Below are 55,643 nucleotides of genomic sequence, written 5' to 3' on the forward strand. Positions count from 1 at the left end.
CGTCGACCCCGACAACATCGGCCTCGAGGGGCACTCGCTCGGTGGCTCGACCATCATGAACGCGGCGGCCGCCTTCCCCGAGGGATACGCATCCATGGTCCTCCTGGACTCGGCCACTGGGTTCTTCGGCCCCGAGGGCACGCCCGACTTCCCGCGCAACACCCTCGTCGTCTTCGCCGAGTGGGAGGAATTCTCCGGATCCATGTGGGCCTCGCCCAACACGCGGGATCTGACCTCCAGCCCGAAGCTCATGACGATGTTCGGCACCGACGAGCCCGTCGTCCCCAATCAGCTATACGGTTCCATCGACGACGGCACCGCGCGCGAACTCCTGCGCCCGGCCAACAACCACCCGGGCGTGACGCACGATCCCGCCGTGACGCAGGAGATCGTCGCGTGGTTCGACAAGACCCTCGAGGGCGGCCACGACGCGGCCGGCCAGACCTGGTGGATCAAGGAGCTCGGCACCCTCGTCGCGATGATCGGCGGCGTGCTCGTGATCTTCGCGACGGGCGGACTCCTGTTGGCGACCGGGTTCTTCTCCGCCATCCGTCGCCCCGTGCCGGCGGCCGCGGGAAGCCGGTGGGGCTGGCCGTGGATCGTCTCGGCGATCCTCACGACCGGCATCCCGGCGTTCACCTTCTTCTGGTTCAACACCTGGGGCGCCGCCTGGATCCCGGCCGGTCCCGTGTTCGGACAGTCCTACTCCACCGGCATCGTCGTCTGGGCGCTGCTGAACGGGCTCATCGGCCTCGCGATCTACGCGGTCACCGCGGGGGTCCAGCGCCGTCGTAACCCGCTCGCAGCCGTGCGCGCGCCCGAGGTGGAGGGTGTCCCGGCGCTTCGTCGCGGCGCTCTGATCGGCCGGGCCGCGGTGCTCTCGCTGCTCAGCGTCGGTGCGGCGTACCTGCTCGTGGTGATCTCCGACTGGCTTTTCAAGAGCGACTTCCGCTTCTACGTCCTGCAGCTGCAGCCGCTGACGGCGACGCGCTTCGCGCTGTTCGCGCTGTACCTGCTGCCGTTCACGGCGTTCTTCCTGATGCTCACCTTCACGCTCCACCGGACGCTGCGGTGGACAGGGCGCCCCTCGTCGATGCGCTCGGAGATGATCGCCTCCGCGATCGTGCTGCCCGCCGGCTTCGTCGTGCTGGAGATCATCAACTACGTTCCGCTGTTCGTCAGCGGCGAGCTCGCGCTTCCGGGCGAGTCGCTCCTCACGATCATCGGATATCCGTTCATCGTCGTGCTTGCGGTCGTCGGCGCCCTCTCGACGTACTTCTTCCACAAGACCGGAACCATCTACGTGGGCGCCTTCGTCTCGGCACTGCTGGTCACGTGGAACGTTGTGGGCGGCACGGCCGTCCAGGGCGACGTGCAGGAGTGGGGCGGTCTGGCCATGACGGTGCGCGTCGTTCTCCCGCTGCTGCTGGCCCTCGTTCTCGTCGTCGTCGCCGTGCGTCTGCGCCGGCGCGCCGCCGACAAGAGCGAGATCGACGCCTGACCCGGACGGCGTCGACGCGGGCGGTGGGGGAGTGCGATTCCCCACCGCCCGCGGTGCGTCAGCCGTCGAGGAACCGCGTCGTCTCGGCCGCGATCTGCGCCGACAACGTGTGGTGCAGGTAGTGGTCGCCGGTCATGACGACGAGCTCGCCGCGGCCCACCGACGACGCCTGGCGTTCATGCAGCGACACCCAGTCCGCCACATCCGTGTCGTTCTCTCGAACGAACAGCAGCACCGGGAGGGATGCGGGGAAGCTTGTGCCACTCGCATCCGCGAAGTTCCGGCTCGCGTGCTGCATCTCATCGACCATGGTCGATGCCGTCGTGTTGCGAGTGGCGAGCATGCGCATCTGCTGCTTCGTCTGCTCGTCGTAGGGAAGTCCCTCGTAGGGGTCCGGCGAGATCGCCTGCAGTGCCCGGGTGATGCCGAGGTCGTTCAGCAGCACCATCGCGTCGGTGGGGATCGGCTCGTCGGACCCCGGCTGGTCGGGCACGCTGCTGTCGATGCCCACGAACGCGGTCACCTCGTCGGGAAAGAGCGAGGTGTAGGTGAGCGCGTAGATGCCGGCGATCGAGTGCCCCATGAGCACGTACCGGTCGACCCCGAGCTGTTGCAAGGCGCCGTGCACCTCGCGGGAGATGTTCTCGGAGGTGCGGGGGGCGTCGGCCCCGTCGCTGAGCCCCGTGCCGAACGGCTCGACGGCGATCACGCGGTAGTCGTCGTCGAGCTGATCGATGAGCGGGGCGAAATCGAGACCGGGGGCTGCGGTCCCGAGTCCGGGAAGCAGCACGATCGTCTGCTCGCGATCGCCGCTGACGACGACGTTCATCTCGCGCCCGTCGACGCTCACGCGCTGTCCGTAGGGGGTGATCTCCGAGGCTTCGGAGTTCGTGGCGACGGCGTTCACGGTCGCCATCGCGCCGACGGCGACTGCCGGGGTGAGGACGAGGGCTGCGGCGACGATGAGGGTGATCTTGGTGCGTTTGTTCATGGTGTCCTGAGTTGCGTGTCTCCTGCGCGACGCGGGTGACATCGCCCCTTCAGGACATCAGTCGGGCGGCCGCCGCGGCAGTGTCGCCGCGCCACCGGCCGGGGTGACAAATGTCACCGGGACGTGGCGGACGCCGCATCCGCCCATGCGCTCGGTCGGGGGCCGAAGCCGAGGGCGCGGTCTGCGCCGACGTGGAACAGCCAGCAGGCGGCGACGAGGGCGAGGGCGGGCGTTGCGATGCCGACGGCGGCCAGTGCGGTGTACAGACCCAGCAGTGCCAGGGGCGCCGTGTAGCTGTGGGCGAGGTTGTAGACGAGCGCGCCGATGCGGATGCCGAACGCGTAGCCCAGCATCGACAGATCGAACAGCAGGAAGAGCACGGCCAGCCACCACCACGCGAACCCCGCCGTCACGAACACGACGACCGTGGCGACGGCGATGGCCGCGCCCTCGATTCGGTGGAGCAGAGGTACCGGTGTCGAGGGAATCTTCGCCCCGTGATGCGCGGCGGTGCTCATCCCCGGCCCCAGGTCTCGAGGGAGCCGGCGACGGAGTCGATCGCCCGCGCGAAGCTGCGCTCGATGTCGACGGGAAGCTCGAACGCGCGAGAGGTTTCGAGGGAGAGGAAGCCGTGCAGGCTCGCCCGCAGGAATCGGATCGCGTCGATCGCATCGTCGCCCTCGAGGCCGTACCCGACGAGCACACCCGCGACCACCTCGAGAACGGATGCGGAGGCCCGCTCGTCCTCCTCGTCGCCCGTGGCCGGCGCAGTGATCGTCAGCGGGTACTGGCCCGGATGGGCGAGCGCCCAGTCGCGGTAGGCATGCCCCATCGCGCGGATGGCGTCGCCGCGGGAGCGACCGACCGTCGCGCGGGCGAGGGTGTGCCCGAGCTCGGTCTTGGCGCGCAGCATGATGCCCCGCTCCAGCCCGGCGAGCCCGTCGATGTGCTTGTAGAGCGACGGCGCACGTACGCCGAGGTCGTCGGCGAGCGCGGCGAAGCTCAGCGGCCCCGCATGCGGAGCGTCGAGCAGGGCGGCGGCGCGTTCGATGACGATCGCGGGTGTGAGCCCTGCCCTAGGCACGGTCGACCCCTTCCCGCAGGAAGGCGAGGATGGCGTCGGCCGTGCGCTCGGGCTGCTGGGACTGCGGGTAGTGGCCCGCATCCTCGATCATGACGCTCGTGCCGCGCAGGGTCTCCGCGACCCACGTGGCCTCGACAGCGGGGTCGGCGAAGTCGGGGTCGGCGCTTCCCATCACCACCAGCGTGGGCGCGGTGACGCGTGCGAGGCTCCGCTCGGCGTCGCCGTGGTCGGTGCGCGTGGTGAGGCGGAACGCCCGCGCGTAGCCAGGGCGCCGCATCGCCTGGATCATCGCGGCGCGGTAGGCCTCGAAATCGTCGGGCTTCGCGCCCGAGTACAGGGTGGGAAGGTACGCGTTCCAGGCGGCGACGGCCCAGGGGCGGGCCATCAGCATCCGGAACATCAGGGCCGCGATCGCGCTCTGGCTCGGCGGGGTGCGCACGAAGGGGCCGACCAGCACCAGCCCCGAGACGAGCTCGGGGTGCTCGGCGGCGACGATCACCGCGGCGCCTGCCGCCATCGAGTTGCCGACGATCACCGCGGGGTCGCCGAGGTGCCGGATGAGGGCCGCGATGTCGGATGCGGTGGGCACGTCGCCGTAGACGTCGAAGCCCGCCGAGCTGTCGCCGTGTCCGCGGAGGTCGGCGGTGGCGACGCGGTAGCCCGCCGCGACGAGGAGGGGCACGAGGTGCCGGTACGAGGAGCGCAACTCGCCCATTCCGGGCACGAGCAGCAGAAGCGGGCCCTCGCCCGCGACGTCGAAACCGATCTCGCCGCCCTCGACACGGAGGCGCTGCGTCGAGGTGGCGGAGGAGGATGAGGGGTTCATGCATCACACATTACATAGCCATCCAGCTATGCACAATAGCTAACCTTGATCTCCGGATCGACTCACATGTTCAAGGGACTCCACCTGCGGAGTTCTCGCCCGAATGGCCGCACTCTGCGTCCCTCGAACAGGAGGGTGTCGTGTTCAAGGGGCGCGAGATGTGGTGTTTCCGGCGCCGGGACCGCACTTCGGGTCCCTTGAGTATGGGCGAGGGGGTGACGGCGAGTGGGGGAGCGGGATACCATGTTCGCTAGACGCACTCGCGTTCGCAAAGCGAACACTTCCGAAGGAGGATGCGTGATCGACAAGACTGTCGCCGACGTCGCGTCGGCGGTCGCCGGGGTCGAGGACGGCTCCACCGTCATGATCGGCGGGTTCGGCCGTGCCGGTCAGCCCGTGGAGCTCATCGACGCCCTCATCGCGCACGGCGCGAGCGACCTCACGATCGTGAACAACAACGCAGGCAACGGCGACACAGGCCTCGCTGCCCTGCTCGCGGCCGGACGCGTGCGCCGCATCGTGTGCTCCTTCCCCCGGCAGTCCGACTCCTGGGTGTTCGACGACCTCTACCGCTCCGGCCGCATCGAGCTCGAGCTCGTCCCGCAGGGCAACCTCGCCGAACGCATCCGTGCCGCCGGCGCAGGAATCGGCGCGTTCTTCTCACCGACCGGCGTCGGCACCGCGCTCGCCGAAGGCAAGGAGCACCGCGAGATCGACGGGCGCACCTACGTGCTCGAGCACCCCATCCGCGCGGACTACGCGCTGGTCTCGGCGCGCGCGGCCGACCGGTGGGGCAACCTCGTCTACCGCGAGACCGCCCGCAACTTCGGGCCCATCATGGCGGCCGCCGCGACGACCACCATCGTCCAGGTCGACGAGATCGTGCCGCTGGGTTCGATCGACCCTGAGGACGTCGTGACCCCCGGTCTCTACGTCGACCGTGTGGTCGCGGTCGGCGAGCGGCGCTGGTTGAAGGACGGCGTGTTCGTCGGCGGCACCGACCTGGAGGGCCGCCCCCTCGAGAACCAGGAGCAGCGATGACCACCCGCATCCCCCGCGCGGACCTCGCCCGCCGTATCGCCGCCGACATCCCCGACGGCGCGGTCGTGAACCTCGGCATCGGCGCGCCGACGCTCGTCGCCGACCACCTGCCCGCCGACCGCGAGATCGTGCTGCACACCGAGAACGGTCTGCTGGGGATGGGGCCGGCACCGGCGCCCGACCGCGTCGACCCCGACCTCATCAATGCCGGCAAGCAGGCGGTCACAGCCGTCGCGGGTGCCGCGTACTTCCACCACGCCGACTCCTTCGCCATGATGCGCGGCGGGCACCTCGACGTGTGCGTGCTCGGGGCGTTCCAGGTCGCGCAGAACGGCGACCTGGCGAACTGGTCGACGGGGGAGCCCGGTGCGATCCCCGCCGTCGGCGGCGCGATGGATCTCGCGATCGGGGCCAAATCGGTCTACGTCATGACCGACCTGCTCACCCGTGCCGGCGAGCCGAAGCTCGTCGCGGCCTGCACGTACCCGCTCACCGGCGTGGGCTGCGTCTCGCGCGTCTACACGGACCATGCGGTCTTCGAGATCACGGATGCGGGTTTCGCCGTCACCGAAGCGTTCGGCGACAACACGGTCGAGCAGCTGCGCGAGCTCACCGGGCTCGCGCTCATCGATGCGACGGATGCGGCGGCCGCATCCGCATCCGAGGAGGAGAAATGACCGCGAGCTTCGTCTACGACGCCGTCCGCACGCCGTTCGGTCGGGCCGGGGGCGCGCTCTCCGGCATCCGGCCCGACGACCTCGCCGCGCTCGTCATGCGCGCGGCCGTCGAACGCACGGGCGTGGATCCGGCGCGGATCGACGACGTGATCTTCGGCGACGCGAACCAGGCGGGCGAGGACAACCGCAACGTCGCCCGCTTCGGCGCGCTGCTGGCGGGATTCCCGACGACCGTGACGGGCGCGACCGTCAACCGCCTCTGCGCCTCATCGGTGGAGGCCGTCATCCAGGCGTCCCGTGCGATCGAGTCCGGCGACGCCGACATCGTCCTGGCGGGCGGTGTCGAGTCGATGAGTCGCGCACCCTTCGTCGTCGAGAAGTCGGCCAAGCCGTGGCCCGCCGTGGGCAACCAGACGCTGTGGAACACGGCGATCGGCTGGCGTATGACCAACCCCGCGCTGCCGAAGCCCTGGACGATCAGCAACGGCGAGTCGGCGGAGAAGATCGCGCGTGAGTGGGGCATCTCGCGCGATGCGCAGGATGCGTTCGCCGCACGCTCGCACCGTCTGGCCGCCGAGGCGTGGGCCGCGGGCGTGTACGACGGCGAGATCGTGCAGGTCCCCGGCGCCGAGCTCGTCCGCGATGAGAGCATCCGGCCCGACACCTCGGTCGAGAAGCTCGCGGGCCTGCGCGCGCTGTTCGCGTCGGACGGCGACGGCTCGGTCACCGCGGGTAACTCGTCGCCCATCAACGACGGCGCCTCCGCGGTGATCGTCGCGGCCGAGGGAGCGCTGCCGGGCGAGCCGCTGGCGCGCATCGCTTCCCGTGCCGCCCACGGCGTCGACCCCGATGTGTTCCCGATCGCGCCCATCGAGGCCGCGAACAAGGCGCTCGCCCGCGCCGGCTTCACGTGGGACGATGTCGACCTCGTCGAGCTGAACGAGGCGTTCGCCTCGCAGAGCCTCGCCTGCGTCGCCGGGTGGCCCGACCTGGATCCGGAGCGGGTGAACATCCACGGCGGCGCGCTGGCCATCGGTCACCCGCTCGGCGCGTCGGGCGGTCGCATCATCGGCCACGCGGCGCACGAGCTCGCCCGACGCGGCGGGGGCGTCGCGGTCGCCGCCATCTGCATCGGTGTCGGACAGGGGCTCGCGGTCGTGCTCGAGAGGTGACCGGCGCGGATAGGGTGAGCGGATGAGTGAGCAGGGCGACGCATCCGGCGAGTTCGTGCAGTCGCTCGCGCGTGGGCTCGCCGTCATCCGCGCGTTCGACGCCGACCACGCAGAACTCACCCTGAGCGATGTCGCGCGCCGCGCCGAGGTCACGCGCGCGGCCGCCCGCCGCTTCCTGCACACCCTCGTGAGCCTCGGCTACGTGCGCAGTGACGGCCGCCTGTTCGCCCTCACGCCGCGGGTGCTCGAGCTCGGCTTCAGCTACCTGTCGTCGCTGTCGCTGCCTGACGTCCTCCAGCCGCACCTCGAACTGCTCTCGCGCGAGGTGGGGGAGAGCGTGTCGGCGGCCGTGCTCGACGGCACCGATATCGTCTACATCGCTCGGGTGCCCGCCCGGCGCATCATGAGCGTGCGCATCACGATCGGCACGCGGTTCCCGGCGTACGCCACGAGCATGGGGCGTGTCCTGCTGGCGGCGTTGCCCGCATCCGCGCGCGCCGAGGCGCTGGAGCACCTGCATCCGCTCACCGATCGGACCCTGACGGATGCGGCGCGCCTCGGCGCCGAACTCGACCGGGTCGCAGACCGGGGGTGGGCCGTCGTGGACGGCGAGCTCGAGGCGGGGCTCCGCTCGATCGCCGTCGGTGTGCGCGATCGCCGCGGTCAGATCGCAGCCGCGATCAACGTCTCGTCGTCGGCGACCCGCGACAGCGTCGAGCACCTCGTGCAGCACTACCTGCCGGTGCTCTCGGCCACCGCCGATCGGGCGAGCGACGAGCTGCGCCGCGTCTGAGCTCAGCGCACACCCTTCATGAGTCGCCGCACCGGCTTCACCGCGAGCAGCAGCGCCACGCCGAGGGCGACGGCGATGAACCCGAGGATCGAGAAGTAGCCGACTTCGTTCTCGGAGTCGTAGTACTCGCCGACCTGACCGGCGATCGCGGTGCCGAGTGCGACCGAGAGGAAGAACAGCGCGACCATCTGCGTGTGGAAGATTGTCGGCCCGAGCTTCGTCGACACCGACAGCCCGATGGGCGAGATGAACAGCTCGGCGACGGTGAACACGAACAGGATGCCGATGACTCCCAGCAGCGGTGTGGCATTCGAGCCGCCGTTCGCCCAGATCAGGAACAGCCAGAACGCGACACCCATCACGATCGCGCCGATCGCGAACTTGACGGGCGTCGACGGCTGCCGCCGCCCGAGCTTCGTCCAGAGCGCGGCGAAGGCGCCCGAGAGCAGGATGATGAACACCGGGTTGATCGACTGCACCCACGAGACGGGCATCTCCCAGCCGAACAGATCGCGGTTGAGGCGCTCGTCGGAGTAGATCGTCAGCACCGTGAACTGCTGTTGGTAGAGCGACCAGAAACCGACGCTCACGACGAACAGCGGGATGAACGCGTAGACCCGTGATCGTTCGGTCGCGTCGATGCGCCGCGAGCTCAGGATGACGGCGAAGTAGGCGATCGCGGCCACGATCGTCACGACGATGACGACGAGGGCCAGATTGTCGGCGCGCACGATGCCCAGCAGCACGCTCGCCGCAATCACGACCACACCGGCCACGGCGATCCCGATCCACAGTGCGTGCCGCTCGCGCGGCAGGGGGTTCGGTACGGTGCGCGCCTCGGCGGGCAACTGGCGACGCCCGAAGGAGTACTGCACGAGACCGATGGCCATGCCGACCGCCGCGAGGCCGAAGCCCCAGTGGAACCCGGCGAGCGACTGCAGCAGCCCGGTCAGCAGCGCCCCGAAGAACGCGCCGAGGTTGATGCCCAGGTAGAACAGCGAGAAACCGCCGTCGCGCCGGGGGTCGTCGTCGGTGTACAGCGTGCCGACGACGGACGTGGCGTTGGCTTTCAGTCCACCGGAGCCGAGCGCCACGAGGGCGAGGCCGATGCCCACGCCGACGAAGCCGGGCAGCATGGCGAGCGCGATGTGCCCTGCCATGATCACGATCGCGCTGAAGAACAGCACGCGCTCGGAGCCGAGCAGGCGGTCGGCGATCCAGGCGCCGAGGATGGTCGAGAGGTACACGGCGCCGCCGTAGGCGCCGACGATGCTCGTCGCGACGGGCTTGTCCAGGCCCAGCCCTCCGTCGGTGGCGGAGTAGTAGAGGTAGATCAGCAGGATCCCCTGCATGCCGTAGAAGCTGAAGCGCTCCCACATCTCCACGCCGAACACGTGGGCCAGCGCCCAGGGTTGTCCGAAGAAGCGGGTGTCGCGCGTGGTGCTCTCGGGCGCAGTCATAACCGCCACCGTAGCCGGGCGGCGCCGCCCGCCGTGGGAGGTCGCCGTCGGGTGCTCAGCCCGCGATCGGGACGGATGCGGTCGCTGCCGCTCTGAGCTCGCTCTCCACCGCATCCAGCCAGAGCTTCAGCGAGGCGCGCGCGTCGGGGGTGTCGGGGTAGCGACAGCGCAGATGCAGGCCGATGTCGTTGATGACGAACCAGATCATCACCCCGTTCGTTCGGATAACCGCGGAGATCCACGATGCCTGCGGGTCATCGACAGCGACGGGCAGGCGTCGCGTGTCCAACCACGACAGCGCGAACATGCCTGGCGTGCGGGGCATCCCGCCGCGCGGGGCGAACACCGGAGCCAGCGGATGCGAGCCGAGCTGCAGTGCGCGGCGGAGATCCGCGGCGCACGCGCCCGGGTCGCCGTCCTCGCACTCGATCACCGAGTTCGTGATGAACCAGCCCACCGCATCCGTCCACCGCGGATCGTTGCGGCTGTGCACGGGGAACACGGCGCGCAGGGGTGCGTCGGCGACGCGGCGGGTGGCGCGTGTGACCGCCGCGAGCGCGACCGCGGTCGGGCGCACGCCGCGTTCGTCCGCGATCCGGCTCAGCTGGACGACCTGCGCGGGATCGAGCACGTCGCGCACCTCGACGACCTCGTCATGGGCGCGGCTCATGTCGCCCAGCGGAAGCGGGAAACGCGGCATGGCCTGCCCGCCCGCGGCCAGCAGCCGCTCCCACTCGTCCCGGACGCCGGCGGGCGACTCTCCCATCGCCTCCAGCAGAGCGGTGTGCTCGGCGAACGGATGCGCCGGCTCCAGGTCGGCCTCCTCGCCCGCTTGCACGCGGCGCAGAGCCCGATCCAGGTCACGGCCCAGAACCAGCAGTGACCACATGTCGACGTGGGCGTGGTCGCTGCCGATGACGACGACCGGCTCGCCCGCATCCGGCTCCACGAGGCACAGGAGGAAGGAGCCCGGCGTGTGCGGGCGGCAGCCGGCATCGAACGCCTCCCGCAGCGCCGTGGTCATACCTTCGCCGGTGGGATGCGTGCGCCACACGCCGGGCATCTGCTCGCCCGCGAACAGCCGCACGCGCTCGCCCGCGCGGAAGACGGTGCGGAGAGTCCCGTGGCGGGCGACGACCGCATCCCATGCTCGACCCACGGTCTCGCGCTCGGCACCCGCCAGGCGGAAGGAGATCGCCATCCACGATCCCGGACGGTCGCCCTCGCCGACGTGACGGCCCTGATCGAACGAGACCGGCAGCTCCTCGTCCGTCGCTTCGATCACGACGTCATAGCTGTGCAGCCGCCCGGCGGGGAGCCGAAGGCGGGCGACATTCGTGAGGCGCATGGCGCCGTAGTCTAAGGGGCGCAGATTGCGGGCAGTGGACGGGCGGGAACGGAGACGCGGATGCCGGCGCTACGTGTGCGGGGAGCGAGTCTCGACTACGACATCACCGGCGACGACGGGCCCCTCGTCGTGCAGCTCCACGGCCTCACCTCGAGCCGCAGTCGCGACGCGCAGCTGGGTCTGGATCTCGGTCGGGCGCTACGCGGTCACCGCATCCTGCGCTACGACGCGCGCGGGCACGGACGGTCGAGCGGCACCGATCGCGAGTCGGACTACGGCTGGGACGCGCTCGCCGAAGACCTGCTCATGCTGCTCGACGCGGTCGCGCCCGGCGAGAAGGTGCACGGCGTCGGTCCGTCGATGGGGACGGGCACCCTGCTGCACGCGGCGGCCGCAGACCGGCGCCGCTTCTCGACGCTCACCCTCGTCACGCCGCCGACGGCCTACAAGCGACGTCGTGCGCAGGGCGACGTGTACCGGGCGAACGCGGATCTGGTCGAACGCGGGGGTCTCGCCGCCCTGCTCGAGATCGGCGACACCGCCCCGGCCCCTCCGGCCCTCGCGGATGCGCCCGAGACCCGCCCCACCGTGCCGGCCGAGCTGTTGCCCATCGTGCTGCGGGGAGCCGCGGCAACCGACCTTCCGCCCAAGAAGCGCATCGCCCGCATCGAGGTGCCGACCCTCATCCTCGCCTGGACCGGCGACCGCACGCATCCGCTCAAGACAGCGCGCACACTGCGTGAGCTCATCGACGACAGTCGCCTGATCGTGGCTCGCAGCCCCTACGGCGTGATGGCCTGGCCCGGCCTGTTCGCCGAGCACGTCACCACCCGCGCCTGACCCTCCTCTTTCCCGCGAGACTGCATCTTCCGCACGAGATCACGGTGTTCACCCGTGATCTCGTGCTCGAAATGCAGTCTCGCGGCCGGGTGGCTCGGCGGGGTCGGATGCGGGCGCGTTCTACAGTGAGAGCATGCGGCTGCAGTTCTTCGGCGGTTTCGCGGCCGAGGATGCGGCGGGCTCGCCCATCGAGGTGCGCGGATCGCGCCAGCGTGCACTGCTGCTGAGGCTCGCGCTGGATGCGGGGACCACCGTGAGCTACCGCGCCCTCGCGGAGGACGTGTGGCCCGACGACGCCCCGGAGGACCCGCGCGCGTCGCTGCAGTCGCTGGTGTCGCGGATGCGGCGGACGCTGCCCGAGGGGATCCTCCGTGCCGAACCCGGCGGCTACGCGCTCGGCATCGCCCGCGACGACATCGACCTCGTGCGCTTCGCCGACCTCGTGCAGGCGGCACGCGCGAGCGCAGCTCCCGCATCCCTTGCCCGTGAGGCGCTGGGTCTGTGGCGGGGTGAGCCGTGGCTGCCCGACGGCTTCGACTGGGTGCTGCGCGACCTCCTCGAAGACCGCGCCCACGCCGAGCGGCTCACCCGCGCTGCGGCACCGTCGACGGGGGAGGCGCCTGCGCCCGTGTCCACGATCCCGGCGGCTCTCACCCCGCTCGTGGGCCGTGCCGAAGAGCTCGCCCTCATCTCCTCTCAACTGCAGGCGTTCCGGCTCGTCACCCTGCTGGGTCCGGGCGGTGCGGGAAAGACGACCGTCGCCCTCGAGACCGCCAGGCATCGGCCGCCGGCGGTCTTCGTCGAGCTCGCGCCGGCCCAGCCGGGCGAGGTCTGGGGCGCGGTGGTCACCGCGCTCGGGCGCAGCATCCGACTCACGGACAACCCCGCGGGTGAGCTCGCCGCAGCTGACAGCGTGCTCGCCGCCCTCGCGGGTCGGTCCGTGCTGCTCGTGCTCGACAACGCGGAGCACGTGCTGCAGGAGACGGCCGAGGTCGCGGCGACCGTGCTCGCGGTGCCGGGCGTCACCGTGCTGGTCACGAGCCGCGAGCCCCTGGGGCTGCCCGGTGAGGCGTTCGTCGAACTCGGCCCGCTGCCGGATGCGGACGCCACCGCGCTTCTCGCCGCCCGCATCCTGGCCGCACGCGGCACCGCGCCGGCTCCCGAGGAACTCCCCGCCGTCGCGCGCATCGCGCGGCACCTCGACGGACTTCCGCTCGCCCTGGAGCTGGCCGGCGCGAAGGCGCGCACGCTCGGTATCGACGAGCTGGAGTCGGGGCTGTCCGACCGGTTCGCGCTGTTCGATCGCGGTCCCCGCTCGGCCGCGGCACGCCACCAGACCCTGCGCGCGGTCATCGACTGGAGCTGGGATCTGCTCGGCGAACCCGAGCGTGAGGGACTGCTCGCCCTGGCCGTGTTCCCGGACGGCATCGACGCGGCGGATGCGGGTGCCGTCACCGCCGCCTTCGCCCTGCCCGCGAGCGTGTTCGACGAGCTCGTCGACCGCTCGCTCGTGCAGCGGGCGCGCGGGCGCTTCCGCGTGCTCGAGACGGTGCGCGAGTACGGCATCGAACAGCTTCGTCGCCGCGGCTCCGAGGATCGGGCGCGCGACACGCAGGCGCGGGTGCTCGCCCGGCGTGCCCTCGAGCGCGACGCGGAGCTGCGCACGCCCGCGGTGCGTTCCGCGATCGCGTGGTTCGACGCCAACGAGGAGAACCTGGCCGCCGCGACCCGCTGGAGCGGTGCGCGGGCGCAGATGAGCGAGACGGCCGTCGAGCTCGTGCGCGCGCAGATCTGGGCGTGGATCATGCGCGAGCGCCTTGAGGCCTTGCGCGGCGCCCTGGAACTCGTGGGCGCCGACGCCGGCCTCGACTCCGAGGCGGGCGTGGTGATCACGGGTGTGCGACTCATCTTCGCCTCTGCCGATGCGCAGATCTCGGGAGGTTTCGCTCCCGAGGACGCCGACCGGATCGCCGAGGCCGCGGCGGCGCATCCATCCGAGCTGTCGCTGATCCTGCCCGTCCTGCTGAAGGCCCAGGCTCGAGCCATCGGCGACGGGCGCCCCGGCACGCCCTGGCTGCCGAACTTCCGCCTGGACCCCGCCGATCTCGTGGGCGCACCGACCTGGTCGCGTGGCGTCGTCGCCGCGATCGAGGCGGCCATCGCGCAGAACGGCGGTGACGTCGAGCGGCTCGATCGTCAGAGCGAGGAGGCGCTGCGCCTGCTGCGCGAGGTGGGCGACACGTGGGGGATCGCGCTCGCGAGCCAGATGCGCTCCGAATGGCTCATGCTGCACGGCCGGCTCGAGGAGGCGCTGGAGATCACGGATGCCGCCAGCAGCGCGCTCGAGGGGCTGACCTCCGTCTCCGACCAGTTGCAGCAGCAGGCGTTCGCGATCGTGCTGCTGGTGCGGCTCGGCCGCATCCGCGAGGCGAGAAAGCGCCTGGTCGGGATGCAGGACGCTGCGCGCCGCGACGGTTCCGACCGCGCCATGCTGCAGGCGTCCCTCACCGCGGTGACCTTCGAGGTGATCGTCGGCGACGGGGTCGCGGCTCTCGCCATCTTCGAGACGATGCCGCCCGCGCTGCGGGACGGCGCCTTGCCGGGGATTCCCCCGCAGATCCACGCGTGGATGCACGCGCGTCATGCGCAGGCGCTCGTGCTGGTGGGGCGGCTCGACGAGGCACGAGATGAGGCGCGCGTCGGCATCGAACTCGCGATCGCGTCGGGCGACCAGCCGATCATGGGCGATGCGGCGCTCGCCGCCGCTGAACTGTTCGCCGCGACCGCCCGCCCCGGCGACGCGCGGCGGGCTCTGGCGATCGCGGCGGCGCTCCGGGGGCGCGCGGATGAGACGGATCCGGTGGTGCAGCGTGTGCGGGCGGCGATCGGAACGGATGCGGGGCCGGATGCCTCCGCATCCGGCCCCGCCGATCTCGCCGACCTGGTGGCGATGCTCTGAATCAGGCCTTGCGCATGTAGGCGCGCACGGTCAGCGGGGCGAAGATCGCCACGATGATGGCCGCGCCGGCGAGCGAGACGAACAGGTCGGTGCCGACGACGCCGGAGTTCGCGAGGTCTCGCACGGCGGTGACGAGGTGGGAGATCGGGTTGATCTCCGCGAACCACCGCAGCACGTCGGGCAGCGTGTCGACCGGGACGAAGGCGTTCGAGAGGAACGTCAGCGGGAACAGCGCCAGCATCGAGATGCCCTGCACGCTGGCCGCGGTACGGGCGATGACGCCGAAGAACGCGAAGATCCAGCTCATCGCCCACGACGAGACGATCACGAGCAGGCCCGCGCCGATGACGGCGAGCACGCCGCCGCCGGGTCGATAGCCCATGACGAAACCCATGCCGAAGGTGAGGGTCGTGGCGATCGTGTAGCGCAGGGTGTCGGCCAGCAGCGCGCCCGACAGGGGTGCGATGCGCGCGATGGGCAGGGAGCGGAAGCGGTCGAACACGCCCTTGTCCATGTCCTCCCGCAGCTGCGTGCCGGTCACGACCGAGGTCGTGACGACCGTCTGCACGAGGATGCCGGGGATCAGCAGCGGCAGGTAGTTTTGCACATCGCCGGAGATCGCGCCGCCGAAGATGTAGGCGAACATCAGGGTGAAGATGATCGGCTGCAGGGTGACATCGACGAGCTGCTCCGGTGTGCGCCGGATCTTCACGAGGCCGCGGTAGGCCATCGTGAGGGTGTTGCTCACCGTCTGGGACAGGCTCGTCCGGTTCTTCAGTGCACGCTCGGTCGCGGGCACGATGCGGTGGGGTGCGAGGGTGCTCATGCGCTCACCATCTCTTTCGTCTCGGTCTCGTCGGCGGTGTCTGATCCGGTGTCATGGCCGGTGATGGTGAGGAACACCTCGTCGAGGGTGGGTTTCTGCACGCTCATCTCGGCCAGACGCACGCCGCCGGTGCGCAGGGCGATGAGCAGATCGGTGACGCGGTCCGCATCCGCCATGGGTGCCGTGATGCGGGAGGCCTCGGGGGAGAGCGTGGCGCGCACACCGAGCACGCTCTCGACGATCTCGAGAGCGGATGCGGTGTCCGCCGTCTCCGAGACGCGCAGCTGCAGGCTGGCGGTGCCCACCGATGCCTTGAGCTCGTCCGAGGTGCCCTCGGCGACGACCCTGCCGTGATCGATCACCGCGATGCGGTCGGCGAGCTGGTCGGCCTCGTCGAGGTACTGCGTGGTCAGCAGCACGGTGGAGCCGCCGGCGACGAGTTCGCGGATCGTGTCCCACATCTGCCCGCGGGTGCGGGGGTCGAGGCCCGTCGTCGGCTCGTCGAGGAAGATGAGCGGCGGCTGGGCGATGAGCGAGGCCGCGAGGTCGAGGCGGCGCCGCATCCCGCCGGAGAACTTCTTCAGCGGGCGGCGGGCGGCGTCGGTGAGACCGAAGCGCTCGAGCAGTTCGGTGGATTTCGCGCGTGCGTCGGCACGACTGAGCCCCAGCAGGCGCGCGAAGATCATGAGGTTCTCGGTGGCCGAGAGGGTCTCGTCGACGGAGGCGAACTGGCCCGTGACGCCGATGAGCTGGCGCACGACCTGCGGCTGGGTGGTGACGTCGTGGCCGAAGATCTCGGCGCGACCCGCATCCGGACGCATGAGCGTTGCGAGCATGTTGATGGTGGTGGTCTTGCCGGCACCGTTGGGGCCGAGCACACCGTAGACGGTGCCGGTGGGAACGAGGAGGTCGACGCCGTCGACCGCGCGGTTGTCGCCGAACACCTTGACGAGGCCTTCGGCCCGGACGGCGGGAGGGAGTGAAGTGGTCATGGGGAGCCTTTCTGCTGGCGTGCTCCCAGAGTGCGCCGCTCCCGCCGTCATCCCGCTGTCACGCCGCCCCCCGCCGCTGTCACCGCGCTGTCACGCCTGGGTGCCTGCGCGTCCGGCACGTGCCCGCGCCTCCGCCGCCGCAACCGTGTGCATCCCCGTCTCCACCCGCGAGACTGCATTTCCATCACGAGATCACGGGTAATGACAGTGATCTCGTGCTCGAGATGCAGTCTCGCGGTCGAGAGGGCTCCGCGTCGGCGCAGAGGGCGGCGCGGGAGGGGCGGTGCGTCATGTGCGCGCGGCGGCGGATGCGGGGTCGTAGGGTGGCGGGATGAACCCGGACTGGACCCCGCACCGCCGCGACGACGGCGAGCTGCTCGGCTGGATCCGGCCGGAGGGATCCGGCTGGGTCGCCGTCGACCTCCTCGGCCGCGACATGACCGAGCCCGTCGAGTGGCTCGACGCGGAAGAGGCGCTCGAGGCGCGCGGGCTCGGGTGGCTCGCCGAGAAGTGGATGCTGGAGCGCGAGGGCGCAGCGCCCCTCGCCGTGCGTCTCGTGGAGGTGACCCCGGAGCGCATCGTGGTCAAGAGCGAGGACTTCGGTGCGATCGACGCGTCGCTTCGCACCTACGAGCTCGGCTGGCCGGCTCCGGCCGCACTGCGCCTCCGTGTGCCCGAGGACGCCCCGCTGACCTTCTGACCGCGCGGCGGCAGCACGGCGATGGCGACGCCGACCAGCAGGACCGCGCCGCCGACGAGCTCGGCGGGTGCGGGGATCTCGCCGAGCGCAAGCCATGCCGCCGCGATCCCGACCGGCGGCACCAGCATCGTGAACGGGACGACGGCGGATGCGGTGTGCCGGGCCAGCAGGGTGTTCCAGATGCCGTAGCCGACCAGGCTCGCGAGCCACGCCGTGTAGGCGGTTGACAGCAGCTGCGCGGTAGTGAGGTGGGTGAGCGCGGTGCCGACCGCATCCGGTCCGTCGAGCGCGACGGCGAGGAGCACCATCGGCACGGGGACCACGAGCGCCGACCAGACGGTCACCGACAGCCCCGCGCGTGCGCCGCCCTGCCCCGTGCCGCCGAGACGGCGTGCGATGACGTTGCCGATCGCCCACGAGGCGGCGGCCGCGAGCGTCACCACCAGAGCGAGCGCGGGGGTGGCGGCATCCCGTCCGGCGGCGACGATGCCGAGACCGGCGGCGCCGACGACCACGCCCACGACCTGCGCGCGGCGGGGAGTCTCGCGCAGGGCCAGCGCGGCGACGACGATCGTGAAGGCCACCTGAGCCTGCAGCACGAGGGAAGCGAGTCCCGGCGGCATCCCCATCGCGAGGGCCGTGTACAGCAGCCCGAACTGACCGAGGCTCATGAAGAGCCCGATGAGCAGCACGTCCCGCATCCGACCCCTCGGTCGCGGGACGAAGAAGATGGCGGGCACGAGGACGGCGGCGAATCGCAGCGCGACGAACAGGGCGGGTGGCATGTCGTCCAGACCCGCGTCGATGACGACGAAGTTCACGCCCCAGATGACGGCGACGAGGGACGCGAGCAAGGAGGAGCGAAGGGGCACCCGTCCATCGTGGCCGAGCCATTTTGTGTAGCACCAGCGCACAGTGCTGCATGAATTCATGAAGCACGGTGATACGGTCTGGCCATGATCGATCTCGCGGCCGTTGACGCGCTGCTCGCCCTTGCTCGCACCGGAACCGTACACGCGGCAGCAGCCGAGCTCGACTACACGCCCTCCGCCGTCTCGCAGCAGATCAAGCGGCTGGAGCGCGATCTGGGTGCACGACTCATCGACCGACAGGGGCGCGGCGTGGTTCTCACCGCCGCGGGCCGTCGACTCGTCGAGGAGGGGGCCCACCTTCGTGTGCAGGTGGAGCAGCTGCGTTCGCGGCTGCACGACGCGGGAGCGAGACCCACGGGCACCCTGCGGCTCGGGGTCTTCTCGACCGCCGTGAGAGGCGTCGTGCCCGGGCTCGTGACGCGAGCGGCGGCCGACGCGCCGGATCTGCGGCTGACCGTCACCGAAGTCGAGCCGTGGGACGCGGTCGATGCGGTCACCGCCGGCACGCTGGATCTCGCGATCGTGCATCACTGGGAGGGCGTCTCGCTCTCGCTGCCGGCGAGCGTGCGCAGCGTGGAGTTCTTGCGTGACACAGCGGATCTGCTCGTTCACCGTGACGACCCTCTCGCGTCGAGGGATGCGGTGAGCCCTGCCGACCTGCGCGATCACGTGTGGTCCTCCACGCCCGACGGAACCATCTGCTACGAGTGGTTCTGCCACATGTTCCGCGGAGAACCGCATCCTCCGCGCATCGACTTCTGGTGTCGCGAGTTCGCCTCGCAGATCGAGCTGGTCGCGCACGGGCTCGCCGTGGCGCTCGTTCCCCGTCTGGGGCGCGGACGGCTCCCGGACTCCGTGACCGCCGTGCCGGTGCGCGACCCGGAGCCGACGCGTCGAGTCGCGCTGGTGTGGCGCGCGAGCATGACAGACTCGCCCGCGGTGCGCCTCCTTCGCGAGCTCCTGCCCGCATCCTGAGTCCTGCCCGCCGTTCCGGCCGTGCGCCCACGGCGTGCCCCCCGTCCCTTCACCGCGAGACTGCATTTCGGCCACGAGATCACGGGTAAAGACGGTGATCTCGTGCGGGAAATGCAGTCTCGCGGGAGAAGGGGGCCGCGAGGGTGGCCCCGACGGGTCAGTGGTGGGAGGGCGAGAAGGCGAGCTGGGCGGAGAGCAGACCCTGCTCGCGGCTCACGATCTGGGCGCGGCCCGGCGCCGCGGGAGCGGCCTTCACTCGACCGATCAGCGGACCCTCCTCCGGGTTTCCGCCGAGCAGGATGCCGGTGACACCCAGATCGGTGAAGCGCTGGATGATCGGGTCATAGGCTGCACGACTCGCACCACCGGTACGGCGGGTGAGGATCACGTGCAGACCCAGGTCTCCTGCCTGCGCCAGCAGCGGCTGCAGCACGGCGAGAGGGTTGCCCTGGCTCGTTGCGACGAGGTCGTAGTCGTCGACCAGGACGAAGCCCTCGGCGCCCTTCCACCAGCTGCGCTCGCGCAGCTGTTCGGGGGTCACGTCGGGCCCGGGGATGCGGCTCGAGAAGAACTGCGCGAGCTCGGCCAAGCCGCTTGTGGCGGGCTCGTGCGAGGTGAGGTAGGCGCCCAAGTACTCCTGCGGGATCTCGCCCAGCAGCGAGCGGCGGTAGTCGACCGCGAAGATCTTCGCCTCGGTCGGGCCGTACTTGCGCATGATCTCCTGCGCGATGCCCCGCAGGAACGACGACTTGCCCATTCCGGAGTCGCCGTACAGGAACAGGTGGGCTTCCTTGCGCGGGTCGACGCCGAAGGGCGCGAGCTGCGCCTCGTCGACACCGAGCAGGATGCGGGCGTCGTCCGGGGTGGTCTGCGCACGCACCTCGTCGAGGGTGATCATCTCCGGCAGCAGCCGCAGCTTCGGGCCCGCCGGCCCCTGCCAGGCGGCGCCGACGCGGGCGACCATGTCGTCGACGCCGTCGACGAGGGCGGCCACATCCGAGGACCCGTCGATGCGCGGCAGCGCGGCGAGCATCTGCAGACGCTTGGCGCTGAGGCCTCGCCCGGGCTGACCGGCCGGAACGTTGGCCGCCTGCTTGCGGTCGATCTCGGAGTCCGTCGGGTCTCCCAGGCGCAGCTCGAGGCGGGTCTGGATGAGGTCCTTCAGGCTCGCGCGGATCTCGAGCCAGCGGTTGGCCGTCACGATCACGTGCACGCCGAAGCTGAGGCCGCGTGCGGCGATGGTCTGCACACGCGTCTCGAGCGCCTCGTAGTCGGCGCGCAGCGTCGCCCACCCGTCGACGACGAGGAACACGTCGCCGTAGCCGTCGTCGACGACGCCCTGACTGCGGCGCAGGCGGTAGGTGTCGATCGAGTCGATGCCGTTCTGGCGGAAGTAGCGCTCACGGTCGTCGATGATCGACTCCACCTCGGCGACCGTGCGGCGGATGGCCTCCGCCTCGGTGCGCGTGGCGACGCCGGCGACGTGCGGATGGCGCTGCAGACCCGTGAAGGTGCCGCCGCCGAAGTCGAGCACGTAGAACTGCAGCTCCAGCGGTGTGGCCGTCAGCGCGAGGGCTGAGACGAGCGTGCGGGCCAGCGTCGACTTGCCGCTGAGCGGGCTTCCGACGATGGCCACGTGACCGGCCGCGCCGCCCAGCGATACCACGAGGTTCTCGCGGCGCTGCTCGAGCGGCACGTCGACGATTCCAAGCGGGACCGTGAGGGCCCCGGCGGCGCGCCAGCCGGGGGAGTGGAGCCCCATCCGCGGGTCGACCACGAGGTCGGGCATGAGCTCGTCGAGCGACGAGGGCTCCTCGAGCGGCGGCAGCCACACCTGGTGGGCGGCAGGGCCCCTGCCCTTCATCCGCTCGACGGCGATCTGGAAGGTCGAGCGCTCCTCGACCGGCTGCGACACGATGTCGCGCGAGGTGTCGACGGGCTCCTCGACGAGCTCCAGCGGCTGTGGCGCGGCGGTGAAGACCTCGATGCGCGCGGCTTCGCCGGATATGTCGGCCGACTCGCTCGAGCGGCCGCCGGTGAGCTTCGTCTTCGGAGTTCCCGAGACGTAGGCGGCGCGGAACTGCACGAGATTGTCGGTGTCGGCCTTGAGGTAGCCCACGCCCGGCTCCTGCGGCAGCGTGTAGGCGTCGGGGGTGCCGATGATCGTGCGAGACTCCGCCGCCGAGAACGTGCGCAGACCGATGCGGTACGACAGGTACGTGTCGAGGCCGCGCAGCTTTCCCTCTTCGAGGCGCTGCGACGCCAGCAGCAGGTGCACCTGGAGCGAACGGCCGACGCGGCCGATGTTGATGAAGCTCTCCACGAACTCCGGCTTCGCGGCCAGCAGCTCGCTGAACTCGTCTGCCACGATCAGCAGCGCCGGAAGAGGCGCGAGGTCGGTGCGCCCGCCGCGGCGGGCCTTCTCGTAGTCCGAGACGTTGGCGAAGTTGCCGGCGGCGCGCAGCAGCTCCTGGCGGCGCACGATCTCACCCTGCAGGGCATCCTGGAAGCGGTCGACGAGCGCGAGCTCGCTGCCGAGGTTGGTGATGATCGCCGAGACGTGGGGCATTCCCGCCATGCCGGCGAACGTCGCGCCACCCTTGAAGTCGACGAGCACGAAGTTCAGCTGCTCGGGCGAGTGCGTCAGAGCGAGGGCGAGGACGAGCGTGCGCAGCACCTCGGACTTACCGGAACCCGTGGCGCCGATCATGACGCCGTGCGGGCCCATACCCTGCTGGGCGGCTTCCTTGAGGTCGAGCACGAGCGGGGCGCCGGTCGTGTCCTGGCCGATCGGCACGCGGAGGCGGTCGCGTTCCAGGCGACCCGACCAGGTGCGGTCGAAGTCGATCTCGCGCACGTCGGGCATGCCGAGCAGCTCGACGAGCTCGCGCTGACCCTGCTGGGCGCCGGGCGTCTCGGCGAGCGCTGCCGGGTTCGAGTACAGCGGCATGAGCCGGCGCGCGGTGGCCTCGGCCACGGCGATCGAGGTCGTGTCGGGGGTGAAGGTGCGCGATCCCGACACCACGTCGATGAGCTCGGCGTGGCGATCGGATGCGGCTGCTTCCGGCATGACGATGCGCAGGACGTCGGGGTTCTCGAGCTCTCCCCAGCGGCCGGGAAGCTCCACCACGGTGACCCCCAGCATCCCGTCGCCGCCGACGACCGGGTCGCCCATCGGCAGCTGCACGCCGTCGACGACGAGGATCACGTGCGGGGTGGCGCCGCCGCCGCGGGCGAAACGCGCGCGTTCGCGGAGTCCGGCGGGCAGCAGGTCTTCGAGGTCGTCCAGCGACGAGGCGATCATGCGAGCGGGCCCCAGCTTGTCGCTCGAGCGCGACGAGAGCGCGTGCGGCAGCCACTTGGCCCACTCCCACGCGGGCAGTTGGTCGGGGCCGGCGAGGATCGCGACGACGACGTCCTCGGGATCCTGCAGGGTGGCGGCTCCCACGACCATGGCGCGGGCGAGGGCGCGCACCGCATCCTCGTCAGGACCGACGACTTCGATGCGTGCGTAGTCGGTCAGGGTCACCCCCAGCGGCAGATCCGGCTGGATCTCGTGGGTGAGCATGAACCGGTGGGCCGCGGATGCGGCGACGGGGTCGAGCTGGGCGAGCGGCGGGAGATCCGGCGCCTCGAGCGAGATGCACAGCGGCTGGTCGCACGCGCCGATGCGGGTGAGCAGGAAGTTCTCATCGCCGGGCTGACGCTCCCAAACGCGCGTGCGCTCCTCCGCGATGAACGGCAGCGCCGAGGGTGAGGGAGTGACCCACGCGCCGTGGCGACGCTGCTTGCGCGCAGCCGTGCGGACGGTTTCGCGCAGGTCGCTGAGGTAGGCGAGGTACTCGCGGCGGTTGCCGAGCACCTGGGCGTTGCGTTGCGCGCGCTGGCGCCATCCGTTGACGGCGACGAAGCCGAGGGAGGAGAGCAGGAACATGCCGCCGGTGATGAAGCCGGTCGGTCCCGCGTTGGAGATCGTCACCATGACGATCGCGCCCACACTGCCGAGCATCGGCAGCAGGGAGGTGAGCATGCTGCTGCCGCCCTCGTTCGGAACCAGCTCCGGCGGCGGCTGCACGACGATGCGACCACTCGGCACGGACGGCGGGGCCAGGCGTGGTCCCTTGCTCACGAAGCGGCTCCGATCAGTCGGCTGACGGTGAAGATGCGGTTCCCGATCCGGATGCGGGTGTCATCGTCGACGAAGGTGCGTGCATGGGGTGCGAGAGGCACCACCTGGCCGTCATCGTCGATCAGCTCGGTCCCGTTGGTCGAACCCGTGTCGGTGACCCAGAGGCCCGCGTGATCGAACTCGAGACGGAGGTGGGTCTTGGAGACGCTGGAGTCGGGATCCGTCACCGTCACCAGCAGATCGGTCTGCTCGCTCTGCTCGGGGCTGCGGCCGAGGTTGACCGCGACGGGCAGAGGCAGGCGCGCACGCTGGCCGGTGTCGAAGATGAGCAGCAGCTCGCCGGTGGGGCGCTCGCCCGACTCGGACTGGTCGACGACCGGCGCCGCTGCGGCGGGACCCGCCCAGCCCGCGACCGCTGCGGCCGGCGCCGGGACATCGGGCGTTGCGACGGCGGCGACGGGGGCTGCCGGCGGCTCGGCGGGTGCGGGCGGGGCGATCGGTCCCCGGGCTCTGCCGGATTCGACGGGTGCGGGCGACCAGGGGCGTGCGATGACGGTCGGGGAGGGGACGGCGACGATCTCGTCGGCGGAGCGCCGTCTGCTCCGCCGTTCCGCCGCGGGGCGGCGGGGAACGGCGACGACGACGGTCTGCGCGGCGCGGTCGGCCCAGGAGCGACGCAGGCCCGAGCGGTCGGCGGATGCGGACCCCTCGACGACCCATGCTCCCGCGCCGAACACGAGGGAGCCGATACCGACCAGCAGACCGCGCACGAAGCTGCGCCCTGCGCCGGGCGAGTATGGGGCGTCCAGGCGCGCGACGCGCAGCCCCAGCAGGGCCTTCCCCGGACCGGACCCGGTGCGGGCTTGGAGGATCCACAAAGCCAGGACTGCCTCGGCGCCCACGAGAAGCCCGAACACGGCTGACCCGCTGACGAGGGCGACGGTCACGCCGAGGGCGACCACGATGGCGACGTCGATCGTGAAGGCGGCGAGTCGTGCTCCGACTCCGGCGGGTTCGCCCGTGAACTGCGGCGGCAGACTCATGCGCCCATCATTCCACGCAGGATATCGACGGTATCGGCGGCGAGCAGCCCGGCGGGCAGTGACAAGGCGATCGCGATCCATTCGATGACGTCCCCGAATCGCGACCAGCGCAGGGACTGCGCGCCGCGGCTCGTGGGGATGATGATCAGCGCGGCGATCGCGCCGACGGCCAGGAGGATGCCCGCCAGCACAGTGAGCAGCACGGGGTTGGCCTCACGGGTCGCGGTCAGCACCATCACGACCGCCACGGCGCCCGCGGCGAGTCGCGGCAGCCACCGCAGCAGCGGCACCGAGAAGCGGCGTGCGCCGAGCAGGAGCGCGAGCACGACCGTGATCGCCAGGGCGATGCGGCCCGAGAGCACGAGCGGGTCGAAATCGTCCATGTCCGGCAGTGCGAAGGGAGCGCTCAGAGCCACCGCGACCATCAGCACGAACGTGCCGGCCACGAGTCGGCCCGTGGAGCGCGCCACGAGCTCGCGGGCATCGGCGGCGCCGATGGAATGGATCTCCTCGGGCAGCTGCTGGCGCACGCTCCATCGCGTGGTCTGGTAGCGCTCGTAGTCGATGAAGATGCCCGGCGGAACGTCGACAAGGGTGGCCAGCAGGATGCGCAGAGCCACGGGTGCAAGACCGAGCGTGACGGCGGTGGGCGCAGCCACGGGCAGCGAGAGGATGAGCGAGAAGCCCCATACCCCCGCCAGCACGAGCAGCAGGGTCGTGGCGGCCGAGAGGCGCGCGTGCAGCCCCGCGGGGCGCCCGACGAGAGCGAGCATTCCCGCCAGCACCGCTGCCGAGAGCAGGCCGACGAACACCTGCAGCGTGGAGGTCGCAGCGGGGAACGCGGGGACGATGCCGGCGCCCGCGGCGAAGGCCAGCGTCAGGACCGCGACGAGGGCGGCGTCGGTGCCGTTGGCGACACCCCGCGCGCGCACGGCGAGCGCCATGCCCGCCGTGACGGCGAACGCGCCCATGGCGACCGCTAACGGGAAGCGCAGCGACTCCCGGACGGCGTCGGGGGCGATGAGCGAGAACACCGCGAGCACGAGCGCGATGCCGCCGAGCACCCACCAGGCTCCGGGTGCCTCTCCGCGGGAGGGGTCACGACGTCGGCGGCGGTCCTGTTTCACCTTCTGAGACAGATCCACGAGCGCGAGCACGGTGCCGTCGCTGAGATCGTCGACGCGCAGCAGCGGGCTCACTTCGCGTCCGTCGACCTCGAGCAGCACGTCGCGTCCGACCTCCTGGCGGATGCCGAGACTCGCGAGCGCGTCGGCGATGCTGGCCGCGGGAGGGATCAGGAGATCGTGGCGGGCGGCTCCGTCGACGATCGCGATCCGCCGGCGTTCCTCGGTGTCGGCGGGCGTGGTCACTGCTGCCCTCCCACCGCGGTGTCTCGCCGCGGCGCCCGGTGTGCGCCTGCCATCGTCGTGCCGCCCCCACTTCTCACGTCTCGACAGCGTAACGTCCGGCGTCGCCCTGCGACGCCTGCGCGCGGATTGTCCACAGAACCGCTACGATTCGACACCCCCGTCGATCAGGCGCCCAGCGCCGCCGCGGCGATCGCCCGGGTGGCTTCGACGTCGCGCATCCACAGGGGGGCGACGACCGGCCGGATCCCGAGAGCGCCCACGGATGCCGCGGATGCCGCATCCTCCTCCGCCAGCAGCCACGCATCGAGGACGCCGCCGGCGCGGCGGCTGCCGTAGTGGGCGGCCACCGCCGCGGCGGAGGTCTCGACGCCGATCGCGGTGAGGCACACGTCGGCCATGCCCCGCACGACGCGGCCGCCGATGATCGGGGAGACGCCGACGACTCGGGCAGAGGTCTGCGCGAGCGCCTCACGGATGCCGGGCACGCCGAGCACGGGACCGATCGAGACCACCGGGTTGGACGGGGCGAGCACGACGACATCGGCCTGGGCGATGGCCTCGACGACACCCGGCGCGGGAGCCGCCGCATCCATCCCAGGGTTCTCGAAGGCGCGGGGCGCCAGCGTGGCGCGGTGGCGCGTCCACCACTCCTGGAAGTGGAGGCGCCCGCCGTCCTCGAGAAGCACGTGCGTGTCCACCTCGGCGTCGGTCATCGGCAGCAAGCGAACCCCGAGCGGCCATCGCTCCGACAGGCGGGCCACCACCTCCGACACCGTGGCGCCGTCGCGCAGCCAGCCGGTGCGTGCGAGGTGCGTACCGAGATCCAGATCGCCGAGGGTGAACCACGGCCAGCCCGCTCCCCAGGCCTGCAGCTCGGCGTTGACCCGCTCGGTGTCGCCCGCGCGTCCCCATCCGCGCACCATGTCGTTCTGGCCCGCGAGGCGGTAGAGCACGGAGTCGATGTCCGGCTGCAGGCGCACACCCGACAACCACAGGTCGTCGCCGGTGTTGACGATGATCGTCGCGGGGTCTGCGCCGCGGCGGGCCAGCTCCGCCCGCATCCCTTCGCTGAACGTGGATCCGCCCACGCCGCCCGCGATGACGACGACCCGGGGCTGCTCGTTCTGTGCCATCGGACAAGTCTCCCAGAGCCGGTGACGCGGTCCGCGGTGCAGCTACGCTGCCCACATGCTGTTCGGGAGGAAGAAGCGCGAAGCCGAGGCCGAACTCCGTCGACAGATCCGGCCACAGGTGCTGGCCGCCGGCTGGGAGTGGGAGGATGCGGCACCCCCGCCCCCGCTGGAAGTGCAGGAAGCCGTCTTGCGCATGACTCGCCCGTACGGCCGCATCTGGACGGTCGGAGTGAGCGAGAGCGTATCGGGCGCGCTGCGCTCACACGCCTTCCGAGCCGGGCGACTCGTGGGTTACGCCTACGGGACGACCAACAGCGGCACCCCCTACGGGCGGCTCGCGACCGCTCACGCGGTGTGGATGTCGTTGCCCGGGACTCTGCCCGAGATCCGTCTCGAGGATGCGACTCTTCCCGCCCGCGACGATCTCGGTCTGCGTCTGCCGCCCATCCCGATCGGTGTCGGCGGGCGCTGGACGGTGCAAGGGTTCATCCCCTCCTTCGCGACGGATCTGCTGACCCCCGAGGTGGTCGCGTGGCTCGACACCGCGCCGCCGCGCTGCACCGTGATCATCCGCGCCGGTCTCGTGATCGCCTACGGGGCGGACGCGTTCGACGCGCCGTCGATCGCGACCCGAGCGGAACTGCTGGCGGGGCTGATCGAGCGCGTGCCTACGGGTGCGTGGAACCGCGCCGACGCCCTGGTCGCCGGAACGGGGGTGTTCCCCGTGGAGGCTCCGGACGGCGCCGCGCTGCGCCTGGACGAGCGCCTGGTCGCGCGCGACTGGCAGGGCTACGGCCTGCAGCGCATCCCGTGGGAGGACGCTCCGACGGCCGAGAGCTCCGTGGTCTTGCGCCATCGGGACGCGGTGGACGTCTGGCGCGCGGATGAGGCGCCGACGACCTCGTCGCCCGGCGTCGCCGTCGGGTTCCGGCTCGGACATGCCGCATCGGGCGGTGCCGTGGCGCGGCCGCGCATCGCGACAGTGGCGAGCACGCTCGCATCGGGCGGCTCCGTCGAGTCGTGGCCCAGCCCATAGGTCCCCCAGAACCCGGCACGTACCCGACCGGGCGCGGTTACGCTGAGCGCATGTTGCCGTTCGGTTCCAAGCGTCGTGAGGCGGATGCCGCCGCGCGACGGGCCACGAGGCCGCTGTTCGAGTCTCGCGGGTGGCACTGGGAGGATGCCGCGCCGCCCCCGTCGATCGAGATCGCGGAGGCCGCCTTCCGGGCCACTCCGGCGAAGGAGATCTGGCCCACGGGGATGAGCGAAGTGGTCACCGGTCAGGCGCACGGTCACGACGTCACGGTCGCACGTCTGGTCGGCTACCTGCAGCGTCGCGGCAACAAGGGCAACGCGTGGGGCGACCGTTACGAGACGAACCTGATCTGGATGCGGCTGCCCGCCGCACTGCCCGAGATCCGCTTCGGCGATCAGTCGCTGCGTGCCCGCGACGACTACGGCATCAAGCTGCCGCCGATCCCGCCTCTCGGCCAGCTCTGGCCGAGCACGCGCTGGAGCGTGGAGGGCTTCATCCCCGCCTTTGCGCAGGACCTGCTCACTCCCGAGTTCGTGGCAGCACTCGAGACCGCACCCGAGCGATCGCCGGTCGTGATCCGGGCGGGCGTCATCCTCAGCTACGGCGCCGAAGCGCTCGACGTCGCGTCCGTCGACGCCCGAATCGCCCTGCTCGCCCGCCTCGTGGACGCGGTGCCCGCCGCTGCGTGGGGCCGGGCCGACGCCCTCGTCGCGGGCACGGGCGTCTTTCCCATCGTCATGAAGGACGGTGCGGCCCTCCGACTCGACGATCGGCTGATCGCGCGCGACTGGAAGGGCTACGGTCTGCAGAAGGTCGACTGGCGAGACACGCCGACGGCCGAGGGCATGGTCTCGTTGAAGCTGGGCGAGGCTCGCGACGTGTGGGACGACGAACCGCCGAACGCCGCGCCCACCGGGCTGACCGTCCGCTTCGGCCGCTCACTGCTGGCGGGCGGACCGATCGACCGCGGCATCCCGACCGTGAAGTCGACGCTCGATCCACAGTGATGTCCAGCCCCCTGCGTGCGCGGACGCCGTTCGCCATGATGGTGTGCGTCCGTATCCTTCGCCACGACCAGGGGGTCGCGAATGTCTGATCACATCACCATCGACTTCGACCGGGTCGCGCAGTCGGTACAGGCGATCCAGCAGTCGTCGGCGGAGATTCACAGAGTGCTCGACGAGATGGACGCACAGCTCTCCCACCTCGACTCGGCGTGGCAGGGCCGCGCTTATCAGGCGTACGTCGGGATGCGGGTGCACTGGGAAGCCCAGATGCGTGCCATGCAGCGCCAGCTCGACGCGTACGCGCGAGTGATGGAAGAGGCCGGCGGCGCCTTCGCCGAGCAGGAGCGTTCGCTGGCCCGCTCGTTCTGATCCGCGGCGTTCAGCGCTCGCGGATCTCCGACCCGTCATCGTCCAATGAGGAGATCGGCGCGGCGAGACCGGCCCGGATCTCCGCGAGCATGGCGGAGCCGACCGCCCCACCATCGGCCTCGACGACGCTCTCGGCAGCGGCTTCCTCCAGGTTCAGAAGGGCCTGACGCAGGGTCGAGGTCAACAGCCGCGAGAGTCCGGCGGCCCCCAGGTCCAGTCCCCGCTGCTGGATGCGAACATCCTCAAGAAGGCCAGATGACGCCACTCGCACGGTGACCTCGCCGCGAAGCGACGTGGCGGATGCGCCGCCGCGTGCGGACAGCAACTCCTGCACCCGCTCCGCGGCCGCACCCTGCTCGACTGCACGGGCGTACTGGGCCTGATGATCGGCGACCAGACGCCTGACGTCTTCGGGAACCCCGCTGAAATCGACGGAAGGATCCAGCATCACTTCTCTCCGTTGTTGTTCTCGGCCGACGTGCGGACGGCGTCGACGATTCCCGGCAGATTGACCGTGATCTCCAGCGGTTCGGCGGCGCTGAGCACCTGAGAGATCGCCTTGCCGTTGATCTCGAACTCGTGCTGGAACATCGTCAGCTTGTCGACGATGTCGCTGATCTTCTTCATGACCTCTTGGATCTTCTCGACCCACTTGGCCACCTGAGGAACCCGCGTCGCGATCTTGCTGGAGCACTGCGCGACGACGGCCGGGAGGCCGACGCCCACCGTGGCCATGGCGATGACGACCGCTTGGATCAGCTGCCCGACGAGGTCGGAGATGATGGACTTCACGATCTCGTAGACGATCTCCACGATCATCGCGGCATTGCGCAGACCGTTCGCGACGCCGTGGCTCGCCTGTGCGACGGACTCGACGATCTGCGTGAGCCCCTCCGCCAACTTCGCGTAGGCGTCGGCTGCGACGCCGGTCCAACTCGCCAGGAGCGCCTGCACCGCGGGGCCTCGCGCGCTGGCCACCTCCTCGAGTGCCCCGCCCAGGTTGTCCCATGTCTCGCCCAGTGCGCGCACCATCTCGGGGCTGCCCGTGAGCATCTCGAGTGCTTGGTGGAGCGGCGGCATGTAGTCGAGCAGGAACGACGCGCAGGAGGAGGCGAGGGTCGCGATGGGGTTCACCATCATGTCCACCACGTCCAGGGCGGTGCCGGCGACGTCGAGGATCCCCCCGCCGATGTCCCCGCTGCCGAAGCTCTCCGCGGCGGATGCGATGTTGCCCGCTACCGGGACGGCGTCCAGCACGGCGGCACCGCTGACTCCCTCATAGGACGGTGCGACGAACAGGTCTGCCATCTCAGCCCTCCATGCCGATCAAGCGGCGGATCTGATCCGCCAGCTCGGAGTCCGCCGCCCGATAACCGAGCGCCGCGGCCTTCATCGCCGTCGACTCCGCCTTCACTGCTCCGGAAAGAGCGGCCATGCCGGCCAGTGCGCTCACCTGCTGCAGCGAGACGATGGGAACGAGGAACGAGCACAGCAGCCCGAACGCGGCCGGCTGCAGAGCCACGGCGGTCAGCGCCGTGGAAGACACCTCGCCGATCCGTCCGCCGGCCTCATCGATCTTCGCCGCGTGCGTCTCCAGCGCCTGCGCCTGGACATCCAGTCTGGTCATCCCCGCTGCCCTCCGTTGTTATCGTCGGCCGGCTCGTCGCCGCTGATTGTTCCGCGTTCGTACTCCTCGATCCGCTCGTAGAGCTCTTGGATTCGATCGCCCAGATCTTCACGCATCGGCGTCGTGGTGTGCGGCTGCAGCAGCGCGAGTCGGAGCGGCTCCGCCTTCTCCTGCACGTCCTGGATGGCGCGTTGTGTCGCTTCGAGCACCATCGCCGACACCTGCGCGCCGTCGTGCGCGAGCGCTTCGTCGTGCACGGTGATGTCGAGAGGGATGCCGTGATGGTCGACCGTGACCGTCACTTCTCCCTCCTCACTCGATCCGACGCCCTGGAGTCGGGCGATCTCCGCCCCGACTTCCTCCGCTACCGCCGACAACTGCGCAGCCTGTGCCAGCTGCGCCGTGATGGCCGTGATGATCTGTGCGGCAGTTTCCACGCAGAGCCCTTCCTGGACGCGATTTTCCCTGGGAGCCTACTCAGATTGACGAATCGCTGCGGGGCCCTTGTGGATGCGGTCACCTGTGCGGCATAGGGCATTACCGCAGAGCGGGCGGCATGCGCCGCCGATAACGGGTTCTGCAAGCGCCGCTGTACGCGGCGGCTCCTCGATCAGCCCTGAGGAGTGGCCCCCGCGGCCGCACGCGCGGCGGTGGGAAGGGCCGCCACGACGGCGGCGAGAGCGTCGTCGTCGTGCGCGGCGGTGAGGAACCACGCCTCGTACACGCTCGGCGGCAGCGAGACGCCCGCGTCCAGCATCGCGTGGAAGAAGGCCGGATATCGCCACGCCTCCTGCGTCTGGGCGGCCGCGTACGACAGCGGCGCCTCCGAAAGGAAGGCCACGCCGAACAGCGAACCCGCCCGTGGGACGGCATGCGTCACGCCGGCCTGCTCGAGAGCACCCGACAGGGCCGCGGCGATCGTGGATGCGGCGGCGTCGACCCGCGCGTACACCTCGCCGGTGGCCAGGCGCAGCGTTGCCAGACCGGCGGCGACCGACAGCGGGTTTCCCGACAGCGTGCCCGCCTGGTACACCGGCCCCACCGGCGCGAGGGTGTCCATCACGTCGGCGCGACCGCCGAGGGCGGCCAGCGGCATGCCGCCGCCGACGACCTTGCCGAAGGTGAAGATGTCGGGGGTGTAGTGCTCGCCCGCCTCCTGCTGCAGCCCCCAGAATCCGGCCGGGTGTACGCGGAAGCCCGTCAGCACCTCGTCGAGGATGAGCAGGGCGCCGTGCCGATGGGCGATCTCGGCGAGCGCGGCGTTGAAGCCCGGAGCGGGAGGGACCACGCCCATGTTCGCCGCGGCGGCTTCGACGATGACGGCCGCGATGCGATCGCCGTGCACCGCGAAGACCTCGTGCACCTGGGTCAGGTCGTTGTAGTCGATGACCAGCGTCTGCGCCGCGATGGGGGCCGGGACGCCGGCGGATCCGGGGAGGGCGAGCGTCGCCACGCCCGAGCCCGCCGCCGCGAGCAGCCCGTCGGAGTGGCCGTGGTAGTGGCCGGAGAACTTCACGAGCAGGTCGCGGCCCGTGTAGCCGCGGGCGAGCCGGATGGCGGTCATCGTCGCCTCGGTGCCGGTGGAGACGAGGCGTACGCGGTCGATCGGTGCGGCATCGCCCACGCGCACGCGGTCGGCGATCAGAGCGGCCAGATCGACCTCGGCCTCCGTCGGCGCACCGAAGGAGAGCCCGCGGGCCGCAGCCTCCTGCACGGCCGCGACGACCTCGGGATGCGCGTGGCCGAGCAGCGCGGGACCCCATGACGCCACGAGGTCCACGTACCGGCGACCCGCCGCATCCGTCACGTACGGCCCCGAGGCCGACGCGAGGAAGCGTGGCGATCCACCCACCGAGCCGTAGGCGCGCACGGGGGAGTTCACGCCGCCCGGGATGACCTCGCGGGCGTGCGCGAACAGTTCCTCGTTGCGGTCGGTCATGAGTCGTCCTTCCGTGGATCTCACCGCACCCGCGCCGTCGAAGAGGCGCGGATCGGATGCGGTGTCAGCGGCCCTCGCGCAGCCAGCCGGCCGCCTCGAGCGCCCAGTAGGTGAGGATGGCGTCGGCACCCGCGCGGCGGATCCCGAGAAGGGACTCGGTGACGGCGCCTCGGCGGTCGATCCAGCCGTGCGCGGCAGCGGCCTCGATCATCGCGTACTCGCCCGACACCTGATACGCCCACACCGGGACGTCGACGGATGCGCGCACGTCGGCGAGCACGTCGAGGTAGGGCAGAGCGGGCTTGACCATGACGATGTCGGCGCCTTCGGCCACGTCCACGACGGCCTCGCGCACGCCCTCGCGGCCGTTGCCGGGGTCGAGCTGGTAGGTGCGGCGGTCGCCCTTCAGCTGCGAGTCGACGGCCTCGCGGAACGGGCCGTAGAAGGCGCCCGCGTACTTCGCCGCGTAGGCGAGGAGGATGGTGTCGGTGAAGCCTTCGGCGTCGAGGGCCGCGCGCACGTGGGCGACCTGGCCGTCCATCATGCCCGAGAGACCCAACAGGTGGCTGCCGGCGGACGCCTGCGCGACGGCCATGGCGGCGTAGCGTTCGAGCGTCGCGTCGTTGTCGACGGCCCCCTGCGGCGTCAGTACGCCGCAGTGCCCGTGGTCGGTGAACTCGTCGAGGCACAGATCGGTTTGCACGACGATCTCGTCTCCCACCTCCGCAACCAGCGCGGCGGTGGCGACGTTGAGGATCCCCTCGGGATCGTCGGCTCCGGATCCCACGGCGTCGCGCACGGTCGGCACGCCGAACAGCATGACGCCGCCGATACCGGCTGCCGCCGCATCCGCCGCCGCACGGCGCAGCGAGTCGAGCGAGTGCTGCACGACACCCGGCATGGAGCCGATCGGTTGGGGCTCCGTCAGTCCCTCACGCACGAACATCGGGAGCACGAGCTGCGAGGGCGCCAGGTGTGTCTCGCGGACCAGCCGCCGAACGGCGGGGGACTGGCGGAGCCGGCGCAGGCGATGGGTGGGAAAGCTCACGGCTGGAACTCGTCGGCCGCGTGCGGAAGCGCGAAGTGCGACACGGCTTCGATCAGCGCGTCGACGGTCTGCCGGTCGGCGACGACCGAGACGCCGAGTCCCGCACGGCGAGCATCGTTCGCGGTCTGCGGCCCGATCGCGGCGATGACGGTCGATTCGGGGATGTCGGGGAACTGCAGCTGCACCTGCTCGGCCACCGACCCGCTGGTGACGAGGATCGCGTTGATGCGGCCCGAGGCCACGTCGTGGGCGATGCGCTCGGTGACGGGCACACCAACCGTGCGGTAGGCGACGACGCTGCGCACATCGTGCCCGGCCTCGGTGAGCTTGCGCGTCAGCACGGGCTTGGCGATCTCGCTGCGCAGCGTCAGGATGCGGCGCGGCTCGGGCTCGAGCGCGATCATCTGCTCTGCCATGCCTGCGGCGGAATTGTCGCGGTCGGGAACGAGATCGACGCGGTAGCCGGCGGCCTGCAGCGCCGCCGCGGTGGTCTCGCCGACGGCGGCGACCTTGGTGGCGGGGGGGATCACGGCGCGGTAGGCGAAGAGCACGTCGACCGTGGTGGCGCTGGTCATGGTGACCCAGTCGAAGCGGCCGGCGGCGAGGTCGGCGAGGGCGGCTTCGAGCGTCTGCTCGTCATTGGTGGGAGCGAAGTTGATGAGGGGAGCTACGACGGGCACGGCGCCCTGCGAGCGCAATGTCGCTGCCACCCCGTCGCCCCAGGGGCCGCCGCGGGGCACGAGCACGCGCCAGCCCGTCAGGGGCTTGGCGGCTTCGTGCCGTCGGGGCTCTTCGTGCATGGCTTCGGCTTTCATGGTGAGACCTCGGCTGCTCCATGCTCGAGCAGCTCGCGTGCGACGTCGCTCCCGGTTTCGCGTGCACCTGCGATCGGGTCGTCATCGCCGGCAGCTCTCGCACCATCGCTGCTGCCCGTCGGCCCAGCATACCCGTCCCTCACGCACAGGTTTCTCTCAGCTTCGATCACGCGGCTTCCGTCGGCGGCGTACACCGTCGCGCGCACGTGCAACTGATCTCCCTTGAGCACGGCGTGAACCCCGACCGGCGCGGAGCACCCGGCATCCAGGCCTGCGAGCACCGCCCGTTCGATCGTGACCGCGACGCGGGTCGCGGCGTCGTCGAGCCGGCCGATCGCCGCGAGCAGGTCGGCGGGCGCATCCTGGCGCACCTCGACGGCGAGCGATCCCTGGCCCGGAGCCGTGGGCCACTGCGCGAGTGCGAGGGGCTCGGTGAAGAGCTCGCCGGTCGCCCCACCGAGACGGGCGAGCCCGGCGGCGGCGAGGATGACCGCATCCAGCTCTCCGTCGCGTACGCGCGACAGACGCGAGTCGACGTTGCCGCGCAGGTCCTGCGCCACGAGTCCGGGGTTGCGCCGGCGCAACTGGGCGATGCGTCGGGGCGAGCCGGTTCCGATGACACTGCCGGCGGCCATCTCGGCGATCGGGGTGCCGTCGCGTGTGATCACGACGTCGCGGGCGTCTTCGCGCCGCGGGGTCGCGGCGATCACGAGGCCCGGAGCGTCCGCGGTGGGCAGGTCCTTGAGCGAGTGCACGAGCAGGTCGCACTCGTCGGCCAGCAGTGCCTCGCGCAGACGCGTCGCGAACACGCCGCGTCCGCCCAGCTGCGACAGCGAGGCGCGCGAGACATCGCCCTCGGAGGTGATGGGAACGAGCACGACCTCGCGTCCGGACACCGTGGCGAGCAGGTCGGCGATCTGCTGCGACTGCGCGGTCGCGAGCGCACTGCGCCGAGTACCCAGGCGCAGCGGTGCGTTCACACCAGGCTCCGGCGACGGCATCCGTGGGTCACGACAGAACCTCGGCGATGGCCGAGGTGGGGATGAGGCGGCCGGTGAAGAAGGGGACCTCCTCGCGCACGTGGCGACGTGCCTCGGTGTAACGCAGCGCCCGCATCATGTCGACCAGATCGCTCAGCTCGTCCGCCTCCATGGGCAGCAGCCACTCGTAGTCGCCGAGGGCGAACGAGGCCACGGTGTTCGCGACCACGTTCGTGTACGCGGCGCCCTTGCGGCCGTGGTCGGCCAGCATGGCGCGGCGCTCCTCCTCGGGCAGGAGGTACCACTCGTAGCTGCGCACGAAGGGGTAGACCGTGAGCCACTCGCGGGCGTGCTCGCCGCGGAGGAATCCGGGCACGTGCGAGCGGTTGAACTCCGCATCGCGGTGCACGCCCATCGCGTTCCACACCGGAAGCAGGTCCTGCAGCAGATCGGTGCGGCGCAGGCGCCGCAGGTCACGCTGCAGGTCTTCGGCGACGGGGCCGTGCATCCAGACCATCAGATCAGCGTCGGCGCGCAGTCCGCTGACGTCGTAGAACCCGCGGATGGTGACGCCGCCGGCTTCGATCAGCTCGACGAGAGCCGCGAGCTCCGTGTCGTCCGTCGCCGTGACCGGCTTCGCGGGGTCGCGGCGGAAAACGGCCCAGAGGGTGAACTGCGTGGACGTCGACTCGGGTGCGGAGCTCATGACCTCCAGTCTCACCCCGTCGTCGTCAGACGCCAAACGGCGACCGCCGGTGCTATCCGCGATACGTCGGTTCGGCGGAGGGGATCAGCGCACGTAGGCGCGGATCGCACCCCACACGATGGCACCCGCGGCAGCCGCCGTGCCGATCACGGCGAGCGCCGCCGCTGCCGGCTCCTCGCGAGCGAAGCGGCGGAACTGGGCGATACGGCGCTCGGCCGCCGTGCCCACGCGGCGTGGGACGTTGGCCTTCTCCTCGATCGCGGCCAGCGTCGCCTTGAGCTCCGCTCGCGCCTTCTCGACGGGATCGGTGATGCCCAGAGGGACACCGGTGCGGGGGACGGGAACCGGAGCGGTCATTCGCCTGCCTCCTTCACGACGCGCACGTCTTCGGCGATGTGGGATGCGGGGTTGTCCTTGCCGATCCTGCGGAAGCGCAGATAGCCCAGCAGCGCGAGGACGACGGCGATGAGCAGCATCGCGCCGAACAGCACGAGGGCGGCGACCCACGGCTGCCACCAGGACGAGAGCCCGATGATGATGAACGCGCCCAGCGCCGGGATCGACCAGAACAGGATGAACAGGGCGCCGAGCATGAGGCCGCCGCCGATGCCGGCGTTCTTGGCCGCCTTGCCGAGCCACTTCTTCGCGGAGTCGATCTCCGCCGTCACGAGGTTGCGGACGAGCTCGGGGACCTCGCCGACCAGGGTCAGCAGGCTCTTCTCCGACTTGTCACGGAAGCCGCGGGGGGTGGTCATGTCACTTCCCGCCCGACGAGGAGCCGCCCGTGCTGCGCTTGGCGGCGGGGCGCTTCGCGGTCGTGGACGGTGTCGACTTCTTCGCAGCCGTCGCCGTGGTTTCGGCGGCGTCCGCGACATCCTCCGCCGCGTCGGCACCGGCGTCGAGCGCCGCATCCAGACGCTGACCGGGGGTGCCGTCGGTGGTGACGGCCTTGGTGATCTTCACCGCGCCGCTGAACAGGGCGCTCGGCACCGAGAGCAGCGCCGACTTGCCGACCTCCTGCAGCTTGCCGACCTGCTTCTGCACGGGCGCCAGGTTCCACACCTTCTGCGCCTGCGTCTTGATCTGTTCGTAGCGCTCACGGCCTGCGCGCGTTCCGAGCACGTAGCCCGCTGCCAGTCCGATGACGAGTCCAGCTTTGCCCCTCATGGGGTCTCCTCACGTTCGGGGTGGATCAAGCGAGTGTGCGCCCAGCGTAGCGCTGTATGCCGTTCGGGTTATCCGGTTGACATGCGCGCTCACTCCTGAGAACGCTGCGACCCCCACAGTGCCGAACGGCGCAGCCGATCGGCCTCTTCGCGAGCGTCGGGGACGACCTGGGCGAGCCCGGTTCCCGACAGCCACGCGCCGACCGCGCCGAGGCCGGGTACCGCTCGGATGGCACCGCGTGCGGCGGCGGTGTGCTCCGTGCGTCCGATGACGGATGCGGGCTGCGACTGCACCCAGCGGGCGCGATGCGAGCCCCGCACCGACGCCGGGTCGAGATCGACGCCGAGCAGGGCAGACGCCTCTTCGAGTGCGAGCGCCGCGGCAGCGTCGTCGGCGAGCTGAGCGGTCGCCGGGTCTTCGCCCTGGGCGCCGAACGAGACGCGGACGACGTGCACACCGGGGCCGGTCGCATCCGCGATCCACTCCCATTTCGCGCTCGCGTGGGTGAGCGCCTTCGCACGGTGCGAGCCGGGCACCGTGAGCACGCCGGTTCCGCGCGGCGGGGTGTCCAGGCCCGGCTCGTGCACCACGAGGGTGATGATCTCGACCACGGGCGGCGCGGTCGTGATCGGCTCGAGCGCCGGGACGACCGGCACGAGCAGGCGGCGCGCCTCGTCCTCCGTCGTCGCGATGACCACGAGGTCGGCCTCGAACTGTTCCTCACCGACCGTGAGCGACCAGCGGTCGTCGGTGCGCTCGATCAGCGTCACGGCCGCATTCGTGCGCACCTCTACGCCCAGCTCCTCGAGGCGGGAGAGGAGCGCCCGCACGAGGCGGGTCATGCCGCCGCGGAGCCCGGCGACCGCGCTCCCGGGAGTGGCGGTGCTGCGCCCGCGCAGGTCGCTCACGGCGCCGCTGAGCGAACCCGCGCGGGTGAGCGCGGCGTTCAGACCGGGGGCCGCGAGGTCCACGTCGATGTCGTCGGGGCGGGCCGAGTAGACGCCGCTCGTGACGGGGGCGACGAGGCGGTCGAGCACAGCCTCGCCCATGCGGCTGCGCACGAGGTGACCGAGGCTGCGGTCGTGACCGATCGTCAGCGGGGGGCGCAGGCGATCGAGGTACGCGCGCCAGGCGCCCGACCATCCGATGACGCGCCGCACACTCGGATCGAACGGATTCTCCGGGATGCCGAGCACGCGGCCGCGCGGCAGCGGCGCGGCCCGCCCGCCGGGAAGGCCCGCGACCCAGGCCCCGCCGGCGGCGGGGGTCACCACCTCATCGCCGATGCCGAGCTCGTCGATCAGGGCGCGTACGGTGCCGCCGCGCGTCGCGTAGCTCTCCGCTCCCACATCCACGGAGAGCCCGGCGACCTCGGCGCCGCGCAGCACCCCGCCCGGCTGCGCGGATGCTTCGAGCACCGTCACGCGGAAGCCGAGCTTTGCGAAGTCGAGCGCTGTCACCAGACCGGCGACGCCGCCGCCGACGACAGCGACGCGTGTGGCCTCCGCCCGTGCGGCGAGATCGTCGAGATCCGCCGCGCTCACACGTGCTCCTCGTGCGCCAGCTCGACGATACGCGTCAGCACGTCGGGGTCGGTCTCGGGCGGCACGCCGTGCCCCAGGTTGAGGATGTGGGCGCGCGCGGCACGCCCGCGCGCGATGACGTCGCGCACGTGCTCCTCCACCACTTGCCACGGCGCCTGCAGCAGCGCCGGGTCGATGTTGCCCTGCACGGTGACACCCTGCCCGAGGATCGCGGCGGCCTCGTCGAGCGGTGTGCGCCAGTCGACACCCACCGCATCGGTCGTGCCGTCGAGGCGCATGTCCGTCAGCAGGTGTCCGGTGCCGACGCCGAAGTGGATGCGCGGTGCGTCCGCACCGGCCAGCGCCGCCCGCGAGTGGGGCGCGACGTACGTGCGGTAGTCCGCGACCGACAGCGAGCCCGCCCACGAGTCGAACAGCTGCACGGCGGAGGCTCCCGCATCCGTCTGCGCGGCGAGGAAGGTGCGCGAGACCTCCGCGAGCCAGCCGGCGAGTGCGTGCCACGACTCCGGGTCGGCGTGCATGAGCGCCCGGGCACGCAGGTGCTCCTTCGACGGCCCGCCTTCGACGAGGTAGGCCGCGAGGGTGAAAGGCGCGCCCGCGAAGCCGATGAGCGGGGTGTCGCCGAGCTCGTCCACCACGATGCGCACGGCCTCGCGCACCGGTTCCGCGGCGGCGGCGACGGCCTGCGGGTCGATGTCCACGATCCGAGCGACGTCGGATGCGGTGCGCACCGGGTCGGGGAATACCGGGCCGCGTCCGGGCTCGATCTCCACGGCGATGCCGGCGAGACGCAGCGGCACGACGATGTCGCTGAAGAAGATGCCCGCATCCACGCCGTGTCGGCGCACGGGCTGCAGGGTGATCTCGGCCGCGAGGTCGGGGGTCAGGCAGGCGTCGAGCATGCGCGTTCCCACGCGCAGGTCGCGATACTCCGGCAACGACCGCCCCGCCTGACGCATGAACCAGACCGGGAGGCGGTCGGTGCGCTCGCCCTTGAGGGCGCGGATGAGGGCGGAGGAAGCGGGTCCGGTGGAGCTCACCCCGACATCCTCCCATCCGTCGGGTGAGCGCCACATGTCGAGCAGCTGCACGTTCGTGCGCAACCTCCCGCGGCCGGTGATTTCGACGCGGCGTACAATCGATGCGTGCTGTTGTGTGTCAGCGCGAGTCACAAGACCGCGTCCTTCGAGCTCCTCGAGCGACTCAGCATCCACACCACCCGCGTCGCCCCTCTGATCGCCGAGCACGACGAGTGCGTGCAGGGTGCCGTCGTCGTGGCGACCTGCAACCGCTTCGAGGCGTACGTCGACATGGACGAGCCCGTCACCGCGGCCGAGGCCGTGGGGCTCGAAGCGGCGCTGTCGGCGATCGAGTCCGCCACGGGCGTATCGGCCGAGGAGTTCTCCGGTTCGTACGAGGTCATCTCCGGTCCCCGCGTCGCGCAGCACCTGTTCGCCGTCGCGTCCGGTCTCGAGTCGGTCGTCGTCGGCGAGGGCGAGATCGCCGGTCAGGTGCGCCGCGCGCTCACCGAGGCGCGCGGCGACGGCACGACCTCTCCCGAACTCGAGCGCCTGTTCCAGCGTGCATCCGAGACGCAGCGCGGCGTCAAGAACAGCACCGCGCTCGGCCGCGCCGGCCGCTCGCTCGTGCGCCTTTCTCTGGATCTCGCCTCGGCGCGGTTCGCCGACTGGGCGACGCTGCGCGTCCTGCTCGTGGGAACCGGTGCGTACGCGGCCGCCACGCTCGCCGCGCTCCGTGAGCGCGGCGTCACCGACATCACGGTGCACTCGCCGTCGGGTCGGGGCGAGCGCTTCGCTCGCAAGCACGGCCTCGCCGTCGCAGACGCAGCGGGCTTCGCCACGGCCGCCAAGCTGTCGGACCTCGTCATCACGTGCACGAGCGTCGAGCACCCCGTGCTCAATGCCGCGACCTTCGGCGACGAGGCGTCCGTCGCACGGTCGGCTCCCGGGCACGACCGGCACCGCCGTCTCGTGATCGATCTCGGCCTGCCGCGCAACGTCGACCCCGATGTCGCGACCGTCAGCGGCACCGACCTGCTCGATCTCGAGACCATCCGCCTGCATGCGCCGCTCGAAGAGCTGCAGGCGACGGATGCGGCGCGCGCCCTCGTGGCCGACGCCGCCCAGCGCTTCACGGTCGTCGGCGAACGACGGACGGTCGCGCCGGCCGTCGTCGCCCTGCGCACGCACATGTTCGAGCTGCTCGAGGCGGAGATCGCCCGCGGCCGACGTCGCGGCGACGACGAGCGCACCGAGCAGGCGCTGCGCCACCTGGTGGGTCGTCTGCTGCACACCCCGACCACCCGCGCGCACGCGCTCGCCGAGCAGGGTCGCGCCGACGAGGTCTTCGCCGCGCTCGAGGTGCTCTACGGTCTCGCGCCGGAGGATGCCGCATCCGAGGACGACGGCGACGCCGCATCCGAGCTCGCCGGCTGACCCGTCCGCGCCGCCCGGGCCGGCTGATCGTGCCCGCCCCGCCGGTGCCTGCCCCGCGCGTCGTCGTGGACCGACCCCGGCGGGTTCTCCGCTCGCCTTTCGCCTGATCCCGCCCGCGCCGTCCGCCCCGCCTGGCCAGCTCGCCTGACCAGCTCGCCTGTCAGAGATCGACGCTCCGCCGTCGATCTCTGACAGGCGAGCGCGCCGGGCTGGTGTTCCCCTGTCACAGATCGACGCGTTGGCATCGATCTGTGACAGAGGAACCGGCGGGGGGTGCGCCCGCGGCGCCCCCGGACTCGCGCCGCGCCGAGCCGCGCTGCGGACGCCCCTGCCGGCCCCGGCGGGCGGGTGGCACCATGGAGGCATGAGCGTCGAGCAGCCCACCGGCCCGCGCTGGGCGCCTGACGTCGTGGAGGCGATGAAGGGCCGGGCGAACTTCAGGGTGAGTGCGCCGATCACGCTGATCGCCGGGTGCCTGTGGGACTTCGGCGAGGACGAGCTCGCTGACCGCGCCCTCGCCATGAGCGACGACGATCACGCCGCCATCCTGCGCATCGCCGCGGTTTACGAGAACCCGCGCTACCCGCTCCCCGTGGTGGGGCGCAACATCACGCATGCGCACGTGGATGCCCTGGCGGCCATCGCCTACTTCGAAGGTGCGCTGCGGCCGCTCGCGCAGAACAGGCGCCGGCCGCAGAAGAACCGACCGGATCGCTTCCGCACGCCTCTCCCTGCCCGCGATCACGAAGGAGACGCATGAGCGCCGACCTGCACATCACCGCCGACGAGAACGCCGACGCCCTGCTGACGCGCGACCCGTTCGCCCTGTTGATCGGAATGCTGCTCGACCAGCAGGTGGCGATGGAGACCGCCTTCGCCGGGCCGCTCAAGATCCTCGACCGCGTCGGCACGCTCGACCCGGCCGCGCTCGCGGCGTACGACCCGGAGGCCTTCGCGGCTGCCTTCGGCCAGACCCCCGCCGTGCACCGGTTCCCCGGGTCGATGGCGGAACGTGTGCAGAAGCTCAGCGCCGAGATCGCCGACCGGTGGCACGGCGATGCGGCGGCGATCTGGACCGACGGCAGCCCCGACGGACGCGAGGTGCTGAAGCGGCTCAAGGCGCTCCCGGGCTTCGGCGAGCAGAAGGCGAAGATCTTCCTCGCGCTGCTGGGGAAGCAGCGCGGGTTCACCGGCGCCGGATGGCGCGAAGCATCCGCTCCGTACGGCGAGGAAGGCTCGTTCCGTTCGGTCGCCGACATCACGAGTCCCGAGTCCCTCACGAAGGTCCGCGAGACGAAGCGGGCTGCGAAAGCCGCCGCCAAGAGCTGAGCCCTCAGGGAAGCCATAGGCACCCCCCGGATACAGTGCAGGTATGCCGAATGGGGGAGATGCCGCGTCTGCGAGGCCCGCGCGCCGTGGGGTGGCGCGCACCGGGGCAACGGCCGCGGCACTGCTGATCGCGGCTCTCGCGCTGGCCGGATGCGGTGCGCAGCCTCGTCCGGCGCCCAGCGCGACGGCGCTTCCCTCCGGCATCACAGCGACCCTCCTGCCAGCGACCCCTGCCCAGAGCGCCGACGAAGTGCGACTGTGGGTGGAGAATACGACCGACGAGAACCTCGCGCTCACCCGCATCCGTATCGACGCTCCCGGATTCGCCGGCATCGGCCGCAAGGTCGGCTCGGGGAGCATCGAGGTCGAGGCCGGCCAGAGTGCCGAGATCGTGGTGTCTCTGCCGCAGATCCGGTGCGAGGCGGACGCGAGCGCGCCCGCCGGAGCGGATGCGGCGCCGTTGCCCACTCCCTCGCCGTCGTCGAGCGGCGCGAGCGAGGACCCCACGGCGACGATCGGTTTCGCCCTGGGTGCCGCCATCGGCGTCGCGGTGACGCCGCTCGCCGACCCCGAGGGCGTCGTGGCGGCTCGGATCGCCGCCGCGTGCGCCGCCGTGCCCGCCGGCTGACCCCCGCAGAACGCGCGGCGGAGTGCGGGACCGGCGCGGATAGAATCGGATGATCCCGCGCCGCATCCCCTATGCGCCCGCGCGCCCTTCGCACAGCGACCATTGGAGCCACCGTGGCCGAGCAGTCCCGTCTCGACAAAGTCATCGCCCTCGCCCGCCATCGCGGGTTCGTCTTCCAGGCGGGCGAGATCTACGGCGGATCGCGTTCCGCCTGGGACTACGGCCCCCTCGGCACGGAGCTCAAGGAGAACATCCGCCGCGAGTGGTGGCAGACCTTCGTCCGCGGTCGTGGCGACATGGTGGGGCTCGACTCGTCGATCATCCTCCCCAAGCGCGTGTGGGAGGCATCCGGCCACGTCGCGACCTTCACCGACCCGCTGGTGGAGTGCCTGCACTGTCACAAGCGGTTCCGCGCCGACAACCTCATCGAGGACTTCGAGGCGCGCAAGGGTCGCCCCGCAGAGAACGGCCTGGCCGACATCCCGTGCCCGAACTGCGGCACGAAGGGGCAGTACACCGAGCCCAAGGCCTTCTCGGGCCTCGTGAAGACCTATCTCGGCGTCGTCGACGACGAGTCGGGGCTGTATTTCCTGCGCCCCGAGACCGCGCAGGGCATCTTCATCAACTTCTCGAACGTGCTGACCGCGAGCCGCAAGAAGCCGCCGTTCGGTGTCGGCCAGGTGGGTAAGGCGTTCCGCAACGAGATCACCCCCGGCAACTTCATCTTCCGCACGCGCGAGTTCGAGCAGATGGAGATCGAGTACTTCACGCCGCCGGCTGAGGCGAACGAGTGGTTCGAGCACTGGGTCGAGGCCTGCTGGAACTGGTTCATCGATCTGGGCATCGACGCCGACAACATGCGGCGCCTGGATGTGCCTGAAGAGGACCGCGCGCACTACTCCGCCGGAACGATCGACGTCGAGTACCGTTTCGGCTTCCAAGGCAAGGAGTGGGGCGAGCTCATGGGTGTCGCCAACCGCACCGACTACGACCTGTCGAGCCACGCCGAGGCGTCGGGCACCAAGCTCGCGTACTTCGATCAGTCCTCGAACACCACGTACACGCCGTACGTGATCGAGCCTTCGTTCGGTCTGACGCGCGCGATGATGGCCTTCCTCGTCGATGCCTACCGGGAGGAAGAAGTGCCCAACGCGAAGGGCGGCGTCGACACCCGCACGGTGCTCAAGCTCGACCCGCGTCTCGCGCCCGTCAAGGTCGCGGTGCTGCCGCTGAGCCGTAACGAGAACCTCTCGCCGCTCGCACGGCGTGTGGCGGATGAGCTGCGCGGACGCTGGAACGTCGATTTCGACGACGCCGGCGCCATCGGCCGCCGCTACCGCCGTCAGGACGAGATCGGTACGCCGTTCTGTGTCACGGTCGACTTCGATTCGCTCGAAGACGACGCCGTCACGGTGCGCGATCGCGACACCATGACGCAGGAGCGTGTGCCGCTCGACACGCTGCACGCTTATCTGGCGGAGCGCCTGCGCGGCGCCTGAGGCCGGTAGGCGTCGGAGCGGGCGCGTGGAGACGGATGCCGCGAGCCACTTCCCGACCGGGGGTGGCCCCTTCATCACGCCGACCTGGATCGTGTCGACGACGGCGCCCGCATCCGTCGCGCTCGACGCCTTCGCTCGCGGTCTGGTCGATGCGAAGTACCGCATGATCGACTCTGCGCCGTCGATGCGCCGTCGATGCGCCGGTTGAAGGCCGGCTCGGCGCTGCGCTTCCTCGCCTCGAACGTCGTCGGCGTCGAGCTCATCCCCGGGATGCGGTCATGGGGTTTCGAGGCGCGGGCGACGTTGACGGCGGAGCCGGATGCGGGGCGCACCCGTCTCGTGATCATGCTCGACCGGCTCGCACACGGAAGCATCGTCGCCTTGCACCATACTGCCGACGCTCTCGATCGCGGGGCGGCAGCGCTCGTCGCGGCCGGGTACGAGTTCGAGGTGGCTCCGCTGATGGAAGGCAAGGGGCTACGTCCCTCCGACATGGGCCGGTAGCGTGGACAGAGGGCCCTCGAGCGCGCGGCCCGAGGGGAGACGGAGAATCCGTGGATGACAGCTCGGTCGTGCTGACCGTCGTGATCGTCGTCGCCGTGATCGGCGGCATCTTCGCCGCCGGCTGGCACGTCTGGTACGCCATCGGGCTCTCGCGCGTGCTCCAGGAGCGAGAGACCGAGCCCTGGCGGGCCTGGGTTCCGATCATGAACGAGGCGGAGCTCTTCCGGCTCGGCAACGTCGACCCCGTCAAGGCCGCGCTGCTGCTCGTGCCCTTCGTGAACGTCTACGCCCTGATCCTCAAGATCATGGCCGTGCACCGCATCAACGGCGCGGCGGGCCGCGGCGCCGGAACCACCGTGCTGGGCGTGCTGCTGCCGCCCGTGTGGGCAGCGGTCCTCTCCGGTGGCCGCGCGCCCGCCGCACCCCAGCAGCCCGCGGTCGCGCCCGGGCGCCCCGCGCCCGTGTTCGCCGTCGCCCCGCCCGCGCAGCGCCCGCCCGCGATCCCGGATGCGGTCGTCGCGCCGCCCGTGCCCCCGGTCGCTCCCGCCCCGATGGCGCCCGGCGCGGTTCCCGCTGCCGCGATGCCGGCGCCTGCGCCGAGTGGATACGGCCCCATGCGCCGCGGCGCGCCCGCGGCTCCGGCTCCGGCGGCGCCGCCCATGGGTGCGCCGTCGTTCCCCGCGCCGGCTGTCGCCTCCGCACCGGCCCCCGTCGCCCCGTCGGCGGCCCCCGTCGCGGCGCCGCCGACTCCGGTCGCCCAGCCGCAGAGCGCGCAGTCGTCCGTGCCCGCCCAGCCTGCACCGGTCCTGCGCTCCGGCGCGGTGGAGCCGGAACCCGCACCTCTGACGCGTCGCGCGCGACGCAGTGCCGACGAGACGTCCGCACCGACCGGATGGTCGCTCGCGCTCCCCTCGGGCGAGATCGTCGCCGTCGCCTCGGCAGCGCTCGTGCTCGGGCGCAATCCTCGCGCTGCGGAGAGCGGTGTGCAGTACGTCGCCGTGACCGACGAGGCTCGCACGGTCTCGAAGGAGCATGCACGTCTCGTCTGGGACGGCACGGCCTGGACGATCACCGACCTGGGCTCCACGAACGGCGTCAGCCTGCTGGATGCCTCCGGCGCCGAGCAGGCCGTCGCGGCGGGCGGATCCGCCCCGGTGACCGATCGCTTCGTACTCGGCGACGCCGTGGTGCAGCTTCGCCGAGCGAGCTGACCGGTTCTCTCAGTCGCGCGGTGCGTCGTCGCGGTACAGCCCTCCGCCGTGCCGGACCGGCTGCGCGGCCGCCGTCGCCGCCTGCCGACGCCGTGAGACGAACACCCCGAGCGCCCCGGCGCCGCCGATCGCGATGAGCGCCCCGACGGCGGCCGTGGTCCCGAAGAGGATCGCCTCCTCGTCGGGCGCCGGCTTGTGCACCACCGTGACGGGATCCGCAGCCGGCTGCTCCGGCGCGCCCGCTTCGCTCCCGGGGAACGGACTCGCAGGTCCGCGAAGTCCCGGCCCCGGCTGCATCACGATGGCGTCGTAAGGCTGCACAACTCCCCAGCCTGCTCGGTCGTCACGGGTGTCGGGGTCGCTGCGCACGGCCGTCGCGGTGAGACGGTAGGCCCACTCGGCGGGGGTCTCGTCAGGGTGCGCGGCCGCTACGAGCGCTGCCGCCGCAGACACGTATCCCGCGGAGTAGCTGGTGGCCGGGGCGGCGTCGGCATACACGCAGTCGCCGCCGAGCTGTGACGTCGTGATGATGCTCTGTCCGGGAGCGGCGATGGCCACATGAGAGCCGTGGATGCTGTCATCGGTGACGACGCCCTGCAGGTCCGTGGCGGACACACCCAAGACACCGGGATAATTCGCGGGATAGCGCGGAACATCGGCGTCGCTCTGCACGAAGGAGAGCATGTTGTTGCGGTTGCCCGAGCTGCCGATCACGAGGCTGCCCCGAGAGGTCGCATAGGAGACCGCATCCGCCACCTCCGGCACGTCGTCGGTCGTGCTCATCGACACGTTGATGATCTGTGCCCCGGCGTCGGCCGCCCAGCGGATGCCGGCGGCCAACTTGCCGATCTGTGGTCCGAAGCCCGCCTCGACCGTCTGCTTGTCGTCGCTGGCGAAGACCCGCACCGAAAGGATCTTCGCTTCCGGGGCGAGACCCTCGACACCCGAGGCGTCGAGCTTGCGTGCGGCGATCTGCCCGGCGATGGCGGTGCCGTGTCCGTACACATCGGTCGAGCCGTCGGGTGCTTGGCCGTCGCCGACGAGGTTCACCCCGCCCGCGAACGCGTCAACGAGATGCGGGTTGATCGCGAGGACGCCCGAATCCACGACCGCGACGGTGATGCCCGCGCCCTTCGTGATCGTCCACGCCAGCTCGCTCTGCAGCATCGACAGGGCCGGGGGTGCTGCGCCGATGCGCGTCGCCGCATTGCAGCCCTGCGATGACTGTGCGGATGCGGCAGGTGCCTCCACCGGGACCGCGCCCAGCAGCACGCCCGCCAGGGCCGCAGCGCAGGCCGCGGCCGCGACTCGTCGCAGCGGACGCGGGCTCATCGCGTGTGCGGAGCGCACGCGATCAACCTCCTGCCGTCGGCGTGGGCATCGGCTGCGAACCATCGGTCGACATGCCGGCAGCGGCCTCCGTCAGTGCCGGTCCGGTGCGTAGGAGGTCGATCCAGACGTCTGCGGCCGTGCCGATGTCGTCGGGAGTGAACCCGAGCCGTGCGATGGTCTCCTCGGTGGCGCCGGGCAGCGCGTACGACGTGCCCGTTGCGTCGACGAGCGTCACCAGTGCGGTGTTCTGGTCGCCGCGACCGCCCGACCGCACCAGAGCGCCGGCACCTGCGGTCACGCGCACCTGCGCGGTGACGCTGTCCGACCGTGGCTGAGTGGCCAGCACGGTGCGAGTCTCGGTGTTGTCGCCGACGAGTGCGGCGCAGGGGCGGTCGTCGGTGTCGATGGCGGTGAAGCTCTGCGTGGGCCAGTCCGCCCCGCCGGCACGCTTGTCGGCGGAGGGAAGACTGCCCGTTTCGGCTTGCGTGACCTCGCGCACTTGCGAGGTCTGTCCGCCGAGCTGGTAGAGCTGCCAGGCGAGCGGTGTGAGCTCGGCGAGGGTGCCGTCCGACTGCACCAGGGAGCGCCGGTCTTCGGGCTCGCCCGTGGCGTGCACGACGTCACCGACCCGCAGCGATGTCCCTTGCACGGCTGCGCCCGCGTTGGATACGCGCAGGGGGGTGAGGTCCGCGCCCGGCGTGAACAGGTTCAGCCAGTCGACCGGGACCTTCACCGGGTTGAGCGTGCCGATGCCGGCGGCGCGCAGAATCGCGTCGCCGTCGTTCTTGGAGACCGCGAAGCGCAGCCCGTCGGAGATCACGTAACGCGAACCGGCGGCGTCGACGACGACGGCCCGCCCGCTCGCCTCCTGGGGGGCAGTGCCACCGATGCGCACGTCCAATGCGGCATCGTCGGTCACGCAGGCGCCCCAGCCGCTGTTGGTCAGGCCGGCGGGCGTGGGGATCTCGTCGGGTGCGCCGACGATGCCGAGCGTGGGACCGAGGCGGACTCCCTCGAGATTCTGCTGATCGGTGTCGATCACCTGGAAGTCGCTGGAGGGCAGGATGAGGCGCGCGCTCGCGGTGTTGATGACGGGGTAGAGCACGCCGTCCTGGGTGATGAAGCGCGACCCGGTGTCCTTGACGATGATGAGCTTGCCGTTGTCCCAGCCGTTCGGCAGCCCCGGTCGAATGAGTCCGTAGAACACGCCGACCAGGATGACGCCCACGGTGAGCGCGATCGCGGCGATGACGGCGCGCAGCGGAGCGGTGGGTTCGAGTTCTTTGCCGCCGGGGGCGCCGCTGACGAAGGCGGTGAGCAGGCGGCGGCGCGAGAAGGTCTGCGCCTCGATGAGGTCGTTCTTGGTCGCCATCGATCAGGCCAGACCCGCCGCGATGACGCCCAACGGCAGCAGGAGCGCGAGCAGCACGAGCTCGACGGTGTCGGACACCCGCGCGAGACGCGTGCGCGCCTTGGGGGAGAGCAGGGTGACGGTGACCACGATCGCCGCGGCGACGCCGAGCGCGATGAGCAGCGCCGTGCGCAGCTCGGGCTGGGTGAGCGAGATCGTCAGGCCGGATGCCGCGAGTCCTGCCGTGCCGACGGCCATGATGGCGAGCACGCCCGAGCGGGCGTAGGTCTGGCGGGAGGGGAACATCATGCCGAGGAAGGCGAGCGTGCACAGGATTGCCCCGACGACGCCGTCGGAGGCGACGAGGGGTGTCGCGGCGAGCACGGCGATGCCGAGCGCGACGCGCAGGGCGACGAGGGTGCGCTGACCGCGCGCCGTGCGTGCCCGCACGTCGGCGGCGTCGATCGGCTGCGGGTCGGCGAACATGTCCGCGTCGCTCTGCGGTGAGATCACGCGCAGCCGGGTGGAGCTGAGCACCAGCCAGGGCAGCGTGCCCGAGAGCGTGCCCACGATGCCGATCATGAGCGCATAGGGGCCCACCGTGCCCTCGGGCAGCAGCGCCGTGATGGCGGCGGCGATGCCGACCACTCCGCCCAACGCCACGGGAACGAGTTGCACCTCGGCCCGGTCGGGCATGAGTGCGAGCGTGGCTCCTCCGACGACGAGCATTCCGAGCCCCGCGGCGGCGAGTGGCCAGCCCCACAGATCCAGCGATGCGGGGACGGCGAGGTACCCCGACAGGGCGGCGAAGACGGATGCGGCAATGCCCAGCCCCTGGCCTGCCTCGAGCTGCCCGAGCCGGGCGACGACGGCGGCGACGGTCGCGAGGATGACGGCTCCGCCGCCGGCGATGAGCGCACCGAGCCCCAGCGAGGGGCCGGCCGCCAGAAGGAGAAGCGCGCAGAGTCCGAGGAGGGTGAGGCTGACCGCCAGAGCCGTGCGGGCGTTGTCTCGTGCTGTCCACGGCCGGTTCTGCTGTCCGGTCGCGTCGATGACCGCCTCGACGATGTCGTCGTAGACCCGCGGCTGGGCGATGAGCCCGCCACGCGCCAGCGTGAGCACGTCGCCGTCGGACACGCCCTGCGACGCCGCGCCCTGCGCCGCATCCAGCACGGTGCCGTCGGCCTTCTGCAGCGCGTAGCCCGCGTAGGTCATCGTGGGGTCGAGCACACCGAGGCTGCGGGCGAAACCGGGCATGAACTCGATCAGCGGCACGTGCGCAGGAACGCCGATGTCGAGTCGGCGCCCCTCGCTCTGCACGGAGATACGCAGTAGTGCGCGCGGCGCGCTGATCGTCTGGGCCACGGTGCGGGCTCCCCCTCCGGCTCGGGCGAATGATGCGCTGTCCTCGCGCGCGGCCATTCTATGGTCCCGCGTGCCGCGGTCATGGTTGCTGGACGATGAGGAGAAGGTGGGTTATAACGTGAGAGAAGTCTCATGGCAATGCCCTGTGGAGAGCTTGCCCACCCCTCGAAAACCTCCCTAGCTTTAGATCGGTCGGTTTCCTACGCCCTTCACCTCGCGAAGAGCGGCCGGCTGGCGGGAACGCCGATGATGAGGGATGAGGGGGAAGTCGTGGCAGATGTGATCTCCGCTGAAGAGGGTGCTCTCAAGCGCGGCGCCCAGGCAGTCAACACGGCCAAGGCCGGTGTCGACCAGCAGGTCAAGAAGGTCCGTTCCGAGATCGAGCAGGTCTCCGGGTTCTGGACGGGCGCCGCAGCCGGCGCTTACACACAGCTCATGGCGCGGTGGAACCAGGAGACCACCAAGCTCAACGAGGTGCTGGTGACGCTCGAGGAGGCCCTGTCGGGCACCGAGCGCGACCAGGCCGCCTCGGAGGAGTCGCACCAGCAGACGATCTCCGGTCTCAACTCGATGATGGGTGCCTGACGCTTCGGCGCAGGCTTTCGGAAAGGAAACGTCAATGCAGTCCATGTCCGTCCGTCCCGAGCAGGTCATCGCGCTTTCGCAGCAGATCCGCGGCGGCGCCAACGGGATCAAGTCTCAGCTCGAGACCCTCGAGTCCGAGGTCGGCAAGCTCCGCTCTTCCTGGAACGGTGAGGCGCAGAACGCCTACGACGACGCTCAGCGCAAGTGGAACCAGTCGCTGATCGCCCTCAACACGCTCCTCGAGCAGATCGCGGCGAAGACCGAAGAGATCTCGCAGGGTTACGTCTCGACCGACCGTTCGGCCGCCGGGCGCTTCGCGCTCTGACACACCTCGTGTTGCGGGTCGGCCGGTGATCAACCGCGCCGGCCCGCATCCGGCTTTCACATACAGACTTTCCAGGGGAACACATGAGCTCCATCAGTCAGATCGCGTTGGATCTCGCGCAGCTCGCGCAGAACATCGCTCGTCTTCAGGAGCAGGCGTCCGCGATTCCTGATCGCGCGCAGGTCACGCAGGTCCAAGGAGCCCAGCAGGAGCAGGCCCAGCAGACGTACCTCAACAGCCTCTCCAGGTTGGCTGAACGGGTGGGTCGCAAGACCGAGCTCGTGCGGCTATACGTCGAGACGAACGCCGAGGCACTGCAGAAGGCGGCCGACGCTCTGCAGAGCACCGACGGCGACACCTCCCTTGCGGCACGCCGCGCGTCCGCGTTCATCGACGCATCCGTGGCGAACCCTCCGGCACCGGTCACCTCCACCGGAGGATCCCCCACGTCCGCCCCCGCGCCGACCTCCGGTCCGACCCCCACAGCGTGGTGAACCGGTCCCGCAGGCGAGCTCGGTCTCGCCCGTACCTCGGCGGCCTTATCGCGCTCTCGTGCGTCGGCCTGCTGATGGTGGGCGTGGCGGTACCAGCCGCGGCCGCTGCAGATGATGACGGACAGTGGTGGTACCAGGCCTACGGCGTTGCCGACGTGCACGCCGAGGGATGGACGGGTAAGGGCGTCAAGATCGCTGTGGTCGACACTCAGATCAACCCGGATCTCCCCGACTTTCAAGGAGCGGACCTCACGGTGGCCGAGGGATCGGCGTGTGCGGGTACCGAGCCCTCATCGACGGAGGCGAGTGCGGGAGCTCAGCACGGCTCCACTGTGGCGGCCATGCTGATCGGAAACGGCACAGGCGTCGCAAGGACGAAGGGAATCGTCCCGGATGCGTCCGTCACGTTCTACGGAGTCGGCGCGACGGCGGGTTGCGAGCCTCTGCCGGAGATCGCGCAATCGAAGATCACGCCGATCATGTGGATGGTGAAGCGTGCTGTAGAGGATGGCGCCGACATCGTCTCGGTGTCCATGGTGACCGACGATGGCGGTATTCCGGACGATCTCGTTCTCGCCGAGGCCGCAGCCAGGAAGGTGCCCGTGGTCGCGGGGAACCCGAACGATGTGTTCAAAGAGGGTGGCTATCCGGCCAACTTGAACACCGTCATCGGTGTGAGCGCAGTCGGTTCCGATCAGAAGCTTCCGATTGCGGCCCTAGGTGTCGAGAACGCCGTGACGAACACGACGGTGGTGGCGCCAGGCGTGAACATCGCGACGATCGGCGATGGCTCCGACCCGGGCTCGTGGGATGTGTCGGGCCGCGCGACAGGAACGTCGTTGGCGACGCCGCTGGTGGCGGGGATCCTCGCTGCGGCCAAGCAGAAGTACCCGGACGCTACGGGCAATCAATTGATCCAGTCTCTGACGCGCAACACAGGTACCGAGGATCACGAGGTGCAGTACAGCGACACCGGCGGGTACGGGTACGGTGTGGCGTCGCTGCGTCACACGCTGAGCAAAGACCCGACGCAGTATGAAGACGTCAATCCTCTGATGTCCAAGGGCGTCGGACCCAGCCAGGAGCAGATCGATGAAGCCGCTGCCGCACTGGCGTCGCCGCAGCCCTCTCAGGAGCCTGCGCCGGAGGGCTCGGGCTCGATCTTGCCCATCCTGATCGGTGTCGGAGTGGGCGTAGGAGTTCTGATTATCGCGGGGGTCATCGTCACCGTCGTGCTCGTTCGAAGAAGCAATCGCGCCCAGCGAAAGGGGCAGTCATGAGCGAATGGGAGCAGCGGCTCCGCAACCTCGCGGAGGGCCCGGAATGGCAGATGCCGAATCTCTCGGCCATCGGACCGGCGTTGTCATCGCTAACCACGTTGATGAACCGCGTGGCCAGCGAGACGGGCTTCACCGGTCAGACTGAACGTGACGCCGTGGACCAGATGCAGAAGGCCAAGGCGGACATCGAAGAGCTGCGACGCTACGTCCAGCAGGATCTTCCGAATTCGATCGCGGACGCCAACCGCCGACGTGAGGAAGCCCAGCGACACCTTGATGCGCTCGACTCCGGTTCTTTGAGCGCAGACGCACAGCAGACGATCCGCAATGCCGCTGCCGGCGCGACGATCGTCTTCCCGGGCTTCTCGGTGATCGCCGGTGAAGGAGCGATCGCGGCCGCCAACTGGTTCCTCGGATCCCAGCGCGAGGCCCAGGCCAAGTCCGCCGTCGAGGCCGTGAGCAACGGACTCGACCAGGACGCTGGCGCGTTCCCGACTCTGCCCGAGATGGAGAACGTCTACGGCAGCATCCCGAACATCCCCGACGACCTGCGCGACACGAACATCGACACAGGTGGTCCGTCCGCGCCCAGTTTCCAGAACTATCCGGATTACAACACCCCGATCGGTGTGCCTCCGGGGCAGAGTGGCGTGATCCGGCCCAACCCTGACGGTGGCGATCCCCAGTGGTGGTCGGGAGGGCCGGAGGACCGCCCCACGGGCACACGGCCCATCGCCTGGGTAGACGCGCTGCCGGCCCCGGGCGTCATCGTGCACCCCGACGGCCCGGTGGACGGTGGCGTCGGCCAATATCCCGGCGGCGGGCTGGGAACGATGCCCGGCGGCGGGTCGGGCGGCTCCGGACTCGGCGGGGTCGGTTCCGGCGGCGCAGGCTCCGGGGGTCTGTCGAGCGGATTCATGGCAGGTGCCGGTGGTGCTGCGGCTCTGGGTGGCCTCGGTAAAGCGGCTGCGGCTGGTGGTCTCGGTGGCCTTCGCGGTGCCGGTGGTCTCGGTGGCGCAGGCCTTGCCGCGCGCGGCGGTGCCGGTGGCCTCGGTGGTGGCCTCACCGCCAACGCCGGAGGCGGCGCGGGTGGTGGTCTGCTCGGCAAGGGTGGTGTCGGCGGCGCCGGTGCTGGTGCCGGTGCGGCGGGTGAAGCCGCAGGCGGCTCGCGCGGCGCCACGGGCATGATGGGCGGCGGCGGGGCCGGTGCGGGTGCTGGCGGCGGAGGCCGCAGCGACAAGAAGGGTCGCGGACTCGGCGGGCCGATCGCGCCGTCGATCGAAGACGATGCAGAGTTCGGCCCTCGCTCCGAGGGTGCGGGCGCAGGGGGAAGGGACTGACACATGAGCGAGAAGATCTCCGCAGAAGAGGGGGCGCTGCTGCGCGGTGCCGAGGCGGTCTCCGCGACCTACCTCGACATCGCCGACAGCACCCGACGCGTGATCGCTGAGCTCGACCAGATCCAGTCGATCTGGCAGGGGGAGGCTTCGCAGTCCTACGCGCAGATGATGCAGACGTGGACGGCGGGCGCGCAGAAGATCAACCAGACGCTGGTCCACCTGGAGGAGGCGTTGCGCTCCACGGAGCGTTCGCAGAACGCTCTGGAGGAGCAGCACCAGTCCACCATCGGTGGCCTGGGCGCGATGATGGGAGGAGTGTGAGATGGGCGATCTGAGCATCACTCCGGCGGCACTGACCGCATCCGCAGGTGAGTTGCGCCGCGAGTCGCAGCGTATCGAGGGTGCGCTTCGTGCTCTCGAGCAGGAGGCGAACCGCCTCCGCGGCAACTGGGACGGCGCGGCGCGAGTGGCCTATGACAACGCGCAGCGGGCTTGGTCGATGGAGTTCGAGCACATGAAGACCGTGCTCGCGCGCATCGCGTCGGCGACCGAGTCGATCGCGGAGGACTACGTCACCACCGACCGAAACTCGGCGAAGCTGTTCCAGCGCTGAATGAGACGGTGAAGCCGCGGGTCGACGCGGCCTGATCTCGGCATCGGGGAGCGAACGAGCGTTCGCTCCCCGATGCCGCTTCCGGGGGGGGGGGGGGAGAGAAGAGATGCGAACTCGAGCGTCTCGCGCTTATCTTGTGACCGCGTTCCTGGCGATCGCGGCCGTCTTGGGCGCCGCGTCGCCCGCAGTCGCATCCGCTGCGGACGATGGCCAGTGGTGGTACGACGCGTACGGTGTCGCGGATGTGCACGCGGAGGGGTGGACCGGCAAGGGTGTGAAGATCGCGGTCGTCGACACGCAGATCAATCCGGACTTGCCCGACTTCCAGGGCGCGGATCTGACCGTAGCCGATGGGTCGGCG

At 70.8% G+C, this 55,643-nt stretch carries 58 protein-coding genes (2 of these 58 cut by a window edge); 28 read left to right on the forward strand and 30 right to left on the reverse strand.

What is annotated here, in order from left to right:
* Nucleotides 1-1,501 carry the 3' portion of an alpha/beta hydrolase family protein gene (locus tag SK224_RS11965; RefSeq protein ID WP_320434905.1) on the forward strand. It extends 398 nt beyond the left edge of the window, so only the last 1,501 of its 1,899 coding nucleotides appear in the window; its start codon lies beyond the left edge, outside the window; the stop codon is at nt 1,499-1,501.
* A 58-nt stretch (nt 1,502-1,559) separates the two neighbouring features.
* On the opposite strand, the gene SK224_RS11970 is transcribed toward SK224_RS11965, so the two are convergent.
* The 4 genes from SK224_RS11970 to SK224_RS11985 all read right to left on the reverse strand — a co-directional run bounded on the left by SK224_RS11970 (nt 1,560) and on the right by SK224_RS11985 (nt 4,402).
* A complete protein-coding gene (locus SK224_RS11970) occupies nt 1,560-2,492 on the reverse strand; it encodes an alpha/beta hydrolase (RefSeq protein ID WP_320434906.1) in 933 nt (310 codons plus the stop codon).
* A gap of 113 nt (nt 2,493-2,605) precedes the next feature.
* A complete protein-coding gene (locus tag SK224_RS11975; RefSeq protein ID WP_320434907.1) occupies nt 2,606-3,010 on the reverse strand; it encodes a DUF4260 family protein in 405 nt (134 codons plus the stop codon).
* Nucleotides 3,007-3,576 carry a TetR-like C-terminal domain-containing protein gene (locus SK224_RS11980; protein WP_320434908.1) on the reverse strand — a complete coding sequence of 190 codons (570 nt, stop codon included), beginning with the start codon at nt 3,574-3,576 and terminating at the stop codon, nt 3,007-3,009. Before SK224_RS11980 ends, SK224_RS11975 begins: the two co-directional genes overlap by 4 nt.
* Nucleotides 3,569-4,402, reverse strand: a complete 834-nt coding sequence (locus SK224_RS11985; RefSeq protein ID WP_320434909.1) for an alpha/beta hydrolase — start codon at nt 4,400-4,402, stop codon at nt 3,569-3,571. Before SK224_RS11985 ends, SK224_RS11980 begins: the two co-directional genes overlap by 8 nt.
* A gap of 297 nt (nt 4,403-4,699) precedes the next feature.
* Here SK224_RS11985 and SK224_RS11990 point away from each other — a divergent pair, with 297 nt between their 5' ends.
* Genes SK224_RS11990 through SK224_RS12005 form a run of 4 tightly spaced genes read left to right on the forward strand, consistent with a single transcriptional unit; the run spans nt 4,700 to nt 8,085 of the window.
* On the forward strand, nt 4,700-5,443 hold the full coding sequence (locus tag SK224_RS11990; protein ID WP_320434910.1) for a 3-oxoacid CoA-transferase subunit A: 744 nt from the start codon (nt 4,700-4,702) through the stop codon (nt 5,441-5,443).
* Complete coding sequence (locus SK224_RS11995) at nt 5,440-6,120, forward strand: 3-oxoacid CoA-transferase subunit B (protein WP_320434911.1); 681 nt, start codon at nt 5,440-5,442, stop codon at nt 6,118-6,120. Before SK224_RS11990 ends, SK224_RS11995 begins: the two co-directional genes overlap by 4 nt.
* Nucleotides 6,117-7,292 (forward strand): thiolase family protein, encoded by a 1,176-nt coding sequence (locus SK224_RS12000; RefSeq protein WP_320434912.1) that lies wholly within the window; start codon nt 6,117-6,119, stop codon nt 7,290-7,292. The genes SK224_RS11995 and SK224_RS12000 overlap by 4 nt, the downstream gene beginning before the upstream one ends.
* A 22-nt stretch (nt 7,293-7,314) precedes the next feature.
* Nucleotides 7,315-8,085 carry an IclR family transcriptional regulator C-terminal domain-containing protein gene (locus SK224_RS12005; protein WP_320434913.1) on the forward strand — a complete coding sequence of 257 codons (771 nt, stop codon included), beginning with the start codon at nt 7,315-7,317 and terminating at the stop codon, nt 8,083-8,085.
* A gap of 2 nt (nt 8,086-8,087) precedes the next feature.
* Here the strand turns inward: SK224_RS12005 and SK224_RS12010 are convergent, their stop codons facing one another.
* Nucleotides 8,088-9,545: a peptide MFS transporter gene (locus SK224_RS12010; RefSeq protein WP_320434914.1), complete on the reverse strand. Its 1,458-nt coding sequence runs from the start codon at nt 9,543-9,545 to the stop codon at nt 8,088-8,090.
* 55 nt (nt 9,546-9,600) lie between these two features.
* Entirely contained in the window at nt 9,601-10,893 is a 1,293-nt protein-coding gene (locus SK224_RS12015; RefSeq protein WP_320434915.1) for a condensation domain-containing protein, read from the reverse strand.
* A 60-nt stretch (nt 10,894-10,953) separates the two neighbouring features.
* Here SK224_RS12015 and SK224_RS12020 point away from each other — a divergent pair, with 60 nt between their 5' ends.
* A complete protein-coding gene (locus tag SK224_RS12020; RefSeq protein ID WP_320434916.1) occupies nt 10,954-11,733 on the forward strand; it encodes an alpha/beta hydrolase in 780 nt (259 codons plus the stop codon).
* A 133-nt stretch (nt 11,734-11,866) separates the two neighbouring features.
* Nucleotides 11,867-14,692: a winged helix-turn-helix domain-containing protein gene (locus tag SK224_RS12025; protein ID WP_320434917.1), complete on the forward strand. Its 2,826-nt coding sequence runs from the start codon at nt 11,867-11,869 to the stop codon at nt 14,690-14,692.
* 1 nt (nt 14,693) lies between these two features.
* Here the strand turns inward: SK224_RS12025 and SK224_RS12030 are convergent, their stop codons facing one another.
* Both SK224_RS12030 and SK224_RS12035 read right to left on the reverse strand, forming a co-directional pair.
* Nucleotides 14,694-15,518 (reverse strand): ABC transporter permease, encoded by an 825-nt coding sequence (locus SK224_RS12030; RefSeq protein ID WP_320434918.1) that lies wholly within the window; start codon nt 15,516-15,518, stop codon nt 14,694-14,696.
* Entirely contained in the window at nt 15,515-16,510 is a 996-nt protein-coding gene (locus tag SK224_RS12035) for an ATP-binding cassette domain-containing protein (RefSeq protein WP_320434919.1), read from the reverse strand. Before SK224_RS12035 ends, SK224_RS12030 begins: the two co-directional genes overlap by 4 nt.
* 331 nt (nt 16,511-16,841) lie before the next feature.
* On the opposite strand from SK224_RS12035, the gene SK224_RS12040 reads away from it, so the two are divergent.
* Nucleotides 16,842-17,210, forward strand: a complete 369-nt coding sequence (locus tag SK224_RS12040) for a hypothetical protein (RefSeq protein WP_320434920.1) — start codon at nt 16,842-16,844, stop codon at nt 17,208-17,210.
* Here SK224_RS12040 and SK224_RS12045 read toward each other — a convergent pair.
* The gene (locus SK224_RS12045; protein ID WP_320434921.1) at nt 17,138-18,082 is read right to left on the reverse strand and encodes an EamA family transporter; all 945 of its coding nucleotides are present in this window, start codon (nt 18,080-18,082) and stop codon (nt 17,138-17,140) included. The genes SK224_RS12040 and SK224_RS12045 overlap by 73 nt on opposite strands.
* Nucleotides 18,083-18,166: 84 nt before the next feature.
* Here SK224_RS12045 and SK224_RS12050 point away from each other — a divergent pair, with 84 nt between their 5' ends.
* Nucleotides 18,167-19,057, forward strand: a complete 891-nt coding sequence (locus tag SK224_RS12050; protein ID WP_320434922.1) for a LysR family transcriptional regulator — start codon at nt 18,167-18,169, stop codon at nt 19,055-19,057.
* Nucleotides 19,058-19,214: 157 nt separating this feature from the next.
* On the opposite strand, the gene eccCa is transcribed toward SK224_RS12050, so the two are convergent.
* The 4 genes from eccCa to cofD form a co-directional block, all read right to left on the reverse strand.
* Nucleotides 19,215-23,186: a type VII secretion protein EccCa gene (gene eccCa, locus SK224_RS12055; protein ID WP_320434923.1), complete on the reverse strand. Its 3,972-nt coding sequence runs from the start codon at nt 23,184-23,186 to the stop codon at nt 19,215-19,217.
* Nucleotides 23,183-24,229 (reverse strand): RDD family protein, encoded by a 1,047-nt coding sequence (locus tag SK224_RS12060; protein ID WP_320434924.1) that lies wholly within the window; start codon nt 24,227-24,229, stop codon nt 23,183-23,185. The genes eccCa and SK224_RS12060 overlap by 4 nt, the downstream gene beginning before the upstream one ends.
* A complete protein-coding gene (locus SK224_RS12065) occupies nt 24,226-25,599 on the reverse strand; it encodes a hypothetical protein (RefSeq protein WP_320434925.1) in 1,374 nt (457 codons plus the stop codon). Before SK224_RS12065 ends, SK224_RS12060 begins: the two co-directional genes overlap by 4 nt.
* Nucleotides 25,600-25,763: 164 nt before the next feature.
* Nucleotides 25,764-26,732, reverse strand: coding sequence for a 2-phospho-L-lactate transferase (gene cofD, locus SK224_RS12070; protein ID WP_320434926.1), 969 nt, complete (start codon nt 26,730-26,732; stop codon nt 25,764-25,766).
* 55 nt (nt 26,733-26,787) lie between these two features.
* Between cofD and SK224_RS12075 the strand changes: the two genes are divergently transcribed.
* The 3 genes from SK224_RS12075 to SK224_RS12085 all read left to right on the forward strand — a co-directional run bounded on the left by SK224_RS12075 (nt 26,788) and on the right by SK224_RS12085 (nt 29,144).
* Nucleotides 26,788-27,768: a hypothetical protein gene (locus SK224_RS12075; RefSeq protein ID WP_320434927.1), complete on the forward strand. Its 981-nt coding sequence runs from the start codon at nt 26,788-26,790 to the stop codon at nt 27,766-27,768.
* A gap of 50 nt (nt 27,769-27,818) precedes the next feature.
* Entirely contained in the window at nt 27,819-28,775 is a 957-nt protein-coding gene (locus SK224_RS12080) for a hypothetical protein (RefSeq protein ID WP_320434928.1), read from the forward strand.
* A gap of 81 nt (nt 28,776-28,856) precedes the next feature.
* On the forward strand, nt 28,857-29,144 hold the full coding sequence (locus SK224_RS12085) for a WXG100 family type VII secretion target (protein ID WP_320434929.1): 288 nt from the start codon (nt 28,857-28,859) through the stop codon (nt 29,142-29,144).
* 10 nt (nt 29,145-29,154) lie between these two features.
* Here SK224_RS12085 and SK224_RS12090 read toward each other — a convergent pair whose 3' ends face one another.
* The 14 genes from SK224_RS12090 to hemE all read right to left on the reverse strand — a co-directional run bounded on the left by SK224_RS12090 (nt 29,155) and on the right by hemE (nt 40,046).
* Complete coding sequence (locus SK224_RS12090) at nt 29,155-29,592, reverse strand: hypothetical protein (RefSeq protein WP_320434930.1); 438 nt, start codon at nt 29,590-29,592, stop codon at nt 29,155-29,157.
* Nucleotides 29,592-30,452 (reverse strand): hypothetical protein, encoded by an 861-nt coding sequence (locus tag SK224_RS12095; protein WP_320434931.1) that lies wholly within the window; start codon nt 30,450-30,452, stop codon nt 29,592-29,594. Before SK224_RS12095 ends, SK224_RS12090 begins: the two co-directional genes overlap by 1 nt.
* A 1-nt stretch (nt 30,453) precedes the next feature.
* Nucleotides 30,454-30,771: a type VII secretion target gene (locus SK224_RS12100; RefSeq protein WP_320434932.1), complete on the reverse strand. Its 318-nt coding sequence runs from the start codon at nt 30,769-30,771 to the stop codon at nt 30,454-30,456.
* A complete protein-coding gene (locus tag SK224_RS12105; RefSeq protein ID WP_320434933.1) occupies nt 30,768-31,208 on the reverse strand; it encodes a YbaB/EbfC family nucleoid-associated protein in 441 nt (146 codons plus the stop codon). Before SK224_RS12105 ends, SK224_RS12100 begins: the two co-directional genes overlap by 4 nt.
* A gap of 173 nt (nt 31,209-31,381) precedes the next feature.
* Nucleotides 31,382-32,710: a glutamate-1-semialdehyde 2,1-aminomutase gene (hemL, locus tag SK224_RS12110; protein WP_320434934.1), complete on the reverse strand. Its 1,329-nt coding sequence runs from the start codon at nt 32,708-32,710 to the stop codon at nt 31,382-31,384.
* A gap of 64 nt (nt 32,711-32,774) precedes the next feature.
* A complete protein-coding gene (gene hemB / locus SK224_RS12115; protein WP_320434935.1) occupies nt 32,775-33,758 on the reverse strand; it encodes a porphobilinogen synthase in 984 nt (327 codons plus the stop codon).
* Nucleotides 33,755-34,573, reverse strand: a complete 819-nt coding sequence (locus tag SK224_RS12120) for a uroporphyrinogen-III synthase (protein ID WP_320434936.1) — start codon at nt 34,571-34,573, stop codon at nt 33,755-33,757. The genes hemB and SK224_RS12120 overlap by 4 nt, the downstream gene beginning before the upstream one ends.
* Nucleotides 34,570-35,553, reverse strand: coding sequence for a hydroxymethylbilane synthase (gene hemC / locus SK224_RS12125; protein WP_320434937.1), 984 nt, complete (start codon nt 35,551-35,553; stop codon nt 34,570-34,572). The genes SK224_RS12120 and hemC overlap by 4 nt, the downstream gene beginning before the upstream one ends.
* Before the next feature lie 28 nt (nt 35,554-35,581).
* Complete coding sequence (gene hemQ / locus SK224_RS12130) at nt 35,582-36,259, reverse strand: hydrogen peroxide-dependent heme synthase (RefSeq protein ID WP_309733562.1); 678 nt, start codon at nt 36,257-36,259, stop codon at nt 35,582-35,584.
* 84 nt (nt 36,260-36,343) lie between these two features.
* Nucleotides 36,344-36,616, reverse strand: coding sequence for a DUF3618 domain-containing protein (locus tag SK224_RS12135; protein ID WP_320434938.1), 273 nt, complete (start codon nt 36,614-36,616; stop codon nt 36,344-36,346).
* The gene (locus SK224_RS12140) at nt 36,613-37,014 is read right to left on the reverse strand and encodes a phage holin family protein (RefSeq protein WP_243226567.1); all 402 of its coding nucleotides are present in this window, start codon (nt 37,012-37,014) and stop codon (nt 36,613-36,615) included. The genes SK224_RS12135 and SK224_RS12140 overlap by 4 nt, the downstream gene beginning before the upstream one ends.
* A 1-nt stretch (nt 37,015) precedes the next feature.
* The gene (locus SK224_RS12145; protein WP_320434939.1) at nt 37,016-37,426 is read right to left on the reverse strand and encodes a hypothetical protein; all 411 of its coding nucleotides are present in this window, start codon (nt 37,424-37,426) and stop codon (nt 37,016-37,018) included.
* Nucleotides 37,427-37,515: 89 nt separating this feature from the next.
* On the reverse strand, nt 37,516-38,970 hold the full coding sequence (gene hemG / locus SK224_RS12150) for a protoporphyrinogen oxidase (RefSeq protein WP_320434940.1): 1,455 nt from the start codon (nt 38,968-38,970) through the stop codon (nt 37,516-37,518).
* Nucleotides 38,967-40,046: a uroporphyrinogen decarboxylase gene (hemE, locus tag SK224_RS12155; protein ID WP_413816799.1), complete on the reverse strand. Its 1,080-nt coding sequence runs from the start codon at nt 40,044-40,046 to the stop codon at nt 38,967-38,969. Before hemE ends, hemG begins: the two co-directional genes overlap by 4 nt.
* Nucleotides 40,047-40,115: 69 nt before the next feature.
* Here hemE and SK224_RS12160 point away from each other — a divergent pair, with 69 nt between their 5' ends.
* From SK224_RS12160 to SK224_RS12195, 8 genes are all read left to right on the forward strand, one after another.
* Complete coding sequence (locus tag SK224_RS12160) at nt 40,116-41,426, forward strand: glutamyl-tRNA reductase (RefSeq protein WP_320434942.1); 1,311 nt, start codon at nt 40,116-40,118, stop codon at nt 41,424-41,426.
* A 364-nt stretch (nt 41,427-41,790) separates the two neighbouring features.
* Nucleotides 41,791-42,186 carry a hypothetical protein gene (locus tag SK224_RS12165; protein ID WP_320434943.1) on the forward strand — a complete coding sequence of 132 codons (396 nt, stop codon included), beginning with the start codon at nt 41,791-41,793 and terminating at the stop codon, nt 42,184-42,186.
* Entirely contained in the window at nt 42,183-42,755 is a 573-nt protein-coding gene (locus tag SK224_RS12170) for an HhH-GPD-type base excision DNA repair protein (RefSeq protein WP_320434944.1), read from the forward strand. Before SK224_RS12165 ends, SK224_RS12170 begins: the two co-directional genes overlap by 4 nt.
* A 43-nt stretch (nt 42,756-42,798) precedes the next feature.
* Nucleotides 42,799-43,383: a hypothetical protein gene (locus SK224_RS12175; protein ID WP_320434945.1), complete on the forward strand. Its 585-nt coding sequence runs from the start codon at nt 42,799-42,801 to the stop codon at nt 43,381-43,383.
* Between the two features lie 113 nt (nt 43,384-43,496).
* On the forward strand, nt 43,497-44,882 hold the full coding sequence (locus SK224_RS12180; RefSeq protein ID WP_320434946.1) for a glycine--tRNA ligase: 1,386 nt from the start codon (nt 43,497-43,499) through the stop codon (nt 44,880-44,882).
* A gap of 25 nt (nt 44,883-44,907) precedes the next feature.
* Nucleotides 44,908-45,090 carry a hypothetical protein gene (locus SK224_RS12185; protein WP_320434947.1) on the forward strand — a complete coding sequence of 61 codons (183 nt, stop codon included), beginning with the start codon at nt 44,908-44,910 and terminating at the stop codon, nt 45,088-45,090.
* Nucleotides 45,078-45,386, forward strand: a complete 309-nt coding sequence (locus SK224_RS12190; protein ID WP_320434948.1) for a hypothetical protein — start codon at nt 45,078-45,080, stop codon at nt 45,384-45,386. Before SK224_RS12185 ends, SK224_RS12190 begins: the two co-directional genes overlap by 13 nt.
* A gap of 50 nt (nt 45,387-45,436) precedes the next feature.
* On the forward strand, nt 45,437-46,597 hold the full coding sequence (locus SK224_RS12195) for an FHA domain-containing protein (RefSeq protein ID WP_320434949.1): 1,161 nt from the start codon (nt 45,437-45,439) through the stop codon (nt 46,595-46,597).
* Between the two features lie 9 nt (nt 46,598-46,606).
* Here the strand turns inward: SK224_RS12195 and SK224_RS12200 are convergent, their stop codons facing one another.
* From SK224_RS12200 to eccD, 3 genes are read right to left on the reverse strand one after another with little or no spacing between them, the layout of a single operon-like run.
* Nucleotides 46,607-47,947: a S8 family serine peptidase gene (locus tag SK224_RS12200; protein ID WP_320434950.1), complete on the reverse strand. Its 1,341-nt coding sequence runs from the start codon at nt 47,945-47,947 to the stop codon at nt 46,607-46,609.
* A gap of 4 nt (nt 47,948-47,951) precedes the next feature.
* Nucleotides 47,952-49,301: a type VII secretion protein EccB gene (gene eccB, locus SK224_RS12205; RefSeq protein WP_320434951.1), complete on the reverse strand. Its 1,350-nt coding sequence runs from the start codon at nt 49,299-49,301 to the stop codon at nt 47,952-47,954.
* Nucleotides 49,302-49,304: 3 nt separating this feature from the next.
* A complete protein-coding gene (gene eccD, locus SK224_RS12210) occupies nt 49,305-50,645 on the reverse strand; it encodes a type VII secretion integral membrane protein EccD (protein ID WP_320434952.1) in 1,341 nt (446 codons plus the stop codon).
* A gap of 270 nt (nt 50,646-50,915) precedes the next feature.
* Between eccD and SK224_RS12215 the strand changes: the two genes are divergently transcribed.
* The 8 genes from SK224_RS12215 to SK224_RS12250 form a co-directional block, all read left to right on the forward strand.
* Nucleotides 50,916-51,230 carry a WXG100 family type VII secretion target gene (locus SK224_RS12215; protein ID WP_137418805.1) on the forward strand — a complete coding sequence of 105 codons (315 nt, stop codon included), beginning with the start codon at nt 50,916-50,918 and terminating at the stop codon, nt 51,228-51,230.
* Between the two features lie 43 nt (nt 51,231-51,273).
* Nucleotides 51,274-51,555 (forward strand): WXG100 family type VII secretion target, encoded by a 282-nt coding sequence (locus SK224_RS12220; protein WP_320434953.1) that lies wholly within the window; start codon nt 51,274-51,276, stop codon nt 51,553-51,555.
* An 83-nt stretch (nt 51,556-51,638) separates the two neighbouring features.
* Nucleotides 51,639-52,049 carry a hypothetical protein gene (locus SK224_RS12225; protein WP_320434954.1) on the forward strand — a complete coding sequence of 137 codons (411 nt, stop codon included), beginning with the start codon at nt 51,639-51,641 and terminating at the stop codon, nt 52,047-52,049.
* Nucleotides 52,050-52,123: 74 nt separating this feature from the next.
* Nucleotides 52,124-53,329, forward strand: coding sequence for a S8/S53 family peptidase (locus SK224_RS12230; RefSeq protein WP_320435634.1), 1,206 nt, complete (start codon nt 52,124-52,126; stop codon nt 53,327-53,329).
* The gene (locus SK224_RS12235) at nt 53,326-54,669 is read left to right on the forward strand and encodes a hypothetical protein (protein WP_320434955.1); all 1,344 of its coding nucleotides are present in this window, start codon (nt 53,326-53,328) and stop codon (nt 54,667-54,669) included. The genes SK224_RS12230 and SK224_RS12235 overlap by 4 nt, the downstream gene beginning before the upstream one ends.
* A 3-nt stretch (nt 54,670-54,672) precedes the next feature.
* Nucleotides 54,673-54,990: a WXG100 family type VII secretion target gene (locus tag SK224_RS12240; protein WP_320434956.1), complete on the forward strand. Its 318-nt coding sequence runs from the start codon at nt 54,673-54,675 to the stop codon at nt 54,988-54,990.
* Between the two features lies 1 nt (nt 54,991).
* Complete coding sequence (locus tag SK224_RS12245; protein ID WP_243226584.1) at nt 54,992-55,282, forward strand: WXG100 family type VII secretion target; 291 nt, start codon at nt 54,992-54,994, stop codon at nt 55,280-55,282.
* Nucleotides 55,283-55,418: 136 nt separating this feature from the next.
* Nucleotides 55,419-55,643, forward strand: partial view of a S8/S53 family peptidase gene (locus tag SK224_RS12250; RefSeq protein WP_320434957.1) — the 5' portion only. Its footprint extends 1,005 nt past the window's final position; 225 of the gene's 1,230 nt are visible here — the first part of the coding sequence; its start codon is at nt 55,419-55,421; its stop codon lies off the right edge, out of view.

It is taken from the genome of Microbacterium sp. BG28 (genome assembly GCF_034044005.1).
GTDB lineage: Bacteria > Actinomycetota > Actinomycetes > Actinomycetales > Microbacteriaceae > Microbacterium.

Coding starts and splice junctions, on each gene's coding strand:
- SK224_RS11970 (WP_320434906.1), bottom strand. CDS start 2,492: ATGAACAAACGCACCAAGATCACCCTCATCGTCGCCGCAGCCCTCGTC.
- SK224_RS11975 (WP_320434907.1), bottom strand. CDS start 3,010: ATGAGCACCGCCGCGCATCACGGGGCGAAGATTCCCTCGACACCGGTA.
- SK224_RS11985 (WP_320434909.1), bottom strand. CDS start 4,402: ATGAACCCCTCATCCTCCTCCGCCACCTCGACGCAGCGCCTCCGTGTC.
- SK224_RS11995 (WP_320434911.1), top strand. CDS start 5,440: ATGACCACCCGCATCCCCCGCGCGGACCTCGCCCGCCGTATCGCCGCC.
- SK224_RS12000 (WP_320434912.1), top strand. CDS start 6,117: ATGACCGCGAGCTTCGTCTACGACGCCGTCCGCACGCCGTTCGGTCGG.
- SK224_RS12005 (WP_320434913.1), top strand. CDS start 7,315: ATGAGTGAGCAGGGCGACGCATCCGGCGAGTTCGTGCAGTCGCTCGCG.
- SK224_RS12010 (WP_320434914.1), bottom strand. CDS start 9,545: ATGACTGCGCCCGAGAGCACCACGCGCGACACCCGCTTCTTCGGACAA.
- SK224_RS12015 (WP_320434915.1), bottom strand. CDS start 10,893: ATGCGCCTCACGAATGTCGCCCGCCTTCGGCTCCCCGCCGGGCGGCTG.
- SK224_RS12020 (WP_320434916.1), top strand. CDS start 10,954: ATGCCGGCGCTACGTGTGCGGGGAGCGAGTCTCGACTACGACATCACC.
- SK224_RS12025 (WP_320434917.1), top strand. CDS start 11,867: ATGCGGCTGCAGTTCTTCGGCGGTTTCGCGGCCGAGGATGCGGCGGGC.
- SK224_RS12030 (WP_320434918.1), bottom strand. CDS start 15,518: ATGAGCACCCTCGCACCCCACCGCATCGTGCCCGCGACCGAGCGTGCA.
- SK224_RS12035 (WP_320434919.1), bottom strand. CDS start 16,510: ATGACCACTTCACTCCCTCCCGCCGTCCGGGCCGAAGGCCTCGTCAAG.
- SK224_RS12040 (WP_320434920.1), top strand. CDS start 16,842: ATGAACCCGGACTGGACCCCGCACCGCCGCGACGACGGCGAGCTGCTC.
- SK224_RS12050 (WP_320434922.1), top strand. CDS start 18,167: ATGATCGATCTCGCGGCCGTTGACGCGCTGCTCGCCCTTGCTCGCACC.
- SK224_RS12060 (WP_320434924.1), bottom strand. CDS start 24,229: ATGAGTCTGCCGCCGCAGTTCACGGGCGAACCCGCCGGAGTCGGAGCA.
- cofD (WP_320434926.1), bottom strand. CDS start 26,732: ATGGCACAGAACGAGCAGCCCCGGGTCGTCGTCATCGCGGGCGGCGTG.
- SK224_RS12075 (WP_320434927.1), top strand. CDS start 26,788: ATGCTGTTCGGGAGGAAGAAGCGCGAAGCCGAGGCCGAACTCCGTCGA.
- SK224_RS12080 (WP_320434928.1), top strand. CDS start 27,819: ATGTTGCCGTTCGGTTCCAAGCGTCGTGAGGCGGATGCCGCCGCGCGA.
- SK224_RS12085 (WP_320434929.1), top strand. CDS start 28,857: ATGTCTGATCACATCACCATCGACTTCGACCGGGTCGCGCAGTCGGTA.
- SK224_RS12090 (WP_320434930.1), bottom strand. CDS start 29,592: ATGCTGGATCCTTCCGTCGATTTCAGCGGGGTTCCCGAAGACGTCAGG.
- SK224_RS12095 (WP_320434931.1), bottom strand. CDS start 30,452: ATGGCAGACCTGTTCGTCGCACCGTCCTATGAGGGAGTCAGCGGTGCC.
- SK224_RS12100 (WP_320434932.1), bottom strand. CDS start 30,771: ATGACCAGACTGGATGTCCAGGCGCAGGCGCTGGAGACGCACGCGGCG.
- hemL (WP_320434934.1), bottom strand. CDS start 32,710: ATGACCGACCGCAACGAGGAACTGTTCGCGCACGCCCGCGAGGTCATC.
- SK224_RS12120 (WP_320434936.1), bottom strand. CDS start 34,573: ATGAAAGCCGAAGCCATGCACGAAGAGCCCCGACGGCACGAAGCCGCC.
- hemQ (WP_309733562.1), bottom strand. CDS start 36,259: ATGAGCTCCGCACCCGAGTCGACGTCCACGCAGTTCACCCTCTGGGCC.
- SK224_RS12135 (WP_320434938.1), bottom strand. CDS start 36,616: ATGACCGCTCCGGTTCCCGTCCCCCGCACCGGTGTCCCTCTGGGCATC.
- SK224_RS12140 (WP_243226567.1), bottom strand. CDS start 37,014: ATGACCACCCCCCGCGGCTTCCGTGACAAGTCGGAGAAGAGCCTGCTG.
- SK224_RS12145 (WP_320434939.1), bottom strand. CDS start 37,426: ATGAGGGGCAAAGCTGGACTCGTCATCGGACTGGCAGCGGGCTACGTG.
- hemE (WP_413816799.1), bottom strand. CDS start 40,046: ATGTGGCGCTCACCCGACGGATGGGAGGATGTCGGGGTGAGCTCCACC.
- SK224_RS12165 (WP_320434943.1), top strand. CDS start 41,791: ATGAGCGTCGAGCAGCCCACCGGCCCGCGCTGGGCGCCTGACGTCGTG.
- SK224_RS12170 (WP_320434944.1), top strand. CDS start 42,183: ATGAGCGCCGACCTGCACATCACCGCCGACGAGAACGCCGACGCCCTG.
- SK224_RS12175 (WP_320434945.1), top strand. CDS start 42,799: ATGCCGAATGGGGGAGATGCCGCGTCTGCGAGGCCCGCGCGCCGTGGG.
- SK224_RS12190 (WP_320434948.1), top strand. CDS start 45,078: ATGCGCCGGTTGAAGGCCGGCTCGGCGCTGCGCTTCCTCGCCTCGAAC.
- eccB (WP_320434951.1), bottom strand. CDS start 49,301: ATGGCGACCAAGAACGACCTCATCGAGGCGCAGACCTTCTCGCGCCGC.
- SK224_RS12220 (WP_320434953.1), top strand. CDS start 51,274: ATGTCCGTCCGTCCCGAGCAGGTCATCGCGCTTTCGCAGCAGATCCGC.
- SK224_RS12225 (WP_320434954.1), top strand. CDS start 51,639: ATGAGCTCCATCAGTCAGATCGCGTTGGATCTCGCGCAGCTCGCGCAG.
- SK224_RS12230 (WP_320435634.1), top strand. CDS start 52,124: ATGGTGGGCGTGGCGGTACCAGCCGCGGCCGCTGCAGATGATGACGGA.
- SK224_RS12235 (WP_320434955.1), top strand. CDS start 53,326: ATGAGCGAATGGGAGCAGCGGCTCCGCAACCTCGCGGAGGGCCCGGAA.
- SK224_RS12240 (WP_320434956.1), top strand. CDS start 54,673: ATGAGCGAGAAGATCTCCGCAGAAGAGGGGGCGCTGCTGCGCGGTGCC.
- SK224_RS12245 (WP_243226584.1), top strand. CDS start 54,992: ATGGGCGATCTGAGCATCACTCCGGCGGCACTGACCGCATCCGCAGGT.